48 protein-coding genes and 1 pseudogene (1 of these 49 only partly in view) are annotated in these 57,210 nt (G+C 71.3%); 18 read left to right on the top strand and 31 right to left on the bottom strand.

Features of this window, described 5'->3' with window-relative positions; genetic code table 11:
• Window positions 1-125 precede the first annotated feature (125 nt).
• From ACFC0D_RS01250 to ACFC0D_RS01280, 7 genes are all read right to left on the bottom strand, one after another.
• Window positions 126-413 (bottom strand): DUF1416 domain-containing protein, encoded by a 288-nt coding sequence (locus tag ACFC0D_RS01250; protein WP_073819964.1) that lies wholly within the window; start codon window positions 411-413, stop codon window positions 126-128.
• Window positions 414-460: 47 nt separating this feature from the next.
• Window positions 461-1,300, bottom strand: coding sequence for a sulfurtransferase (locus ACFC0D_RS01255; RefSeq protein ID WP_376430362.1), 840 nt, complete (start codon window positions 1,298-1,300; stop codon window positions 461-463).
• Window positions 1,301-1,448: 148 nt separating this feature from the next.
• Entirely contained in the window at window positions 1,449-1,529 is an 81-nt protein-coding gene (locus tag ACFC0D_RS01260) for an Ms5788A family Cys-rich leader peptide (protein ID WP_352021666.1), read from the bottom strand.
• Window positions 1,530-1,724: 195 nt separating this feature from the next.
• A complete protein-coding gene (locus ACFC0D_RS01265) occupies window positions 1,725-2,414 on the bottom strand; it encodes a DUF2993 domain-containing protein (protein ID WP_376430364.1) in 690 nt (229 codons plus the stop codon).
• A gap of 90 nt (window positions 2,415-2,504) precedes the next feature.
• Window positions 2,505-3,626 carry a hypothetical protein gene (locus tag ACFC0D_RS01270; protein ID WP_376430366.1) on the bottom strand — a complete coding sequence of 374 codons (1,122 nt, stop codon included), beginning with the start codon at window positions 3,624-3,626 and terminating at the stop codon, window positions 2,505-2,507.
• Window positions 3,627-3,636: 10 nt separating this feature from the next.
• Window positions 3,637-3,891 carry a MoaD/ThiS family protein gene (locus ACFC0D_RS01275; RefSeq protein ID WP_329117999.1) on the bottom strand — a complete coding sequence of 85 codons (255 nt, stop codon included), beginning with the start codon at window positions 3,889-3,891 and terminating at the stop codon, window positions 3,637-3,639.
• A 45-nt stretch (window positions 3,892-3,936) separates the two neighbouring features.
• On the bottom strand, window positions 3,937-4,740 hold the full coding sequence (locus tag ACFC0D_RS01280) for an alpha/beta hydrolase family protein (RefSeq protein WP_376430369.1): 804 nt from the start codon (window positions 4,738-4,740) through the stop codon (window positions 3,937-3,939).
• 264 nt (window positions 4,741-5,004) lie between these two features.
• Between ACFC0D_RS01280 and ACFC0D_RS01285 the strand changes: the two genes are divergently transcribed.
• The 5 genes from ACFC0D_RS01285 (at window position 5,005) to ACFC0D_RS01305 (ending at window position 10,188) form a co-directional block, all read left to right on the top strand.
• Window positions 5,005-5,802 (top strand): response regulator transcription factor, encoded by a 798-nt coding sequence (locus ACFC0D_RS01285; RefSeq protein ID WP_376430370.1) that lies wholly within the window; start codon window positions 5,005-5,007, stop codon window positions 5,800-5,802.
• Between the two features lie 24 nt (window positions 5,803-5,826).
• Entirely contained in the window at window positions 5,827-6,852 is a 1,026-nt protein-coding gene (locus tag ACFC0D_RS01290) for a LacI family DNA-binding transcriptional regulator (RefSeq protein WP_376430372.1), read from the top strand.
• Between the two features lie 107 nt (window positions 6,853-6,959).
• A complete protein-coding gene (locus ACFC0D_RS01295) occupies window positions 6,960-8,018 on the top strand; it encodes a S1C family serine protease (RefSeq protein WP_376430374.1) in 1,059 nt (352 codons plus the stop codon).
• A 20-nt stretch (window positions 8,019-8,038) separates the two neighbouring features.
• Window positions 8,039-8,764, top strand: coding sequence for a response regulator transcription factor (locus tag ACFC0D_RS01300; RefSeq protein WP_376430376.1), 726 nt, complete (start codon window positions 8,039-8,041; stop codon window positions 8,762-8,764).
• Entirely contained in the window at window positions 8,761-10,188 is a 1,428-nt protein-coding gene (locus ACFC0D_RS01305) for a sensor histidine kinase (RefSeq protein ID WP_376430378.1), read from the top strand. The genes ACFC0D_RS01300 and ACFC0D_RS01305 overlap by 4 nt, the downstream gene beginning before the upstream one ends.
• On the opposite strand, the gene ACFC0D_RS01310 is transcribed toward ACFC0D_RS01305, so the two are convergent.
• Window positions 10,153-11,004 (bottom strand): phosphatidylinositol-specific phospholipase C, encoded by an 852-nt coding sequence (locus tag ACFC0D_RS01310; protein ID WP_376430380.1) that lies wholly within the window; start codon window positions 11,002-11,004, stop codon window positions 10,153-10,155. The two genes, ACFC0D_RS01305 and ACFC0D_RS01310, sit on opposite strands and share 36 nt — an antisense overlap.
• Before the next feature lie 109 nt (window positions 11,005-11,113).
• On the bottom strand, window positions 11,114-12,913 hold the full coding sequence (locus tag ACFC0D_RS01315; protein WP_376430382.1) for a bifunctional metallophosphatase/5'-nucleotidase: 1,800 nt from the start codon (window positions 12,911-12,913) through the stop codon (window positions 11,114-11,116).
• 132 nt (window positions 12,914-13,045) lie between these two features.
• Here ACFC0D_RS01315 and mshD point away from each other — a divergent pair, with 132 nt between their 5' ends.
• The 4 genes from mshD (at window position 13,046) to ACFC0D_RS01335 (ending at window position 16,241) form a co-directional block, all read left to right on the top strand.
• A complete protein-coding gene (gene mshD, locus ACFC0D_RS01320; protein WP_376430384.1) occupies window positions 13,046-13,972 on the top strand; it encodes a mycothiol synthase in 927 nt (308 codons plus the stop codon).
• Between the two features lie 90 nt (window positions 13,973-14,062).
• A complete protein-coding gene (locus ACFC0D_RS01325) occupies window positions 14,063-14,449 on the top strand; it encodes a GntR family transcriptional regulator (RefSeq protein WP_376430546.1) in 387 nt (128 codons plus the stop codon).
• Entirely contained in the window at window positions 14,446-15,294 is an 849-nt protein-coding gene (locus ACFC0D_RS01330; RefSeq protein ID WP_376430386.1) for an ABC transporter ATP-binding protein, read from the top strand. The genes ACFC0D_RS01325 and ACFC0D_RS01330 overlap by 4 nt, the downstream gene beginning before the upstream one ends.
• On the top strand, window positions 15,291-16,241 hold the full coding sequence (locus tag ACFC0D_RS01335; RefSeq protein WP_376430388.1) for an ABC transporter permease: 951 nt from the start codon (window positions 15,291-15,293) through the stop codon (window positions 16,239-16,241). The genes ACFC0D_RS01330 and ACFC0D_RS01335 overlap by 4 nt, the downstream gene beginning before the upstream one ends.
• Before the next feature lie 58 nt (window positions 16,242-16,299).
• On the opposite strand, the pseudogene ACFC0D_RS01340 reads toward ACFC0D_RS01335, so the two are convergent.
• Window positions 16,300-16,824: pseudogene (locus ACFC0D_RS01340) on the bottom strand (hypothetical protein); the annotation flags it as partial.
• Window positions 16,825-17,022: 198 nt separating this feature from the next.
• Here ACFC0D_RS01340 and ACFC0D_RS01345 point away from each other — a divergent pair.
• A complete protein-coding gene (locus tag ACFC0D_RS01345) occupies window positions 17,023-18,489 on the top strand; it encodes a PP2C family protein-serine/threonine phosphatase (RefSeq protein ID WP_376430390.1) in 1,467 nt (488 codons plus the stop codon).
• Window positions 18,490-18,695: 206 nt separating this feature from the next.
• Here the strand turns inward: ACFC0D_RS01345 and ACFC0D_RS01350 are convergent, their stop codons facing one another.
• Window positions 18,696-20,192 carry a hypothetical protein gene (locus ACFC0D_RS01350; RefSeq protein WP_376430392.1) on the bottom strand — a complete coding sequence of 499 codons (1,497 nt, stop codon included), beginning with the start codon at window positions 20,190-20,192 and terminating at the stop codon, window positions 18,696-18,698.
• Window positions 20,193-20,425: 233 nt separating this feature from the next.
• Between ACFC0D_RS01350 and ACFC0D_RS01355 the strand changes: the two genes are divergently transcribed.
• From ACFC0D_RS01355 to ACFC0D_RS01365, 3 genes are all read left to right on the top strand, one after another.
• Window positions 20,426-21,550: an aminoglycoside phosphotransferase family protein gene (locus ACFC0D_RS01355; RefSeq protein WP_376430394.1), complete on the top strand. Its 1,125-nt coding sequence runs from the start codon at window positions 20,426-20,428 to the stop codon at window positions 21,548-21,550.
• Window positions 21,551-21,870: 320 nt separating this feature from the next.
• Window positions 21,871-23,793, top strand: coding sequence for an N-acetylmuramoyl-L-alanine amidase (locus ACFC0D_RS01360; protein ID WP_376430547.1), 1,923 nt, complete (start codon window positions 21,871-21,873; stop codon window positions 23,791-23,793).
• 158 nt (window positions 23,794-23,951) lie between these two features.
• The gene (locus tag ACFC0D_RS01365) at window positions 23,952-26,141 is read left to right on the top strand and encodes a germacradienol/geosmin synthase (protein ID WP_376430396.1); all 2,190 of its coding nucleotides are present in this window, start codon (window positions 23,952-23,954) and stop codon (window positions 26,139-26,141) included.
• A gap of 24 nt (window positions 26,142-26,165) precedes the next feature.
• On the opposite strand, the gene ACFC0D_RS01370 is transcribed toward ACFC0D_RS01365, so the two are convergent.
• The 9 genes from ACFC0D_RS01370 to ACFC0D_RS01410 form a co-directional block, all read right to left on the bottom strand.
• Entirely contained in the window at window positions 26,166-26,531 is a 366-nt protein-coding gene (locus ACFC0D_RS01370) for an RNA-binding S4 domain-containing protein (protein WP_329124204.1), read from the bottom strand.
• 16 nt (window positions 26,532-26,547) lie between these two features.
• Window positions 26,548-27,048 carry a hypothetical protein gene (locus ACFC0D_RS01375; RefSeq protein ID WP_376430397.1) on the bottom strand — a complete coding sequence of 167 codons (501 nt, stop codon included), beginning with the start codon at window positions 27,046-27,048 and terminating at the stop codon, window positions 26,548-26,550.
• A gap of 399 nt (window positions 27,049-27,447) precedes the next feature.
• Window positions 27,448-30,231, bottom strand: a complete 2,784-nt coding sequence (locus ACFC0D_RS01380; RefSeq protein ID WP_376430548.1) for an AAA family ATPase — start codon at window positions 30,229-30,231, stop codon at window positions 27,448-27,450.
• Window positions 30,232-30,718: 487 nt separating this feature from the next.
• Window positions 30,719-31,129 (bottom strand): ACT domain-containing protein, encoded by a 411-nt coding sequence (locus tag ACFC0D_RS01385; protein ID WP_376430398.1) that lies wholly within the window; start codon window positions 31,127-31,129, stop codon window positions 30,719-30,721.
• A gap of 48 nt (window positions 31,130-31,177) precedes the next feature.
• Entirely contained in the window at window positions 31,178-31,420 is a 243-nt protein-coding gene (locus ACFC0D_RS01390) for a DUF397 domain-containing protein (RefSeq protein WP_376430399.1), read from the bottom strand.
• Between the two features lie 78 nt (window positions 31,421-31,498).
• Window positions 31,499-32,665 carry a thiolase domain-containing protein gene (locus tag ACFC0D_RS01395; protein ID WP_376430400.1) on the bottom strand — a complete coding sequence of 389 codons (1,167 nt, stop codon included), beginning with the start codon at window positions 32,663-32,665 and terminating at the stop codon, window positions 31,499-31,501.
• Window positions 32,658-33,716, bottom strand: a complete 1,059-nt coding sequence (locus ACFC0D_RS01400) for a thiolase domain-containing protein (RefSeq protein ID WP_376430401.1) — start codon at window positions 33,714-33,716, stop codon at window positions 32,658-32,660. The genes ACFC0D_RS01395 and ACFC0D_RS01400 overlap by 8 nt, the downstream gene beginning before the upstream one ends.
• Window positions 33,713-34,675: a Zn-ribbon domain-containing OB-fold protein gene (locus tag ACFC0D_RS01405; protein WP_376430402.1), complete on the bottom strand. Its 963-nt coding sequence runs from the start codon at window positions 34,673-34,675 to the stop codon at window positions 33,713-33,715. The genes ACFC0D_RS01400 and ACFC0D_RS01405 overlap by 4 nt, the downstream gene beginning before the upstream one ends.
• A gap of 331 nt (window positions 34,676-35,006) precedes the next feature.
• Window positions 35,007-35,807, bottom strand: coding sequence for a crotonase/enoyl-CoA hydratase family protein (locus ACFC0D_RS01410; RefSeq protein WP_376430403.1), 801 nt, complete (start codon window positions 35,805-35,807; stop codon window positions 35,007-35,009).
• Window positions 35,808-35,985: 178 nt separating this feature from the next.
• Here ACFC0D_RS01410 and ACFC0D_RS01415 point away from each other — a divergent pair, with 178 nt between their 5' ends.
• Both ACFC0D_RS01415 and ACFC0D_RS01420 read left to right on the top strand, forming a co-directional pair.
• A complete protein-coding gene (locus ACFC0D_RS01415) occupies window positions 35,986-37,668 on the top strand; it encodes an acyl-CoA synthetase (RefSeq protein WP_376430404.1) in 1,683 nt (560 codons plus the stop codon).
• Window positions 37,669-38,003: 335 nt separating this feature from the next.
• Window positions 38,004-39,689, top strand: coding sequence for an alpha/beta hydrolase (locus ACFC0D_RS01420; RefSeq protein WP_376430405.1), 1,686 nt, complete (start codon window positions 38,004-38,006; stop codon window positions 39,687-39,689).
• An 87-nt stretch (window positions 39,690-39,776) separates the two neighbouring features.
• On the opposite strand, the gene ACFC0D_RS01425 is transcribed toward ACFC0D_RS01420, so the two are convergent.
• Entirely contained in the window at window positions 39,777-41,297 is a 1,521-nt protein-coding gene (locus ACFC0D_RS01425) for an alpha/beta fold hydrolase (RefSeq protein ID WP_376430406.1), read from the bottom strand.
• Between the two features lie 98 nt (window positions 41,298-41,395).
• Between ACFC0D_RS01425 and ACFC0D_RS01430 the strand changes: the two genes are divergently transcribed.
• Window positions 41,396-42,202 carry a pentapeptide repeat-containing protein gene (locus ACFC0D_RS01430; RefSeq protein WP_376430407.1) on the top strand — a complete coding sequence of 269 codons (807 nt, stop codon included), beginning with the start codon at window positions 41,396-41,398 and terminating at the stop codon, window positions 42,200-42,202.
• Here ACFC0D_RS01430 and ACFC0D_RS01435 read toward each other — a convergent pair.
• The 4 genes from ACFC0D_RS01435 to ACFC0D_RS01450 all read right to left on the bottom strand — a co-directional run bounded on the left by ACFC0D_RS01435 (window position 42,199) and on the right by ACFC0D_RS01450 (window position 46,380).
• On the bottom strand, window positions 42,199-42,984 hold the full coding sequence (locus ACFC0D_RS01435) for a GNAT family N-acetyltransferase (protein WP_376430408.1): 786 nt from the start codon (window positions 42,982-42,984) through the stop codon (window positions 42,199-42,201). The genes ACFC0D_RS01430 and ACFC0D_RS01435 overlap by 4 nt on opposite strands.
• 68 nt (window positions 42,985-43,052) lie before the next feature.
• Window positions 43,053-43,910, bottom strand: coding sequence for a geranyl diphosphate 2-C-methyltransferase (locus ACFC0D_RS01440; RefSeq protein ID WP_376430409.1), 858 nt, complete (start codon window positions 43,908-43,910; stop codon window positions 43,053-43,055).
• A 61-nt stretch (window positions 43,911-43,971) separates the two neighbouring features.
• Entirely contained in the window at window positions 43,972-45,405 is a 1,434-nt protein-coding gene (locus tag ACFC0D_RS01445) for a family 2B encapsulin nanocompartment shell protein (RefSeq protein WP_376430410.1), read from the bottom strand.
• A 159-nt stretch (window positions 45,406-45,564) separates the two neighbouring features.
• On the bottom strand, window positions 45,565-46,380 hold the full coding sequence (locus tag ACFC0D_RS01450; RefSeq protein WP_376430411.1) for a DUF4239 domain-containing protein: 816 nt from the start codon (window positions 46,378-46,380) through the stop codon (window positions 45,565-45,567).
• Window positions 46,381-46,541: 161 nt separating this feature from the next.
• On the opposite strand from ACFC0D_RS01450, the gene paaK reads away from it, so the two are divergent.
• The gene (gene paaK, locus ACFC0D_RS01455) at window positions 46,542-47,831 is read left to right on the top strand and encodes a phenylacetate--CoA ligase PaaK (RefSeq protein ID WP_376430412.1); all 1,290 of its coding nucleotides are present in this window, start codon (window positions 46,542-46,544) and stop codon (window positions 47,829-47,831) included.
• An 80-nt stretch (window positions 47,832-47,911) separates the two neighbouring features.
• On the opposite strand, the gene ACFC0D_RS01460 is transcribed toward paaK, so the two are convergent.
• From ACFC0D_RS01460 to ACFC0D_RS01480, 5 genes are all read right to left on the bottom strand, one after another.
• Window positions 47,912-49,411: a fatty acyl-CoA synthetase gene (locus tag ACFC0D_RS01460; RefSeq protein WP_376430413.1), complete on the bottom strand. Its 1,500-nt coding sequence runs from the start codon at window positions 49,409-49,411 to the stop codon at window positions 47,912-47,914.
• Between the two features lie 121 nt (window positions 49,412-49,532).
• Complete coding sequence (locus tag ACFC0D_RS01465; RefSeq protein ID WP_376430414.1) at window positions 49,533-50,627, bottom strand: calcium:proton antiporter; 1,095 nt, start codon at window positions 50,625-50,627, stop codon at window positions 49,533-49,535.
• A 111-nt stretch (window positions 50,628-50,738) separates the two neighbouring features.
• On the bottom strand, window positions 50,739-51,764 hold the full coding sequence (locus tag ACFC0D_RS01470; RefSeq protein WP_376430415.1) for an aldo/keto reductase: 1,026 nt from the start codon (window positions 51,762-51,764) through the stop codon (window positions 50,739-50,741).
• A 70-nt stretch (window positions 51,765-51,834) separates the two neighbouring features.
• A complete protein-coding gene (locus ACFC0D_RS01475; RefSeq protein WP_376430416.1) occupies window positions 51,835-53,385 on the bottom strand; it encodes an acyl-CoA synthetase in 1,551 nt (516 codons plus the stop codon).
• Window positions 53,385-54,491 (bottom strand): NAD(P)H-dependent flavin oxidoreductase, encoded by a 1,107-nt coding sequence (locus ACFC0D_RS01480; RefSeq protein ID WP_376430417.1) that lies wholly within the window; start codon window positions 54,489-54,491, stop codon window positions 53,385-53,387. Before ACFC0D_RS01480 ends, ACFC0D_RS01475 begins: the two co-directional genes overlap by 1 nt.
• 170 nt (window positions 54,492-54,661) lie before the next feature.
• Between ACFC0D_RS01480 and ACFC0D_RS01485 the strand changes: the two genes are divergently transcribed.
• Window positions 54,662-56,500, top strand: coding sequence for a serine hydrolase (locus ACFC0D_RS01485; RefSeq protein ID WP_376430418.1), 1,839 nt, complete (start codon window positions 54,662-54,664; stop codon window positions 56,498-56,500).
• Window positions 56,501-56,516: 16 nt separating this feature from the next.
• On the opposite strand, the gene ACFC0D_RS01490 is transcribed toward ACFC0D_RS01485, so the two are convergent.
• Window positions 56,517-57,210 carry the 3' portion of a proline iminopeptidase-family hydrolase gene (locus tag ACFC0D_RS01490; RefSeq protein WP_376430419.1) on the bottom strand. The gene runs 215 nt beyond the window's last position, so only the last 694 of its 909 coding nucleotides appear in the window; its start codon lies beyond the right edge, outside the window; the stop codon is at window positions 56,517-56,519.

Genomic DNA, 57,210 nt, shown 5'->3' on the forward strand with positions numbered 1-57,210 from the left:
GAACAGCCCCCGCCGGGTACGCCCGGCGGGGGCTGTTCCGTTCGGCACGAAGGGCCGCACCTGATTGTTCGGTGGCGTCCAACCCCCGGTAGGTGCGGCCCTTCGGCCTGTTCGGTGTCGCGGCGTCACACCGCGATGGCGACCTCCGCGAGACCACCCTGCTGCGCCACGACCTGGCGGTCGGCGGTGCCGCCGGGAACCAGGGCGCGAACGGTCCAGGTGCCCTCGGCCGCGTAGAAGCGGAACTGGCCGGTGGCGGAGGTCGGGACCTCCGCGGTGAACTCGCCGGTCGAGTCCAGGAGGCGGACGTAACCGGTGACGGGCTGGCCGTCCTTGGTCACGAAGCCCTGGATGGTGGTCTCACCGGGCTTGATCGTCGAGGCGTCGGGGCCGCCGGGCTGCGCACCACACATGTCTTCTGTCCTTACGGTCGGGGAGGTCCGGGGAGGGGTCCGGAGACTTACTTGTTGGCGCCGAGCTCGATCGGCACACCGACGAGGGAGCCGTACTCGGTCCACGAGCCGTCGTAGTTCTTGACGTTCTCGACACCGAGCAGCTCGTGCAGCACGAACCAGGTCAGCGCGGAACGCTCACCGATGCGGCAGTAGGCGATGGTGTCCTTCGCCAGGTCGACCTGCTCGTCCTCGTAGAGGGCCTTGAGCTCGTCGTCCGACTTGAAGGTGCCGTCGTCGTTGGCGTTCTTCGACCACGGGATGTTGCGGGCGCTCGGCACGTGGCCGGGGCGCTGCGACTGCTCCTGCGGGAGGTGGGCCGGGGCGAGCAGCTTGCCGGAGAACTCGTCGGGCGAACGCACGTCGACCAGGTTCTGGGCGCCGATCGCGGACACGACGTCGTCGCGGAAGGCGCGGATCGAGGTGTCCTGGGCCTTGGCCTTGTACTCGGTGGCCGGGCGGGCCGGCACCTCGGCGACGAGGTCGCGGGAGTCGAGCTCCCACTTCTTGCGGCCGCCGTCGAGGAGCTTGACGTCCTGGTGACCGTAGAGCTTGAAGTACCAGTAGGCGTAGGAGGCGAACCAGTTGTTGTTGCCGCCGTAGAGGACGACCGTGGTGTCGTTCGCGATGCCCTTGGCCGAGAGGAGCTTCTCGAAGCCCTCCTGGTCGATGAAGTCGCGGCGGACCGGGTCCTGCAGGTCCTTGGTCCAGTCGATCCGGATCGCGTTGCGGATGTGGTTCTTCTCGTACGCCGAGGTGTCCTCGTCGACCTCGACGATCGCGACCTGCGGGTTGTCGAGGTTCGCCTCGACCCAGTCGGCGTCTACCAGGACGTCGCTGCGGCTCATGCTTTTCTCCTCCGGGGCAGTGTTCGGCGGTGTGGCGCAAGGTGGTGCGGGTACGCGTCATCGCGTGTACGAGATCGCGTACGGCTACACGGGGTGGCCCCGACGGTTCGTCGAAGGGCCTGAGGAATACGGGAATCGGGCGTCCCGCTCAGACGGAGCGACAGAGCATGGCGGCGACGCGGCACAGGTCTACTGCCCGCCGCTTCGTGAGTTCCGCCTGTCGCTTCATGCCCTCGATCGTAGGGACGGACAGGCGGCCGTGTCACCGGTGTGTCGTATTTTGAGACGCGATCGTCCGAGATGCGAGACGTGATCACGTGGAAACGGGTCACGGCCCCGGTCCGGACCGGGCTGTCCCGGTTCTGTTTCTACGGATCGGACGGGACCGTCTCACCATGTGGAGAAGGGGCGGTCGAGGGGCTGATCAGCCCGCCAGCACGACGTCCTTGCCGGTCACGGCGACGGCCAGACCGTCCTCGCGGGCCTCGACCTTCTCCAGCTTCATACCGGCCGGCAGTCCGCCGATCTCCCGGTCGAAGTCGGTGCGCTTGCGGACGATGCCCTCCAGGCCGGGAATCCCGCCACCGGGCACCTTGTCGGCCCGTACCCGGATCGTGTCCCCGTCGACCAGCGTCACCGTCGAGACGACGCTCTTGGTGACCGTACGGCCCAGGATCTCGACCCCGCCCGTGACCTTCAGCTTGCCGTTGCCGCCGTAGGCGACCTTCACCTCACGCTCGGAGGCCGCCTCGAGGTCCTTGTACGAGATCAGCGCGGTCCCGCTGACGGTGCCCGCGCGGGCGCTCGTGTAGTCGCCGTTCAGTGTCACGTCGTGGAAGGCGGCGGACAACTCGCCGATCCGGATCTTCCGGCCGCCGGCCGTGGCCTCGACGCCGGTCAACTTCACGTCGACCTCGTCGAGACGCTGGTCCATGACCTGGGTCAGGAACGGGAAGCCCTTGATGTCGACGTCGGTCGACCCGGAGCGGGCCGGGCCGAGCCGGACCCGGTCGGCGGCCTCCGACTCCGCGTAATTGACCGCGAGGCGGTCGATCCCGACGAAGATCCCGCCGAGCACGACGGCCACGATCAGCAGTACGCGCAGTGCTCGCACGAGCTGTCCCCCCAAGAAAGTCTCCGGCCCCCCGACACGAAGATCGACGTGTCGGAGGGCCGGATGGTTCCCGCGGACGGGCGGAGAGCGCTACGCAAGCGCGCGGCCCAGCAGATAGACGGCGGGCGCGGCGGCCGTCAGCGGCAGGGCGACCCCGGCGGTCATATGGACGAAGCGGGACGGGTAGTCGTAGCTCGCGGCCCGCAGCCCGACCAGCGCGCACACCCCGGCGCCCAGGCCGAGCAGCGCCCCGGAGGCGCCCAGGTCGGTGAACCCGCCGGCCGCGATGCCGGCGCCCGCGGCGGCGAGGAGCGCCACGACGACGGAGGCCGCTCCCGGCAGCGGGAGTGCCCGGGCGAGAACGGCGGCGGCGACCGCGACCCCGCCGACGACCACGGCGTCGGGGGCGGCACCGAGGTGCCCGGTGGCCACGATGGTCAGCGCGGCCGAGGCGACGGTCGCCATCAGGCCGTACATGCGCTCGTCGGGGTCGGCGTGGCTGCGCAGCTGGAGGACCAGGGTGAGCAGCACCCAGACGCCGAGGGTGCCCATGATCGCGGCAGGGGCGTTCTCCCGGCCGGCGGCGAGCAGCGCGACATCGGCGGTCAGACCGCCGGCGAAGGCGAGGGCGATGCCCTGCCGGGCCGGCCACATGCCGTTGAGCCGGAACCAGCCGGCGGCGGTGACGGCCTGGAGCAGGACGAGCGGCACGAGCAGCGCGTACGGCCCGACGGCCGCGCCGGCGGCGAGCAGGAGGCCGAGGACGGCGGTGAGAGCGGCCGGCTGCATCCCCGGCTCGATGATCGGCGAACGGCCCTCGGCCCTGGCGCGCTGGGCGTCGGTGATCCGCGCGTTGCCACCGGTGGTGGGGGTGGAGTACTCGGGCGCGGCGGTCGCCGGCGCGGCGGCCGGTTCCGCGTGGGCGACCGGCGTCTCGGGCGGCAGCGTGTGCGCGGCGGGCTGCGGAGGCAGGTACGTGTCCGGCTGGACCACCGGCTGGTACTGGGTGTCCCAGGTCTGGCCCTCCCACGTCTGCGTGACGTGGGGGTCCTGGTACTGGTGTCCGTGCTGCTGCTGCCCGTACGGCGTGCCCTGCTGGTCGTACTGCTGACCCTGCTGCCCGTACGGCCGGCCCTGCTGCTGCCCGTACTGCTGCTGGCCCGCGTACGGGTCGTAGCCCGGGTCGTACGGCTGCTGCTGATCGCTGCTCATGCTGTGCGGTTCACCCTCCTGCGAACGGCGGGAGCACCTCGACCGTGCCGCCCTCGGCAAGCCGTACCGTCTCATGGGCACGGGTCCCGACGGGGTCACCGTCGACGAGGAACGAACACCGCTGGAGTACCCGGACGAGCTCGCCCGGGTGCTTCTCGCGGGCCGTCTCCAGCGCCTCGGCCAGGGTCCCGGCGGTGTACGGCTCCTCGGCGACACCGGCGGCGGCCTTGGCCGCGGCCCAGTAGCGGATGGTTCCCGCTGCCATAGCGGCGCTCCCTTCGTTCGTGTGCGCGCCGCTGTCCATGATGGGCTATCGGCGGGTGAGCCAGTCCCCCAGTCGGCCGAGCAGCTCCTCGTCCGCCGCGTTCTCGGCGTGTCCCATGCCACGCTCCAGCCACAGCTCGCACCCGCCGGCCTCCGCCAGCATCCGCGGGTGGTCGACGGGGAAGTACGGGTCGCGGTCGCCGTGCACGATCAGCAGCGGGGTCGGGGCGATCATCGGGACCGCTTCCACGGGCGACAGCGGTACGGGATCCCAGTCGCGGTTGTCGATCCGCGTGCCGAGGCCGTAGCGGCCGACCAGCCGGCCCATCGGGCGGGTGATCACCCAGTGGACCCGTCGCATCGGGGGCGTACCCCGGTAGTACCACCGTGCGGGCGCGCTGACGGCGGCGACCGCGTCGGTGTGCCCGCCGGTGTCCCGCTCCAGGGCTGCGTGGCGCAGGACGATCGAGCCGCCCATGGAGAAGCCGACGGTCACCACGCGCGCGTGGCCGCGCTCCCGGGCCCAGCGCACCGCGGCCGCGAGATCGAGGACCTCCCGGTCGCCCACCGTGGAGCGTCCACCCGAACGGCCGTGCCCCCGGAAGGAGAACGTGACGACCGCCGCGTGCCCGGCGAGCGCCTTGGCCGCACGGCGGACGGCGGGCCGGTCGGCCGAGCCGGTGAAGCCGTGGGCCAGGACGACGGCCGTATCGGTGACACCCCGCGTATACGGTTCGTAAACAGCCTCGATACGGACACCGTCATCGGTGAGCAAAGTGGCACGCTGGGAGCCGGATGTGGTCCAGGAAACATCCACGATGTGAAATCGACCCTCAGCCTCGGAAGTCATGTGGGCTATTCTGCTTGCCAGAGGATCCGGGCAACGCAGCCCCCGGGTCCTTTTGTGTTTACCGACCGTTGTTACGACCGGATGAACAAAAGCTCTCAGGGCGCGAGAGCCAGCAGTGATGCGTACGAAGCAGTGCCGTAGTCCTCGCAGGGACCGAGGAGGAACCGACGTCATGGACGAGCGAACGAAGCACGACCGGCAAGGCACCGAGGCAGGGGGGCACCCCCTGCCCCAGCGAAGCCGAGAGCTTGGGGGAGGGACCCGATGAGCTCACTGCTGCTCCTCACCAACGCACTCCAGCCGTCGACCGAGGTGCTTCCCGCACTCGGCCTGCTCCTGCACAACGTGCGGGTGGCTCCCGCCGAAGGCCCCGCCCTGGTGGACACCCCCGGCGCGGACGTCATCCTGATCGACGGACGGCGCGACCTCCCGCAGGTGCGCAGCCTCTGTCAGCTGCTCCGCTCCACCGGGCCCGGCTGCCCGCTGATCCTCGTCGTCACGGAGGGCGGCCTCGCGGCCGTCACCGCCGACTGGGGCATCGACGACGTCCTCCTGGACACCGCGGGACCGGCCGAGGTCGAGGCCCGGCTGCGGCTCGCGATGGGCCGCCAGCAGATCGTCTCCGACGACTCCCCGATGGAGATCCGCAACGGCGACCTCTCGGTGGACGAGGCGACGTACAGCGCCAAGCTCAAGGGCCGGGTCCTGGACCTGACGTTCAAGGAGTTCGAACTCCTGAAGTACCTCGCGCAGCACCCGGGCCGGGTCTTCACCCGCGCCCAGCTCCTCCAGGAGGTATGGGGGTACGACTACTTCGGCGGCACCCGAACGGTGGATGTCCACGTAAGGCGTCTGCGGGCCAAGCTCGGCCCCGAGCACGAGTCTCTGATCGGCACCGTCCGCAACGTCGGCTACCGCTTCGTCACCCCGGAAAAGGTGGAGCGTGCGGCCGAGGAGGCACGGGCGAAGGAAGAGGCCCGGGTCAAGGGCGCCGCGCGCGATGTCACCCCGGCGGAGGACCGGAACGTGGCGGAAGCCACAGTGCGACCTGCCGGTAGGTAGGTCACCCCGCGTAGACTGCCGCGCGTGGCCAAGGTGACGCGGGATGACGTAGCGCGACTGGCGGGTACTTCGACCGCGGTCGTGAGTTACGTCATCAACAACGGACCCCGGCCGGTTGCCCCGGCCACGCGCGAGCGTGTCCTCGCCGCCATCAAGGAGCTGGGCTACCGGCCCGACCGGGTGGCCCAGGCGATGGCGTCCCGCCGCACGGACCTCATAGGCATGATCGTCCCGGACGCGCGGCAGCCGTTCTTCGCGGAGATGGCGCACGCCGTCGAACAGGCCGCCGCCGAGCGCGGGAAGATGGTCCTGGTCGGCAATTCGGACTACCGCGACGAGCGCGAGGTGCACTACCTGCGCGCCTTCCTCGGGATGCGGGTCTCCGGACTGATCCTGGTCAGCCAGGGCATGAGCGAGCGGGCCGCGAGCGAGATCGAGGCCTGGGACGCCCGGGTCGTGCTGCTGCACGAGCGGCCCGAGGCACTGGACGACGTCGCCGTCGTCACCGACGACATCGGCGGCGCCCAGCTCGCGACCCGTCACCTCCTGGAGCACGGGCACCCGTACGTGGCCTGCCTCGGCGGCATCCCGAACACCCCGGCGGTCGGCGACCCGGTCGCGGACCACGAGGAGGGCTGGCGGCGGGCCATGCTGGAGGCCGGCCGCTCGATCGAGGGCCGGCTCTTCGAGGCTCCGTACAACCGCTACGACGCCTACCAGGTCGCCCTGAAGATCCTTTCCGGCCCGGACAGGCCGCCGGCCATCTTCTGCTCCACCGACGACCAGGCCTTCGGTGTGCTGCGCGCCGCGCGCGAGCTGCGCATCGACGTGCCGACGGAGCTGGCGGTGGCGGGCTTCGACGACGTGAAGGAGGCGGCCCTCACGGATCCGCCGCTCACGACGATCTCCTCCGACCGCCCGGCGATGGCCCGAGCGGCGGTGGATCTGGTCCTGGACGACTCGCTGCGGGTGGCCGGTTCGAAGCGCGAGCGGGTGAAGCAGTTCCCCTCCGCCCTGATCGTCCGCCGCTCCTGCGGCTGCCACGGCTGATCCCCCTCCCCCGGACCGCTCGCCTTTATATGGGGCATACGGGGTTCTGTCGGGCTTCTCAGGCCGCCCTCAGGAAGCTCTCATGAACGGCTCCGAGAGTCTTCTCCATGACGGACTACCAGCAGCCGCAGCAGCCGTACTACCCACCGCAGCCTCCGCGGCCCCCGTACGACCCGACGCAGCCGGTCACGACGGAGCCGGGCACCACGATCTGGCCGGCCGGCGGGCATGTGCCGCCCCCGGTCGGACCTCCCGCCGCCGGTCCCGCCCACGCCGCCCCCGAGCCGCGCCGCCGTGCCAAGCGGGGCGTCGGGCTCCTCGCGGCCGTGGCGATCGCCGCGGCCGCCGTCGGTGGCGGCACCGCGACGCTGGTCCAGCAGCTCACCGCGGACGACACCGCGCGGGCGTCCGGCGTGAGCGGCACGAACGTCTCCGCGAGCAGCAAGGGCACGGTCGCCGGCGTCGCCGAGGCCGTCTCGCCGTCGATCGTGGAGATCTCCGCGACCTCCACGTCCGGCAAGTCCACCGGCTCCGGCGTGATCATCACCGGTGACGGCGAGATCGTCACCAACAACCACGTCATCTCCGGCGCCTCCGAGATCAGCGTGCAGCTGTCCAACGGCAAGTCGTACGCGGCGAAGGTCGTCGGCACGGACCCCGACAAGGATCTGGCGCTGATCAAGCTGGAGGGCGCGTCCGGGCTGAAGGCGGCCACGCTCGGCGACTCCGACGACGTCAAGGTCGGCGACCAGGTCGTGGCGATCGGCTCCCCCGAGGGTCTGACCGGCACGGTCACCAGCGGCATCGTCTCCGCACTCGACCGCGATGTGACCGTGGCCAAGGACGAGGGCCAGGACCAGCAGCAACCTCAGTACGACCCGCGACAGGGCTGGCCCTTCGAGTTCGGCGGTCAGCAGTTCAACGGCGACACCGGCTCGTCGAAGACGACGTACAAGGCCATCCAGACCGATGCCTCGCTCAACCCGGGGAATTCCGGCGGCGCGCTGATCAATATGAACGGCGAGATCATCGGGATCAATTCGGCCATGTATTCGCCGAGTGCGTCGAGCGGTTCTTCGGCCGGCAGTGTCGGCCTCGGATTCGCCATCCCGGTGAACACTCTCAAGGCCGACCTGGACAACCTCCGGTCCGGCGACGGCAACTGAACACGTGCGAGGCTGGCCCCATGACTGGCCCGGTGAATGAAGGCGACCGCATCCTCATCGTCGACGACGAGCCCGCCGTGCGGGAGGCGCTGCGGCGCAGTCTCGCCTTCGAGGGGTACGGGACCGAGGAGGCCGTCGACGGGGTCGACGCGCTCGCCCGGATGGAGTCGTACGCCCCCGATCTCGTCGTGCTCGACGTGCAGATGCCCCGGATGGACGGGCTGACGGCGGCGCGCCGGATCCGGGCGTCCGGCTCGACCGTACCGATCCTGATGCTGACGGCGCGGGACACGGTCGGCGACCGGGTGACGGGGCTCGACGCGGGCGCCGACGACTATCTGGTGAAGCCGTTCGAACTGGACGAGCTGTTCGCGCGGATCCGGGCCCTGTTGCGTCGCAGCTCGTACGCGAGCTCCGTGGAGGCGCAGCCCGAGGGCGATGTGCTGAGCTTCGGCGATCTGCGGATGGACCTGGCGACCCGCGAGGTGACGCGGGCCGGGCGGCCGGTGGAGCTGACGCGGACGGAGTTCACGCTCCTGGAGATGTTCCTGGCGCATCCGCGCCAGGTGCTGACGCGCGAGCAGATCCTGAAGGCGGTGTGGGGCTTCGACTTCGAGCCGAGCTCGAACTCCCTGGACGTGTACGTGATGTATCTGCGGCGGAAGACGGAGGCCGGCGGCGAGCCGCGCCTGGTGCACACGGTGCGGGGCGTGGGGTACGTCCTGCGCGGCGGAGGCCCGGAGTGAGAGGTCCCCTGGCATGGTTCCGGTCGCGGCCGCTGCGGTCCCGGCTGGCGCTCCTGACGGCGACGGCGGTCGCGGTGGCGGTCGCGGCGGTGTCGCTGGCCTGCTGGTTCGTGACGCGGGCGCAGTTGGAGGCGGAGCTGGACTCCTCGCTGCGCGACACCAGGCTCTCGGACGACCAGGCGCGGATGCTGCTGGGCTCCTGCGCCCCGGGTGCGCGGGACCGCCCGGTGCCGGCCGGGCCCGCGCAGACCCTGCAGATCGTCACCGTCACCGGTGACCTCTGCACGCTCGGCACCTCCCCGATCCCCGCCCAGGCCGGGGACCTCGCGGTCGCGCGGGGCGAGCGGCCGTTCGCCCTGCACACCACGAACGCCGAGAACGGCACGGAGATGCGGGTCTACTCGTATCCCGTGTCGATCGCCGACCAGCCGGTCGCCGTCTCGGTCGCCCGTCCGCTGTACGAGATCGACCGCTCGATGTCCACGCTCGCCTGGGTGCTGCTGCTGGTCTCAGGGATCGGTGTCGTGGGCGCCGGGGCGGCCGGGCTGTGGGTGGCGCGGACCGGTCTCGAGCCGGTGGACCGGCTGACGGGCGCCGTCGAGCATGTGGCCGCGACCGAGGATCTGACGGTGCGCATCCCGGTCGAGGGCGAGGACGAGATCGCCCGTCTCTCGCGCTCCTTCAACGCGATGACGGCCGCTCTCGCCGTCTCCCGGGACCGCCAGGCGCAGCTCATCGCGGACGCGGGCCACGAGCTGCGCACCCCGCTGACCTCGCTGCGCACCAACATCGAGCTGCTCGCCCGCAGCGATCAGACCGGCCGCGCCCTGCCGCCCGAGGACCGTCGGGCGCTGATGGCCTCGGTGAAGGCGCAGATGACGGAGTTGGCGGCGCTGATCGGCGACCTTCAGGAGCTGGCCCGGCCGGACGCGGTGCAGCCGGGTCCGCTGGAGGTCGTACCGCTCCACACGATCCTGCGCTCGGCCCTCGCCCGGGCGCGGCTGCGGGGCCCCGAGCTGACCTTCGTCACGGACCTGGCGCCCTGGTACGTCCGGGCGGAGCCGGCGGGGCTGGAGCGCGCGCTGGTGAACGTCCTGGACAACGCGGTGAAGTTCTCGCCGCCCCGGGGCACGGTGGAGGTGACCCTGAAGCGGGGCGAGCTGACCGTCCGCGACCACGGGCCGGGGGTCGCGCCGGAGGAACTCCCCCATGTCTTCGACCGCTTCTGGCGCTCCCCCTCGGCCCGCAGCCTGCCCGGCTCGGGACTGGGCCTGTCGATCGTGGCCCGCACGGTCCAGCAGGCGGGCGGCACGGTGACCCTGGCGGCGGCGGAGGGCGGCGGCACGGCGGCGACGCTCCGCCTGCCGGGCGCGCCGACCCCTCCGCCGTCAGTTGTGGCGGATGAGGGACTCGACCAGGCCTGATCGGGTGTTCGGGTAGTCCATGACCGTGATGCCGAGGCCCTTCCAGGTGTTGGCCGTGCCGTCCAGGAAGCCGTGGACACGGGGGTTGAGGTTGTCGGAGTTCCAGCGTGGCGGCAGGGACGCGGACGTGCTGACGAAGTTGATGTAGAGCTTGCCCGGCTGCTCGACGGCCTTGCGGAAGTGGGCCTCGATCTTGGGGTACTTGGCGTTCGGCAGGGCGTTCCAGTCGTCCTGGATCGCGATGGCCCCGCCGTCCCACCACTTGAGGCCGGGCAGGCCGCCGTTGTCGGCGATGAGGACGACCTTGCCGCGGGCCTCGCCAAGGGCGGGGACCGTGTCGCCGATGCGGAACAGCGAGCGCCAGCCGCGGTTGTTCAGGTAGTCGTCGAAGATGGCGCGGAAGGTGGCGTCGGAGTCCGAGGAGTACTCCTGCTTGACCCGCATCAGCACGGTCTCGGAGGGGTGCGCGGCCAGGAAGTCGCGGCAGGCGATGAGGACGTCGCCGAACATCATGTTCTGGTACGAGGCGCCGTGGTGGATGGCGAAGGAGCCGCCGGTGACCCGGCAGCGTATGTCGAGGAACCTGATTCCGGAGGCGAGCTGCTGCGCGATGGTGGTGTTCTGGCACTCGGACCAGGGGCCGCCGAAGCGGGCGCCGGAGTCGTGGGTGCCGGGGATGGTGAGCTTCTGGAGCGGGGTGGGGTCGCCGTGGCCGGCCATCCAGTCCTGGGTGGTGACCGCCCGTGCGGACGGGGCGCCGACCAGGAGGACGGCACCCGCTGCCGCGGCTCCCGCGAGAAAGCTTCTTCGGTCCATGCGCGGGAGTATGACGTGTACGTGTCAGCAAGACCAGAGTGCCGCGTACGCCAAAAAGAGGAGGGCGGCGGACCGTCGAACGGCCCACCGCCCCCTCGGAGACGCGGAGTTACTTCACGACCGTGATCCGGCCCGTCGCCGGCGGAGCCAGCGGGGTGCTCGCGGTGGAGTGGGCCGCCAGGTAGGCGGTGAACAGGTCCAGGTCGGACGCGCCGACCAGCTTGTTCTTGTGCTCCTTCAGGACGGCGAAGCCGTCACCGCCACCGGCCAGGAACTCGTTCATCGCGACCCGGTAGGTCTTCGACGGGTCGATCGCCTCGCCGTTCAGCTTCACCGAGGACGTCACGATCCGGTCGGCGCCGGTCTTCGTCATGTCCAGGGTGTAGGTGAAGCCCTTCGAGACCTGGAGGATCTTCGGGGCCGCCTGGTTGGCGCCGCTGACCTGCTGCTGGAGCGTGGTGATGAGCTGGGCGCCGGTCAGGTCGACCGCCGTCATCATGTTGGTGAACGGCTGGACGGTGTACGCCTCGCCGTAGGTCACCACCCCGTCGCCCTCGGCGCCGGACGCCTTGTGGACCAGCGGCGCGCGGACGCCGCCCGGGTTCATCAGCGCCAGCTGAGCGCCGCCCTTGTCGGCCGGGGCCATGCCCTCGAGCTGCGCGTCGGCGATCAGGTTGCCCAGCGGCTTCTCGGGCACGTCGGCGGGGTTGTCGACGTCGCCGGAGATGTAGCCGACGGGACGGCTCGCGATCGGCGCGGCGAGCGCGTTCCAGCGGGTGATCAGCCGGGTCATGTCCTCGGCCTTCGGCACGTCACGGGTGACGACGTGGTTCGCGGAGGCGACGGCCGTACGGACGATGTCCTTGGAACGACGGTCGTAGGTGAGCGTCGTGTCGGTGTAGAGCTTGCCGAACGAGGCCGCCGAGGTGACCGTGCGCGGCTTGCCCGCCGGGTCCGGGATCGTGCACGCGTACGCCTGGTGGGTGTGGCCCGTGACCAGCGCGTCGACCTGCGGGCTGACGTTCTTCGCGATGTCGACGATCGGGCCGGAGATGCCGTCACCGGGGCCGGGGCTGTCGCAGTTGTAGTTGTACGAGCCCGAGGCCGGCGCGCCGCCCTCGTGCAGCAGGGCGACGATCGACTTGACGCCCTTGCGCTCCAGCACCTTGGTGTACTTGTTGATCGTCTCGATCTCGTCGCCGAACTTCAGGCCCTTGATGCCCTCGGCGGAGACGATGTTCGCCGTGCCCTCCAGGGTCACGCCGATGAAGCCGATCTTGACGCCGTTGCGCTCCCAGATGAAGTACGGGTCGAGCAGCGGCTTGCCGCTCTTCTCGTTCGTCACGTTGGCCGCGAGGTACGGGAAGTTCGCGCCCCGGAACCGCTTGCCCTCCTCGAAGCAGCCGGCGGTCGGGTGACAGCCGCCGTTCTGGATCCGGGCCAGCTCCTTGGCGCCCTCGTCGAACTCGTGGTTGCCGACCGAGCTGACGTCGAGCTTCAGCCGGTTGAGCGCCTCGATGGTCGGCTCGTCGTGGAAGAGCCCGGAGACCAGCGGGGAGGCGCCGATCATGTCGCCGGCGGCGGCGGTGACGGAGTACCGGTTGCCCTCGCGGGCCTGCCGCAGGTGCGTGGCCAGGTACTCGACGCCACCGGCGTCGATGGTCTTGGTGGTGCCGTCCGGGTTGGTGTGGGTGAGCCGCCCGGCAGAGCCGGTCGGCGGCTCCAGGTTGCCGTGCAGGTCGTTGAAGGAGAGCAGCTGGACGTCGACGTAGCGCCCGTGGTTGTCCCCGCCCTTGGTCCCCGAGGCGCCCGCGGGCAGCGCGGCGACGAGCGCGCCGACGGTGGCGAGCCCCGCGCCCACGGCGAGAATCCTCCGCGCCGTCCTCTTCTTCTTCGGTGTCGCTGCCATCTCTCCCCTTGTCCCCTCGCCGGTCTCACGGCGTTGTTCGACTGCTGTCGTGCCAGCGCAGCCTAGAGTCAACGCGCGTAGCGCAACAGGGGGTACCGGGTTACAACTGAGTTGATTCCGTAGGCTCAGGACATGACTCCTGACCCGGCGCCGGCCCTTGAACCCGGACGGCAGATCCTCACCCTCGACGAGCTCTCCCCCGAACAGGTCCAGGACGTCCTCGACCTGCTGGAGGCGGCCGACCGCACCGACGGACTGCACGCCGTGTCCGAGCAGGGGCGGCTCTATCTGCGGCACGGCAGGCGCGAGGGCGTACGGCACTTCCTGCTCACCGTCGGATCGCACCTCTACGGCTACGCCCAACTGGAGGACACCGATCCCGTCGAGGCCCCGGCCGCCGAGCTCGTCGTGCACCCCTCGCACCGCGGCCGCGGACACGGGCGGGCGCTGGGCGCGGCACTGCTGGCCGCCTCGGGCAAGCGACTGCGGGTCTGGGCGCACGGCGGGAAATCGGCCGCCCGGCACCTGGCCCAGGTTCTCGGCCTGACCCTCTTCCGCGAACTGCGCCAGCTGCGCCGTCCGTTGGTGCCGCTCGACATCCCCGAGCCGGTGCTGCCCGAGGGCGTCACCGTCCGTACGTTCGTGCCCGGCCAGGACGACACGGCCTGGCTCGCCGCGAACGCGGCCGCCTTCGCCCACCACCCCGAGCAGGGCTCGCTCACCCAGCGGGACCTGGACGACCGCATGGCCGAGCCGTGGTTCGACCCGAAGGGCTTCTTCCTCGCGGAGAAGGACGGGCGCCTGATCGGCTTCCACTGGACGAAGACGCACGCCGAGGAGCAGCTCGGCGAGGTGTACGTGGTCGGGATCCTGCCGGAGGCCCAGGGCAGCGGCCTCGGCAAGGCGCTCACGGCGATCGGGCTGCGACACCTGGCGGCTCAGGCGCTGCCGACGGCGATGCTCTACGTGGACGCGGACAACACGGCGGCGGTGACGGTCTACGAGCGGCTCGGCTTCGTCACGCACGAGGTGGACCTGATGTACCGCACGGAGTCCTGAACACGCCGTGAGAAGGGGGCGGTTGACACCGCCCCCTTCTTTGCACCACCCTTTCACTACTTGATTAGTGAAAGGGTGGTGAAGGGGAACGTGCTCGAATACCGGATCGACCGGCGCAGCGGAGTCGCCACCTACCTCCAGATCGTCCAGCAGACCAAACAGGCCCTGCGCATGGGCGTCCTGGAGCCCGGCGACCGGCTGCCCACCGCACGCGAGGTCGTCGAAGCCACGGCCATCAACCCGAACACGGTCCTCAAGGCCTATCGCGAGCTGGAGCGCGAAGGACTCGTCGAGGCCCGCCGCGGACTCGGCACCTTCGTCCGCGCGACGCTCGGGACCGGCCCCGCCGACTCGCCCCTGCGGGGCGAACTCGCCGACTGGGCACGCCGGGCGCGGGAGTCCGGCCTGGAGCGCGAGGACGTGGCCGCGCTCTTCACTTCCGTACTGAAGGAATCTTTCGAGGGGGACAAGGCATGACCGGCGGAACGGCCCTGAGCACCGAGGGCCTCGGCAAGCGGTACGACAAGAGGGGGCGTGGCTGGGCCCTGAGGGACTGCTCCTTCAGCCTCCCCGCCGGCCGCATCTGTGCCGTCGTCGGCCCCAACGGCGCCGGCAAGTCCACCCTCCTCGCCCTCACCGCGGGACTCCTGCGGCCCACCGAGGGCTCCGTCCGGGCCCCCGCCCGCGAACAGCTCGCGTACGTCGCCCAGGACAAGCCGCTCTACCCGCAGCTCACGATCGACGAGACGCTGCGGATGGGCCGCGAGCTCAACCCCGACCGCTGGGACCGAGCCGTCGCCGAGCGGGTCACCGCCGGCCTCGACCCCGCAGCGCGCGTCCGCAGCCTCTCCGGCGGCCAGCGCACCCGCGTCGCCCTCGCCCTCGCGCTCGGCAAGCGGCCGGAACTGCTGCTCCTGGACGAGCCGATGGCGGACCTCGACCCGCTCTCCCGGCACGAGCTCATGGGCGTCCTGATGGCCGACGCCGCGGACCGCGGCACGACGGTCGTCATGTCCTCGCACATCCTCGGCGAGCTGGAGGGCGCATGCGACCACCTCCTCCTCGTCGACGGAGGCCGGATCCGCCTGGACGGAGCCATCGACGACCTCCTCGCCGCGCACGCCCTGCTCCGAGGCCCGATCGCCGACCTCGCGCCGCACCGGGTGATCGAATCCCGCACGACGGGACGCCAACTCACCGCGCTCATCCGGCGGGAGGGTCCGGTCGAAGGGCCCTGGGAGGCGATGGCCCCGTCCCTGGAAGACCTTCTCCTCGCCCACCTCCGTGTCTCGCGCACCACCCCCGAAGGAGCCTCCGCATGAGCGCCGTCACGTTGAAGGGCACCCACTGGGTGACGGTCCGCCAGCACCGGCGGGCCCTGTGGGTGGCGGGGGCCGCGACGGTCCTGTCCCTCGCCGTCCTCACGGGACTGCGGCTGTGGGACGCCTCCACCCCGGACACGTACGTGGAGGACGGCTACAGCATCCCCGCCGACGACAACCGCGGGTTCGGCATCCTGCGCCTGGCCATGGAGTACGCCGGCACCTGCATGGTCCTCCTGCCCCTCGTCGTCGGGGCCTTCGTCGCGGGCCCGCTGATCGCCCGCGAGCTGGAGAGCGGCACGTACCGGCTCGCGCTCACCCAGTCCGTCACTCCCACGCAGTGGCTCCGCGCGAAGATCCTCACCGCGGGCGCCGCAGCGCTCGTGGTCACCCTCGCCCTCATGGCGATCTACCGGATCGGCTGGGGCCGGGTCGCGGGCACCTATCAGCTGAACTGGTCGGACCGCGGCCCGTACGAGGCCACCGGAACCGTCCTCGTCGCGTACGTACTGCTCGCCGTCGCCGCGGGCGCGCTCCTCGGGCAGCTGATACGGCGCACACTCGTCGCCATGGCCGCGACCGGCCTGTTCACCGGCCTGGTCCTCGCCGTGCTCGGCACGCTGCGGTGGCGCTTCCTGCCGGTACAGACCGACACCGGACCGATCAGCTCGCAGACCGGGCCCCTCTACATCCCCGCGGACGGACTGATGATGGACATGGGGCTGCTCACCGCGGACGGGCGCCGCATCGCCGAATGGTCCTGCTACGACGCGTCGCAGAGCGCCGACGCCTGCTACGCCAACAAGGGCATCACCGGCCAGTACGTCGACTACCACCCCTACAGTCACGTCCTGCCCACCCAGCTCATCGAGACCGGCATCGTCCTCGCCCTCGCCGCCCTCACCCTCTACGCCGCCTTCCGCGTCCTGCGCACCCGGCACCCGTAACATCAGGTCGGGGGGGGGCCCCGGGCCCCCCCCCGGGGGCGCGGGGGGGTTGGTCGGGGGGGGGGGCGGGGCCCCCCGGGGGGGGGGCGGGGCCCACCCGGCCGTAGAGGAGCGGGCCCGGGCCCAGGGAGAGGAGACCGGGAGTGGTGCGCAGGCGTTGCCACAGCTCCGGGTCCGCGACCAGGTCCGCCACCACCGTCGTCGTCCCCGGCCGCCGGGTCGCGAGTTCCGCCGCGAGCCAGTGCCATGGCAGCCCCGTGTACCGCAGCGTCGTCGGCGTGCTGCGCGCGAGCGCCAGGTGCGGCAGGTGCTGGCGCCGGTCCAGTTGGAGCTGGCCCGCGAGGTAGACCGCCAGTGGCCCGGCCGTGGCCGCGGCCGCCCGCAGGCGCGTCAGTACGGTCTGCGGGTCCAGGGGGTCGGCCAGTTCGACGACCGTCGCCACCGGCGTGCCGGTCAGCGCGCTCGGCGGCACCGCCGCCAACGCGGGCAGCACCGACGCCGCGTCCACCGCTCGTCCCCGCCCCGCCGGCGCCGCCGCCAGCAGCACCGCCGTACCCACCGTGTCCACCTCGTCGTTCACCACACCAGCACCGTAACCTTCCCACCGCCCCTTCTCGTTATCACCCCGATGGCCGATAATCGGCGGGCCTTTGGCATATGTCAGAAGCACCACCGTATCGAGTGTTGCCAAATCCCTTACGGGCAGTGCTTGCCTGTGCAACAGTCGTATCCGGGCCTTGTTCCACAGATCGCCCGCGCCGCGCCTGTATCGGAGTACGACATGCCGTCCCATCTGTTCGCGGACCGTCCCGCTCAGCCGCCGGAGCCCGGCATGGTGGACGCGTTGATCTCGCAGACCCGCCGTCTGCGCGGTGACGTGGACGCCGTGCGCCGGGACGCAGTGCTGGACGAGGACGACCCGAAGAACCGCTGGCAGCGCGCCCTGTGCGACCTCGCCGTTCACCAACTCGACGACCTGGGTGCCCACTTGGGTCAGCTCAAGGCCGGCCTCCCGGACGAACTCCCCGTCGTTCCCGGTGCCGACACGATCGAGGTCGAGGCCGCGTCGGACCCCGGCGCCGCCTACGGCGGCCCCGCACCCGCTCGCACCGGCTCCCTGCTGAGCCGTGTCGGCAGCGCCGAGTGGAATCTCCTCACCGACGAGGTCAGTTGGTCGGAGGAGCTGTACCAGATCTTCGGCCGGACCCCGGAGAGCGGCCCGATGTCGCTCGACGAGCTCCCCTCGATGGTGTTCGCCGAGGACCAGTCCGTGCTCCAGGCGATGGTGACGGACTGTCTGATCGACGGAAAGCCGATCGACGGCGAGTTCCGGATCGTCCGCACCGACGGCCGGGTCCGCACGCTCCACATGATGGGTGAGCCGGTCCTCGACGCCGACGGCTGCACCGCTTCCATGTGGGCCGTTTTACGGGATGTCAGCGAACTGCGCCGCAGCGAGCGGGCGGTCCGCGAGTCCCGTGACAGCCTGCAGCGCCGCCGCCACATCGAGCGCACCGAACGCCGCGTCGCCGTCGAACTGCAGGAGGCCGTGCTGCCTCCCTGGCGCGGTTCCCTGAGCTTCGCCCATGGCGGCCCGGGCGCACCGCTCGACGTGGCGGGCCACTATCTTCCGGCCGCGACGACCGGCCTGATCGGCGGCGACTGGTACGACGCGCTCGCACTCCCCGACGGGGACGCGCTGCTGACGGTCGGTGACCTCACCGGACACGGTGTATCCGCCACGTCCTCGATGGCCATGCTCCTCGGGGCGCTGCGCGGGATGGCCGTGGCCGGAATTCGACCCGGCGCCCTGATGGGCCATCTCAACCAACTGCTCGAGACCTCGGTCCAGCCGGCCCTGGGCAGCGCGATGTGCTGCCGTTACGACCCGGCGAGCCAGACGCTCTCCTGGGCGCAGGCGGGTCACCCCGCCCCGCTGCTCTTCCGCAACGGAACGGGGCGCGCTCTGAAGCGACCCGACGGTGTGCTCCTGGGAGCGACGGCCGCGGCCGCGTACGAGGAGTCGGAGATCCGGCTGCTCCCCGGCGACCTGCTGATGCTGCACACGGACGGGCTGACCCGGCGCGGCGGCATGGACGACACGGGCACCCAGCGCCTGCTCGCGCTGGCGCCACGCCTGGCCGGGGCACGGGACGCGCAGGACTGCGTGCGGTCCGTGGTCGAGGAGTTCGGCCAGGCACCGCGTGAGGACGACGCCTGCGTGATGGTGGTCCGGGTCGGTCGGTAGGCGGGGAGCCCGGCAGGACGGAGCTCAGTGACAGGACGAGCGACGGCAGGGAAAAGCGACTGCGCCGCTCAGGGGGGCATACCGGCAGAGCCGGTGTGCCCTTTCTCGTATGTACGGGTGGGGTGGCGGGGAGTACGTACGGGGTGGGGTGAGTACGTACAGGTGAGGTGGCGGGTGCTGCCGAGGGCCGGCCGCGCCGGACCGCCTCAGATCGAGCCGGACCTCGGCCGCTTCGCGGCGGGCTTGGGCAGCGCGAGCTCGATCTCCTCGCGCAGGTCCTCGATCTTGGCGTAACCCGCGTACTGCCCGGTCAGCCGGTACATCTCGCGCAACCGGTCCCAGGTCCGGTGCGAGGAGGTCTCGCCCATGGAGACCAGGGCGAGCCTGGCATACCGGTCGGCCTGCTCCGGGTCGTCGGCGATGAAGCAGGCCGAGGCGAGGGAGATGTAGTCGAAGAGCTTGGAGCGGTTGTGTCCGTTGCGGCGCAGTTCGAGCGCCAGCTTGGCGTGGCGCTGCGCAGGGACGGCGGCCGAGGGATCGTGCTCGGCGAGGGTACGGAAGGCGAGGGCCTGCATCCCGTGCATGTCGGCGTCGTCGAAGTTCTGCATCCAGCTCGGTGGTGGCACGTCCGAGCGGTCGGAGACGAAGAGGTCCTCGGCCTCGCCCAGGGTGCGGCGCATGGCCTGGCCCTTGCCCATGGACGCCTGGGCCCATGCCTCGATGGTGTGCAGCATTGCCTGAGTCCGCGGCAGAACCTCCTCGCCCGAGCCGGACTTGGCGAGCTTCATGAGGTCGAGGGCGTCGTCCGGCCGGCCGAGGTGGACCATCTGGCGCGCGGCGCGGGACAGGGCTTCGCCGGCGCGTGGCCGGTCGCCGCCTTCGCGGGCCGCGTGGGCCGCGATCACGAAGTACTTCTGGGCGGTGGGTTCGAGACCCACGTCGTGGGACATCCATCCGGCGAGGACAGCCAAGTTGGCGGCCACGCCCCACAGACGTCGTTGGAGATGGTCGGGGTGGTGGTAGGCGAGCATTCCGCCCACTTCGTTCAACTGGCCCACGACAGCCTTGCGTTGGAGTCCGCCGCCACGGGAGGCGTCCCATGCGCGGAACACCTCCACCGAGCGCTCCAGTGCCTCGATCTCCTCCGACCCGATGGGGGCGGCCTCGTAGCGGTCGAACCCAGCGGGGTCGGCGTGGAGGGGATCGTTGGCGCGGGGGGCTTGCGCGGCGGCGCGTGCGGGGTCGGTGTGGAGCCAGTCGTGCATGGCGCTGGTGAGTGCGGAGCCGGCGGCGAGCACGGCGCCCGCGCCCATCAGGCCGCGTCGGTTGAGCATGAGGTCCATTCCCGTGAATTCGGTGAGGACCGCTGCCGTACGCTCGGGCGCCCAGGGCAGCCCGTCAGGGTTGTCGTTGTTCCTGACGTTCTGCCGTTTCCCGGCGCGCCCGTGTCGTACGAACCCGAGGTCCTCGATGGTCACGACACGGCCGAGTCGCTCGGTGAACAGAGCTGCCAGCACCCGGGGTACGGGATCGCGCGGGGTCTCCCCCATGTCGATCCATCGCCTCACCCGTGAGGTGTCGGTCGACAGTTGCGGGTGGCCCATGGCCGCCGCCTGCCGGTTGACGAGCCTCGCGAGCTCTCCCTTGGACCAGCCGGCGAGGCCGAAGAGGTCTGCCAGGCGGGTGTTGGTCTGTCCAGTCACGTCTAAGCCCCCAGGTTCTCGGCTGAGTTGACAGTAACCCCCTGTCATAGGGCTGGCGACTATTCGCCAGGCTTCGCCAGGGTGCGCCCGATGTTCCGCCACCCGCGCCCGGGTGTCAGGTAGGAACGCGCCACCCCGCCCCGGTAACCGGCCCTCATTCCCCAGGGTGCGGACCGGAGGCCGGGCGGGGCGACGCATGCAACTCGTCGGCACACGAAGGGATCTGTCTCCCCATGTACACAGCATCGTCCTCCGTGTCCGCCCCGCCCCGGCCGCAGCACCGTTCCGTGCCGGCCGGCAGCGGACCGTATCTCGCCCCCGTCCCTCCGGCGGGCCGCGCGAGGCGCTGGGCGGGCAGTACCGCTCAGGCTCCCAGCGGAAGAATCGACCTGTCGGGCCCTCAGGGGGCCCAGGTGCGGATGGCGATCGCCTCCGTCCACCGGATCTGCCCCGAGTTCAACCCGGTGCAGGTGCTGCGGCGCAGCGGCCGCTCCGTACTGATCGTCGGGACGACCGGACGGACCACCGCGGTCGCGAAGTGTTTACTGGACCACTCCCCCGCGTGGGTCGAGCGGTTCCAGCACGAAATAGCTGCTTACCGCTCGTTCGTCCGACACCGCCCGCCGGTGCGTGCACCGCGGCTGATCGCCGCGGACCCCGACAACTGCACGCTGGTGATCGAGCGGATGCCCGGACGGGCGGCGGCGCTGACACGCCACCCCGTGGAGGCCCCGCCCCGCGCGGATCTGCGCGCGGCGCTCGGGGCGATCGCCCGGCTGAACGCCTGGCGGCCGCCGGCCGGCACCTTCGACGCCCCGCTCGACTACGGTTCGCGGATCGCGCGCTACCACGAGCTGGGGCTGTTCACCGACCGGGACCGGGACGATCTGCAGAAGCTGCTGCACGGTCTGGCGCAGGCCGGTGGACGCCAGGGCATGGGCCAGTTCTGTCATGGCGACGCCCTGCTCTCCAACATCCTGCTCTCCCCCGCCGGCCCGGTCCTGGTGGACTGGGAGCACGCGGGCTGGTACCTGCCCGGGTACGACCTGGCGACGATGTGGGCGGTGCTCGGTGACGCGCCGCTGGCGCGGCGGCAGATCAGTCAGCTCGCCCAGCAGGCGGGGGCCGCGTCCCGGGACGCCTTCCTGGTGAACCTGATGATCGTGCTGACCCGGGAGATCCGTACGTACGAGACGGCGGTGCAGCGCACCATCAAGGAGGCACCGCCCGCCGGTTCGGTCCCCGTTCCCTCCGGCGCGGTCTCGCCCGGCGAGGAACAGCGGTTGCTGCTGCGGCGGCTGCACGACGACTGCGCCATGGCACGGCGGGCCGTGCGCGCCGCGGTCGGAACGCGGTGAACTCGCGCCGGCCGCTCGCTCGAGGGTGACACACCGCGCACCCGGTGCCGACACACCGGGCGCGCGGTGTTCGTATGCGCCTGCTCCCGCCTACCTCATTGGTCCACTCCACTGACGCGCCGCAGGCCCGCGCACCTCCACGACGAAACTCCGCGATATGCCGTTTGACATGGGAAATCCCGTGTGGCGGAGGGTGATTGACGGATCGTCCGGAAGCCGATACCCCTGTACGGGTTCGGCCCCGCACGCCCCCTCATCACCCCACGTAACCGGAGGCTGCCTTGCACCGTTCCGCGTCGCACAGACGGGTCGCCCGAACGGTGGGCGCCGTGGCGTCCGCCGCTCTGCTGTTCCCGCTCCTCTCGGCCGCACCGTCGGCCACCGCCGACTCGCTCGAATCCGGCTCGCTCCAGCGGCAGTTCGCCGCCGCCGCCGAGCGTCAGGGTGTTCCGCAGAGCGTGCTGCTCGCCGTGTCGTACCTCCAGTCGCGGTGGGACGGGCACGGCGGGGCGCCGAGCGTGACCGGTGGCTACGGCCCGATGCATCTCACAGATGCCGTGACAGCGCTCGCCGAGGCCCCGCACCACTCGCACGGCGAGGAGGACGCCCGGGGCGACGGATCCCGCGCACCGCGCCACGGGGCCGGGGAGAGGGCCGCGCTGCCGACGGCGGACGAGCTGCCGGACCGCCTCAAGACGCTGGACCGGGCGGCGGCGCTGTCCGGGATCCCGGCGGAGGAGCTGCGGACCAGTACCGCGGCGAACATCGAGGGCGGTGCCGCGCTGCTCGCCGCAGCCCAGCGCGCGTCGGGCCGGCCGCTGAGCTCCGACCCGGCCGACTGGTACGGGGCGGTGGCGCGCTACTCCGGCGCCGACGACACCGCGACCGCGACGACGTACGCCGACGACGTGTACGACGTGATCCGCGGCGGGGAGACCCGTACGACCGACAGCGGGCAGGTCGTGAGGCTCTCGGCCGACCCGCATGTCGCTCCCTCGACCGGTCAGGTGGAGTCGCTGGGGCTGCGGAAGCCGAGCACCGGACCGACGGAGTGCCCGCGCACCGTGGCGTGCGAGTGGATCCCGGCGCCGTACGAGGAGTTCGGGGACGGCGACTACGGCAACCACGACAAGGGGAACCGGCCCGCCTCCCAGTCGATCGAGTACATCGTCGTCCACGACACCGAGGCGACCTGGGACGTCACCCTCAAGCTGGTGCAGGACCCCACGTATGTGTCGTGGCAGTACTCGCTGCGCTCCTCCGACGGGCACATCGCCCAGCATCTGCCGCTGAAGGACGTCGGCTGGCACGCGGGCAACTGGTTCGTGAACGCCAAGTCGGTGGGCCTGGAACACGAGGGCTTCCTGACGGCCCCGGACAGCTGGTACACGGAGGCGATGTACCGGACCTCGGCGCGCCTGGTGCGGTACCTGGCGCAGCGGTACGACATCCCGCTCGACCGGCAGCACATCCTCGGCCACGACAACGTGCCCGGCACGGTCACCTCGACGATCCGCGGGATGCACACCGACCCGGGTCCGTACTGGGACTGGGCCCACTACTTCCAGCTGCTCGGCCGGCCCTTCACCGCGTCCGCCGGCCCGAACGCGGGCGTGGTCACGATCCGGCCCGAGTACACCGCCCACCAGCCGGTGTACACCGGGTGCGTGAAGGCGGGAGAGGCGTGCGCGCCGCACGGCAGCGGCGCCGTCCGGCTGCACACGGATCCGAGCGCCGACGCCCCGCTGGTGAAGGACATCGGTCTGCGGCCGGGCGGTGAGGACTCGACGACCGGGGTCAACGACACCGGGGCGCGGGCCTCGACGGGCCAGCAGTTCGCGGTGGCGGAGCGCAGTGGCGAGTGGACGGCGATCTGGTACCTGGGGCAGAAGGCGTGGTTCCACAACCCGAAGAAGCGGCCGACGGCGGTGAACTCCCGGGGGCTCGTGCTGACCCCGAAGGAGGGCGTGACGGAGGTCCCGGTGTACGGGCGCGCCTATCCGGAGGCCTCGGCGTATCCGGCCGGTGTGCCGGTCCAGGCGGTGTCGCCGCTGCCGTACAAGCTGCTCGCGGGCCAGTCGTACGTCGTGGGCGATCGCACCCCGGGCGAGTACTACTTCGCTCCGGTGTTCGATACCACCGGACACAAGGTCGTCCGAGGCCAGGAGGAGTACTACGAGATCCAGTTCGGCCATCGAGTGGCCTTCGTGAAGGTCTCCGACGTGCGGGTTTCCCGCGCCTGAGCGGAGCGCCCGAAGGGGCGTACGCGGGTGTCGGCGCGCGGGGGGCGCGTCGACACCGCTCGCGTTCATATGACCAAATCGGGTGCCGCGTGGGCCGTACGAGGACGGGGTAAGGCTCGGCCGGACATCGCCCACGCTCACCGGAAGGCCCCGCACGCATGGCTCAGCCCTTCGTTCTGCCGGATTTCTATGTCCCGTATCCGGCGCGGCTCAACCCCCATGTGGAGGCTGCCCGCACGCACACCCGGGAGTGGGCGCGGGCCATGGGGATGCTGGAGGGCTCCGGCATCTGGGAGGAGCACGACCTCGAGTCCCACGACTACGCGCTGCTGTGCTCGTACACGCACCCCGACTGCGATGCCGAGGCGCTGTCGCTGGTGACCGACTGGTACACCTGGGTCTTCTTCTTCGACGACCACTTCCTGGAGGTCTTCAAGCGCACCCAGGACCGGCCGGGCGGCAAGGCCTATCTGGACCGGCTGCCGCTCTTCATGCCGATGGACCCGTCGTCGGCGATGCCCGAGCCGGCCAACCCCGTGGAGGCCGGGCTCGCGGATCTGTGGACGCGGACGGTACCCGTCATGTCCCCGGCCTGGCGCGCACGGTTCTCGGAGGCCACCGAGGCGCTCCTGTACGAGTCGCTGTGGGAGCTCGACAACATCAACAAGGGACGGATCGCCAACCCCGTCGAGTACATCGAGATGCGCCGCAAGGTGGGCGGTGCGCCCTGGTCGGCGGGGCTCGTCGAGTACGCGGCGGGCGCCGAGGTCCCCCAGCAGGTGGCCCACTCCCGTCCGCTGCGCGTGCTGCGGGACGCGTTCTCGGACGCGGTGCATCTGCGCAACGACCTGTTCTCGTACCAGCGGGAGGTCGAGGACGAGGGCGAGAACAGCAATGGCGTACTGGTCCTGGAGAAGTTCCTCGGATGCACGACCCAGGAGGCGGCGGAGGCCGTCAACGACCTGCTGACCTCACGGCTGCAGCAGTTCGAGAACACGGCCCTCACCGAAGTCCCGGGGCTCTGCCTGGAGAAGGGACTGAGCCCCGAGGAGTGCGCGGCCGTCGCCGCGTACGCGAAAGGGCTGCAGGACTGGCAGTCCGGCGGGCACGAATGGCATCTGCGGTCCAGCCGCTACATGAACGAGGGCCTGGACACCGGGCCTTCACGGCTGGACGGGGTGCTCGGCACGTCCGCGCTCGACATCCGCACACTCTTCGGCCGCCCCGCCGCCTCGCGGCTGCGCGCCCTCGGGCATGTGCCGCACCAGAAGGTGGGGCCGTCGCTGCTCCCCGAATTCGACCTGCCCTACGCCCTGTCGCTGAGCCCGCACCATCAGGAGGTGCTGCGGCTCTCCGTGGACTGGGCGGAGCGGATGGGGCTGCTGGACGACATCTGGGACCGGCCGATGCTGGAGGGCTTCGACCTCGCGCTCTGCTCGGCGGGCCTCGACCCGGACGCCACCCCGGAGGAGCTACGGCTGAACGCCGAGTGGCTGACCTGGGGCACGTACGGGGACGACTACTACCCGTTCGTCTTCGGCCGGCCCCGAAACCTGCTCGGCGCGAAGGAGTGCACCGAACGTCTCAAGTCCCTGACGTCGGTGGACGATCCGGCCGCCGGGCAGGCGTCCGCGGTCGGTCCGATCGAGCGCTCGCTCGCCGATCTGTGGGCCCGCACGACGGCTCCGATGGCGACGGAGGACAGGGAGCAGCTGCGGACCGCGCTCCATGCGATGCTCGACAGCTGGATGTGGGAGCTGCACAACCAGGCCCAGCACCGGGTGCCCGACCCGGTGGACTACATCGAGATGCGGCGTACGACGTTCGGTTCCGAGCTGACGATGCTGCTCTGCCGACTGCGCCGCTCCGACCTGCTGCCGCCCGAGATCTACCGTACGGGCACGGTCCGTGCTCTGGAGAGCTCGGCGTCGGACTACGCGACGCTGGTCAACGACCTCTTCTCGTACCAGAAGGAGATCGAGGTCGAGGGCGAGGTCCACAACGGCGTGCTGGTGCTGCAGACGTTCTTCGACTGCGACTATCCGACGGCCGTGTCGATGGTCGACGACCTGATGCGTGGCCGTCTGCGACAGTTCGAGCATGTGAAGCGGCATGAACTGCCGATGCTGTACGAGGACTTCGCCCTGGACGCCGAGGGGCGCGCGGCCTTCGAGGCGTACGTACGGGAGTTGGAGGACTGGCTGGCCGGCATCCTCAACTGGCATCGGAGCGTCCGCCGTTACGGCGTCGGCGATGTGCGCTGCGGCAGCGGTACAGCGCTGGCACGGATGGGCCCGACGGGGCTCGGGACGTCGGCGGCGCGGGTGGGCGCGCTGTTCGGTCCGTGACTCCGTGACGGCGGGGCCGCTCTCTCAGGAGGAGCGGCCTCGCAGCTCGTCCAGTTCGCGGCGCTCGCGCTTCGTGGGGCGGCCGGCGCCGCGCTCGCGGACGCCGGCGAGGGCCACGTGCTCGCGCGGGGGTGGCGGCGGGCTGTTGTCGACGTAGGCCTCGGCGGCGACCGGCGGGCCGACCCTCTTGGTCAGGAGCTGCTTGACCTCGACGATCCGTTCCCGGCCGCCGTGGAAGAGGCGCACCTCGTCGCCGGGCTTCACCGGCTGGGCGGGCTTGGCGCGCTCGCCGTTCACCTTGACGTGTCCGGCCCGGCAGGCCGCTGCGGCCTGGGAGCGGGTCTTGGTGAGGCGGACCGCCCAGATCCAGCTGTCGACGCGTGCGCTCATCGGCCCCCGCCTCCCGTCATCCCTGCTGGAAGAGCTCGGCGGGCAGCGGCTTGAGGAGTGCGTACAGGTCGTCGGTGATGGGCCGGTCCCAACTGGCGATCGTCACCAGGACGTTGTCGCTGCGGTCGAACTGCACGCAGGAGATCCGGCTCTCGGAGAGCTTGATGCGGCGCACGATCAGCAGGTTGTCGCCCTGCATCACGGGCATGTCCTCGGTGTCGACGACCTCCACCGGCTCGTCGTTCTCCAGGGCCGCGAGGAGCTGCGCGACCTCGAAGGGGATCTGGCCGTCGGCGAGCTCGCGGGCCGGGGAGCCCTCCGGCAGATTGCCGATGATCATCGCGGGGCCGCGGCCGCCGAACAGGTCGTAGCGCAGGAAGACACCCTGGCAGCTGCCGTCGGGGGCGGGCAGCAGACCGGCGCCGAGGTTGCCGGGCCAGTCCCCCGGGTCCATGGCCAGGACGTCGAAGTCCGGGCCCGCGGGTGTGGCGGCGCTACGGCGGCGGAGGAAGGACATAGGGCCATGGTACGTGTCCCGGAGCACGTTGCGACGCGCCGGGGCGGGTCTCGCGACAAGGCCGACACGGGCCCACCGCGCGGGTGCGAGGACGGGCCGAAACAGACGCGCTGAACGGCCCCGACGACGGGCCCGCACGTCCGTGCGCGGGCTCGGCGCGCAGGTGCGAAGCCGGGCGGACCCACGCCCCGAGCCGGACCACGACAGCAGGTCGACGACGGGACCGCACATCCCTATGGCCCCTCGGCGCGCGGGTGCGAGGACAGGCCGCCCCCGCGCCCGAGCCGGACCCCGACCGCGGGTCGACGAGCGGACCGCACGTCCCCCCGGCCCTCGCCGCGCGAGTGCGGCGACCGGGTCGGACAGTCGCGTCCGGCGGGACGGCGGTCGTCCCCGGGCTCAGCCTGGCCGACCGGTCACCTGGGGCTCGCGGCCGGTCTTCCGGAGGGCCTGGGCCAGGCCCGCGCGGTCGGTGCCGAGTTTGCGGTAGACGGCGGAGAGCAGCTGCGTCACGGCGGCCGCGTCGGCGTGCAGGGCGGCCGCCGCGTCATCGCCACGGACCGTGAGCTCGGCGGCGGCACGCTCACGCGCCGTGAGCGTGTCCGTGCCGGCCGAGTGGAGGGTCCTGGGCCGGAGGCCGGCGGCGGTGAGCTCGGCGCGGGCCACCTCCCCCAGACCGTCCGCACCGCAGGTCTGGGCCGCCTCCAGACCTCGGTAGAGGTAGTCGGCGGCCTCGTCCGTCCGGCCGGTGCGGCGCAGGGCTGCGCCGAGGGCGACAAGGGAACGCGCCAGCTCGTACGCGGCGGGTGACCGCTCCAGCCAGTCGACGGACTCCTCCAGAAGCTTCACCCGCTCGTCGCCGACGACGACCTCCGCGGTCACGCGCAGCGCCTGTCCGATCGCGGACGGCGCGCCGTACTGGCGGGCGCGGGCGACCGCCTCCAGGGCGGTCTCGCGGGCCCGCTCGGGGGTCTCGCTCGCCTCGGCGACGGCGAGGTGGAGCTGCCAGGGGCACCAGGCGGGGTTGCGCATCCCCCTCGGGTCGAGGCGGCGGCCGACGGCGGCCAGCTCGGCCGCGGCCTCCTCGACCTGTCCCCGGGCGAGGAGCAGTTCCGCGTACACGGTCTGGGAGTCGGGGAAGGTGACGGCGGCGGGGAACGGCTCGCCGAAGTCGTGGGTCCGGGCGATCCGGTCGGCCTCCTCGACCCGCCCGCGGGCGAGCAGCACCTCGATCATGACGCCGACGGCGTACCACTGGGCGGGGGTGCGGGGGCCGACGCGCTCGGCGAGCCGCAGTCCCGCGCGCACGAAGTCCTCGGCCTCGACGAGCCGGCCGCGCCGGTAGCGGATGTAGCCGAGGAGCGTGTACGCGAAGGAGAGGTGCGCGCCGCGCCAGCCCTGGCGCTCGAACTCCGCCGTGCCGGCCGCGAAGAGCTCCTCGGCTCGGCCGGGCCGGTCGGCGTAGAGGAAGGTGAGGGCCACCAGGACCGGCACCTCGAAGCCACGGCTCTCGTCGGCCCAGCTCAGGCCGCCCTCCAGTGCGCGCTCGGCATGGCCGACGGCGACGGCGGACGTTTCGGCGCGCAGGGTGGCGTCCCAGGCGCGCAGACCGATGACGTACCGCTCGGTGAGGTCGCGGCCGGTGAGCCGGTCGGCGAGCCGGGACAGCCGACGGGAGCGGGCGGGCGAGTCGGGTTCGTCGGCGCGGAAGGCGTCCCACATGAACTTCTCGGCCTGCATACGGAGCCGGCTGCGGGCGTCGGTGGTGAGCCGGGACTCCCGACCGAGGAGCTCGGAGGCCTCCACGAGCCGGTCGCTGTGGGCGAGGACCTGGGAGAGCCGGTAGACGATGCCGTGGCGCAGGGCCGGGTCGGAGATCGGCTCCGCCAGGGCTGCGCGCAGATGGTTGACGGTGGTGGCGGGCTCGGTGAGCAGGGAGGCACTGCCGAGCTCGAAGAGGACGGCAGCGCGGTCGTCGTCGGCGGGCGGTTCGCGCAGGGCGCGGGCGAGGAAGCGGCGGGCGGCGTCGGGGGCGCCGGCACGCAGGTTCTCGTAGGCGGCCGCGCGCAGCTGTTCGACGACCCAGGGGTCGCCCTCGGGATGGGTCTCCAGGAGATGCCGCGCGGCGGCGCCGGCGCCGAGCCCCGCGTCGATGACGCACCAGGCGGCCTGGCCGTGCAGCGCGACGCGGGTGGCGGCGGGGATCGCCTTGTAGACGGCGGTGGCGATCAGCGGGTGGACGAACTCGAGGGTCTCGGTGCCGGCGAGGATGCGGGCGTCGCGCAGGCGCTCGGCGCAGTCGGCGACGGCCTCTCCGCCGAGTCCGGCGACCGCGCCGGCGAGCTGCGGGGAGATCTCGGTGCCGAGGACGGCGCATGCCCAGGCGAGGCGGACGGTGGCGGTGCCGAGGCGTTCGAGGCGCGCGGCGAGTCCGCTCCCCTTGGCGGCGGCGGCGAGGTCACGGAGCTCGTGGGCGCCCGCCGCGGTGGGTTCGAGGCCGCGGTCGCGGACCTTGGCGGCGAGTTCGACGGCTTCGAAGGGGTTGCCGGAGGTGACCGCCCAGCACTCCTGACAGAAGGTGTCGTCGGCGTGGGCGCCGACCCGGTCGCGCACCAGGCGGGCGATGGCTGAGGAGGTGAGCGGTTCGAGTCCGAGGGGCCGCTGCCCCGACCGCCGGCCGGTGAACTCCTCTCCTGTGTCCGGGAGTTCGTCGGGGCGGTAGGCGACGACGAGGAGCATCGGCAGCTCTTCGGCGCGGGGGGCGAAGGCGGAGAGCCAGCCGAGGGACTCGGGGTCGGCCCAGTGGGCGTCGTCGAGGACGACGACGAGCGGCGCGCGCCGGACGGCGAGGTGGGTCAGGACCCAGTCGAGTCCGTCGCGCAGTCCCTGGGGGTCGGGGGGCGCGCCCTCACCGGCGGTGCACAGTCCGAGGGCGGGGCCGACGATGTCGTACCAACTGCCGAGCTGCGTACGGAGTTCGGTGTCGGAGGCGGTGGCGAGCTGGGGCTGCAGCAGTTGCCGGGCGACATGGAACGCCACTTGCTGCTCCTGGTCCCCGCCCCGGGCGGAGAGCACGGCACAGCCCTTGCCTGCGGCGCGCCGCCGGATCTCGGCGAGCAGTGTGGTCTTTCCCAGCCCGGCGGGCGCGGCGTAGGTGAGCACGCCGCCGCGAGGGGTACGGATCCCCCGCGGGTACGGCGCCTCCGCGACCGGGTCCGACGGCGCCACCGGCCGTCCGGAGGCATCCGAGCCCTCACGTTGTGGCTCCGCCTCCGCACCCACCGGCGCCACCCGTCGTGCGACGGCGTCGTGATCCTCGCGTGGCACGTCGGCGTCCTGGGCCGCGCCCCTCAGCAGGCGCAGCCGGTGTCCCTCCGGTGCGGCCTGGTCCGTTTCGTCGCGCGGGAGCGGGACCCGATCGGCCGAGTCGGGCCGAGCAGGCCAGGCGTCGTCGTCGCCGAGACCCGCCAGCAGGTTCAACGCCTCTTCCGCCGCCGCGAGTTCGGCCTCGCGCTCGAAGAGGCCGAAGCCCCGGCGGCCCGTCCTGTCGCTCCGTACTGTCACGTTCCACCCCCACGCCGGGGGCGCACACCCGGCGCGCGGATGAGTGCGGCCGGGCCGAGGCCCCGCGAAGATCCCAGCGTACGCCGGTCGGGGCCGCCTGTGACCCTTAGACGGAAGACCGGGTGGCCCGCTCCGCGAGCCGGTGCAGAACAGCCAACGCCTCGTCCGCGCGCGCCTGTTCGACGAAGAGATGATCGTGGTGGAAGCCGGCCACGACGTTGCAGCTCAGCCCGGCGTCGGCGAGTTCGCGGGCGACCGCGGCGGTGAGTCCGACGGCGTCGAGCGCGGAGTGGACCCGCAGCGTGATCCAGCCGGCCACATAGTCGTACGCCAGGGAGGCCGCGTCCGCCTCCTCCTGGCGTACGACCAGGGTGAGCCCCTCGCGCTCGGCGATGGTGGCGACCGGGACGACGCCCGCCGGAGCGGGGCCGTCCACGGTGACGAAGACATAGCGGCCGGGGTTCAGCTCCGGCCGCATCCCGGCGACGAGCCGGGTCAGATCACGCTCTGCACTCATGATCACCACCCTAGGACGGGCGGGACCACCGACAGCGATGACAGCGCGTCAGGTCAGGTCGAACTCACCTTCGCGGGCGTTGACCACGAACGCCCGCCACTCGGCCGGGGTGAAGATCAGTGACGGCGCTTCGGGCCGTCCTCCGTTGCGCATCGCGATGAAGCCCTCCACGAAGGCGATCTGGACGTCTCCCGTTCCCTGGCTGCTCGACCGCCAGTCGGCCTCGCTGAGGTCGAGTTCCGGCTTGTCCCAGCCCGCGAAGGCGTGCTGGGTGGTGGTGCTCTCCGCCACGTCCGTGCTCCTCCCGCATCCCGCAACATCGTCGTCCGAGGGCTCAGGGTAGCGAGCGGCACCGGGTGCCGACAGACCTCAGGCCGCCGGTGGCCGGTCCCCCACGAGCCACATGGAGAAGAACTGCGCGCCCCCTCCGTACGCGTGTCCGAGCGCCCTTCGCGCCCCGTCCACCTGGTGTTCGCCGGCCTGCCCGCGCACCTGGAGCGCGGCCTCCGCGAAGCGGATCATTCCGGAGGCGCCGATGGGGTTGGTGGAGAGCACGCCGCCGGAGGGGTTCACCGGCAGGTCGCCGTCGAGTTCGGTGACCCCGGCCTCGGTGAGTTTCCAGCCCTCGCCCTCCTCGGCGAAGCCCAGGTTCTCCAGCCACATCGGCTCGTACCAGGAGAACGGCACGTACATCTCGACGGCGTCGATCTCACGGCGCGGGTCGGTGACGCCGGCCTGCCGGTAGACGTCGGCGGCGCAGTCCTTGCCGGCCTGCGGCGAGACGAAGTCCTTGCCCGCGAAGAGCGTGGGCTCGCTGCGCATCGCGCCGCCGTGCACCCATGCGGGCGGCCGGGGCGAACGCTCGGCGCCCGCACGGTCGGTGAGGACCATGGCGCAGGCGCCGTCCGAGGACGGGCAGGTCTCCGAGTAGCGGATCGGGTCCCAGAGCATCGGCGACGCCTGGACCTTCTCCAGGGTGATGTCGTGCTCGTGGAGGTGGGCGCACGGGTTCTTCAGCGCGTTGCGCCGGTCCTTGTACGCGACCAGGGAGCCGACGGTGTCGGGGGCTCCGGTGCGGCGCATGTAGGCGCGCACGTGCGGGGCGAAGAAGCCGCCGGCCCCGGCGAGGAGCGGCTGCTGGAACGGGACGGGCAGGGACAGGCCCCACATGGCGTTCGATTCGGACTGCTTCTCGAAGGCGAGGGTGAGGACGGTGCGATGGACGCGGGCGGCGACCAGGTTCGCCGCGACCAGCGCCGTCGAGCCGCCGACGGAGCCGGCGGTGTGGACGCGGAGCATCGGTTTGCCGACCGCGCCGAGGGCGTCGGCGAGGTACAGCTCCGGCATCATCACGCCCTCGAAGAAGTCGGGCGCCTTGCCGATGACGACGGCGTCGATGTCCGCCCACGTCAGCTCGGCGTCCTCCAGCGCGCGCAGGGCGGCCTCGCGGACGAGTCCGGCGATGGAGACGTCATGCCGGGCGGCGACGTGCTTGGTCTGGCCGATCCCGACGACGGCGACTGGCTCCTTAGGCACGGTTCTCCCCTTCCAGGACGGCGACCAGGTTCTGCTGCAGGCAGGGGCCGGAGGTGGCGTGGGCGAGGGCGCGGTCGGAGGCGCCCCGGTGGATGCGGGCGGCGGCCTCGCCGAGCCGGATGAGGCCGGCGGCCATCATGGGGTTGGCGGCGAGCGCTCCGCCGGACGGGTTGACCCTCACCCTGTCGTCGAGGTCGAGGGCTCGGCGGAGTACGACCTCCTGGGAGCTGAAGGGCGCGTGCAGTTCGGCCGTGTCGACCGGCCGCTCGAAGGCGCCGGCGCGTTCGGCGGCGAGCCGGGTGGAGGGCGAGTCCGTGAGGTCGCGGACCCCGAGGGCGTGGGGCTCGATCCGGTGGTCCATGCCGCGGATCCAGGCGGGCCGGTCGCACAGCTCCCGGGCCTTGTCCCCGACGGCGAGGATCACGGCGGCGGCGCCGTCGCCGACGGGCGGGCAGTCGCCGGTGCGCAGGGGACCGACGACGTACTCGCCCTGCGGGCGGGCGCCCGGAAGCTGGGCGTGCGGGTTGTCGCTCGCGTCCTCGCGGCTGCGGGTGGCGATGGCGGCCAGGGCCGGCTCGTCGGTGTGGCCCGCGTCGATGAGCGCCTGCGCCTGGAGTGCGGCGAGGGCGACGGAGTCGGGCCAGAGCGGAGCGAGGTAGTAGGGGTCCAGCTGCCGGGTGAGGACGTCGCGCACGGAGCCGGGCGAGGACTTCCCGTAGGAGTAGACGAGCGCGGTGTCGGCCTCGCCGGTCAGCAGCTTCACCCAGGCCTCGTAGAGGGCCCAGGCGCCGTCCATCTCGACGTGGGACTCGGAGATCGGGGGCCAGGCGCCGACGCCGTCGAGGGCCATGGTGAAGGAGAACGCCCGCCCGGCGAGGTAGTCGGAGGAGCCCGAGCAGGTGAAGCCGATGTCGGAGGTCTTCAGGCCGGTCTGCCGCAGCACCTCGTGGAGAACGGGCATGACCATCTCGACCTCGGAGAACTCGTCCGTGGTCCGGAGATGGTCGGTCTGGGCGAAGGCGACGATCGCCACCTCTCGGTCCGGCGTCACAGCAGCTCCTTGTACGTGTCGTAGTCGGCGTCGGCCTCGCCGCAGGGCCGGTAGTGGTCGGGGTAGCGGCCGTCCTCGCTCCATACGGGTTCGACGCGCAGCCCCATGCGGACCTGGTCGTACGGGATGCCGCCGATCCGGCCGTGGAGGGCGAGCCCGGCGCCGTCGAGGGCGATGTGGGCGTAGACGTACGGGACTTCGATGTCGAGGCCGCGGGCCTTGATGTTGACGATGCAGAAGGTGGTCACGGTGCCGCGTGGGCCGACCTCGACCTGTTCGGTCGTGGCGACGCCACAGGTGGGGCAGGCGCCGCGGGGCGGCACGTAGACCTTCGTGCAGGACGGGCAGCGCTCCCCGACGGTCCTGTTGTCGGCGAGCGCCCGGAGATAGCGGGTCTGGGCGCGGCCGGGGCTGTACGTGTAGTCGAGCCGGGCGGCCGCGACGATGCCGGTCACGGGGTCTTCGAAGGCGCCGTCGTGGTCGCGCACGTCGGTGACGGGCTTGTCGCTGTCGGAGGGTTCGAAGCAGGCGATGTCGGTGATGGCGCCGGCCCGTTCGGCTGCCCAGCGGATCCGGACCCGCATCCCGGTGCGGACGGCGTCGGGTCCGGGCGCGTCGAGGGCGTGCAGGAGTGCGGTGTCGGCGCCGTCGAGCCGGACGAGGACCCAGGCGAACGGCTTGGCGAGCGGCTGCCCGGGGCGGGGTTCGGGGTTCCAGGCCCAGGTGGTGACGGTGCCGGTGGCGCCGATCTCGACGAGTTCGCGGAGTTCGGCGGCGGTCTCGGGGTCGTACTCGACGGGCGGCACGAGCACGCGCCCGTCCCCGGTCCGTACCCCGAGCACGGTCCGTTCGCGCAGCCCGGTCAGAAACGCGGACTGCACGGGCCCGAGGGACCGGGTGAAGGGAAACTCGACGACGAGCGGTGCGCGGAGTGTCTCTGGCGCGGAAGCGGGGGGCAATGGGGGCTCCTTGGTCCGGGTCGGTACGAGTCGGTGCCGTTGTGCGGGTCGATGCGGTCGGAGGCCCGGAGGCCGCTGCGCGGGGCCTTCTGCCCACCCCTCCCCCTATGCCTGGCGGCAGTGGGGATCCCCACTTCCTGAACCGGGGGCAATCCCCCCGCCCCCGTATATGGCCTGTGGTGTGTCCTCCGCCCTCGACGGGCCGAGATTCCGCCCGGTGGGTGGCATCCAGCCCCGCCGGAGGCCCCACGCCTTCAGGACGTAGGGGGCGTTCGAGGCGCGGGGGCCGGGACGGAGCCCCCGGTTCGGGAAGGGGCGAGGTGAGGAAGGGTCACTCCCGGCGGTACACCGGCTTACGCTTCTCCGCGAACGCGCGCGCGCCCTCCTTCGCGTCCGCCGTTCCGAAGATCGGCCAGCCGCGCTTCAGTTCAGCCGCCAGCCCTTCCGTCTCGGTCATCTCGGCGGTCTCGTACACCGACGCTTTCACCGCCTCGACCGCCAACGGCCCGCACGCGTTGATCTGTTCGGCGACGGCGAGGGCCGCGTCCAGCGTCGTGCCGTCGGGAACGACCCGGCCGACGAGTCCGATGCGGGCAGCCTCCTCGGCGCTGTACGGGCGCCCGGTCAGCAGCATTTCGAGGGCATGGGTCCGGGCGATCTGCCGAGGCAGCCGGACGGTCGAGCCTCCGATCGGGAAGAGTCCGCGTTTCACCTCGAAGAGCCCGAACGTGGCGGAGGAGCCCGCGATCCTGATGTCGGTGCCCTGGAGGATCTCGGTGCCACCGGCGACGCAGTAGCCCTCGACGGCCGCGATGACCGGCTTGCGCGGCCGGTGGTGGCGCAGCATCGCCTTCCAGTGCAGATCGGGGTCGGCCGTCATGCGGTCGCGGTACTGCTCGCCCTCCATTCCCTTGCCCGCCAGGGCCTTGAGGTCCATCCCGGCGCAGAAGGAGCCGCCCGCCCCGGTCAGGACGACGGAGCGGATCGTGTCGTCGGCATCGGCCTCCAGCCAGCCGTCGTAGAGCCCCACCAGCATGGGCAGCGAGAGCGCGTTCTTGGCCTCCGGCCGGTTGAGTGTGAGCACGAGTGTGGCGCCTTCGCGCTGCACGGTGAGGTGTTCGGTCCCACCCATGGACGTCCTCCCGTCTCCAGACCTGGAACAGGTTGCAGTAGGTGCGCGTCCAGTTCAATAGTTTTCTGACACTCAGTCAGATTCTTCTGCACACCCCCTTCCCACCATCGCCCGTCGGCGCTCTAATGACCGCCTCGGCCGGTGCAGGCCAGGACGACCAGCAGAGTCAGGAGGAACGGTGGAGTACAACCTTGCCGACCTGTTCGAGTCGGTCGTCGACGTGGTCCCGGACCGCGAGGCGCTCGTGTACGTCGACCACCCGGGTACGGGCGCCGAGCGCCGGCTCACGTACGCGGAGCTCGACGCCGCCGCCAACCGGCTCGCCCACCATCTGATCGACTCCGGCATCCGGCCGGGCGAACACCTGGGCCTGCACCTGTACAACGGCATCGAGTATCTGCAGACCGTCCTGGCCTGCCTGAAGGCCAGGATCGTCCCGGTCAACGTGAACTACCGCTACGTGGAGGAGGAGCTGGTCTACCTCTACCGGGACGCCGATCTGGCCGCGCTCGTCTTCGACGCCGAGTTCACCGGACGGGTCGCGGCCGCGCTGCCGCAGACGGAGAAGCTGCGGCACCTCGTGCGGGTGGGGACCCCGCCCGCCCGTCGCCCGACCACCACCCCTCAACGAGCTGCTTCGCAGCACAGCACCTCATTCGAGGACGCACCGGAGCTCGCTTGCGCCGCGTTCGCGGACGCCGAGGCCGGGGGCTCGCCGGAACGCGGCTTCGGTCCGCGTTCGGCGGACGACCTCTTCATCATCTACACGGGCGGTACGACGGGGATGCCGAAGGGCGTCATGTGGCGCCAGGAGGACCTGTTCTTCGCCGGGCTCTTCGGCGGCGACCCGGCGGGCGAGCCGGTCAAGCGACCCGAGGAGCTGGCCGAGCGGGTCGCGGCGGGCGGTTCGGGGATCACCTTCTTCCCCGCTCCCCCGCTGATGCACGGGACCTCGACGCTGACCTCGTTCATCGCCTTCAACTACGGGCAGCGGGTGGTCATCCACCGCAAGTACGCGCCCGAGGAGGTGCTCCGCACGATCGAGAAGGAGAAGGTCTCCAGCGTGTCGCTCGTGGGCGACGCCATGCTGAGGCCGCTGATCGACGCGCTCCACGGCCCGCTCAAGGGCACGGACCTCTCCTCCCTGTTCAGCGTCTCCTCCTCCGGGGCGATCATGTCGGAGACCGTACGGGCACAGTTCCAGGCGCTCGTCCCGAACGTGCTGCTCCTGAACAACTTCGGCTCCTCCGAATCCGGGTCCAACGGCAAGGCGACGGACGACTCGGGCCCGGAGAAGGGCTTCCGCCTGGAGGTCAACGAGCGGACGCGGGTGGTGGACCCGGCGACGTACGCGGAGGTCGCGGTCGGCGAAGTGGGGCGCCTCGCCCAGCGCGGCCATGTGCCGCTCGGCTACTACAACGACCCGGCGAAGACGGCCGAGACCTTCTTCCAGAAGGGCGACGAGCGCTGGGTGCTCCTCGGCGACATGGCAACCGTCGACGAGGCCGGCATCGTCACCGTCCTGGGGCGCGGCTCCCAGTGCATCAACACCGGCGGCGAGAAGGTCTATCCGGAGGAGGTCGAGCAGGCGCTCAAGTCCCATCCGGACGTGTACGACGCGCTGGTGGCCGGGGTCCCGGACGCGAAGTGGGGCAACCATGTGGCGGCCGTGGTCCAGCTGCGCGCCGGAGCGGCCGCGCTCGACCTGGAGACCGTCCAGACCCACTGCCGGACCCGGCTCGCCGGCTACAAGATCCCCCGCCAGCTGGTGATCACCGAACACATCGAGCGCTCCCCGAGCGGCAAGGCCGACTACCGCTGGGCCCGCACCGTGGCGGCGGCCGAGGACGCGGGGGCGTAGGGGTGCCAGGCCCCGCGAGCCCGGCCTGATCGGCAGGGCACCCCAGCGAGCAGCCCCTGGGGCGGACTGTCCGAACAGCCCGCCCCAGGGGTTTTCCATGAGCCGTCGCCTCCATGGGGAACGCCGGCGGCGAGATCCGTTTGAGGGCGGATCCGGATTCACACGTATGCACCAACCGTGGCCGTGGTCAGGAAGGGCGGTCCGCGTGTGGTTCGGCCATACAGCCGCTGCCGAGTCGTGAGCGTTCTCGGGATGCGGTGCCCTGGACGTGGCTGCGTGCCGACGTTTCCCGAGCGACGGGCGGCGGGCCCGCGTCCGGGAAGGCGGAACACCCCATGCTCATACCGACAGCGCGTCGTCGCGGTTACGTCGCCGTCATCACCGCGTTGATGACCTGCTCGACCATGTGGACCGGGCAGGGCCTGGCCGCGGCCGACGGATCCTCCACACCGACGGTGCCCACCCCGGAGCTGCGCTGGAAAGCCTGCACAGCGAGCAGCCCGTTCGACTGCGCGACCGTGAAGGTGCCGCTCGACTACGACGACCCGGGTGGCCGCAGTATCGAGCTGGCAGTGGTCAGACGGAAGGCGACCCGATCCGATCAGCGGATCGGCACCCTCTTCTTCAACCCCGGCGGACCCGGCGGGCCGGGATCGGTCCAGATGCCGGAGAATTACGAGTCCTTCCCGCGCGAGGTGCGGGAACGGTTCGACATCGTCAGCTGGGATCCCCGTGGCATCGGCAACAGCACCGCGGTGAACTGCTTCGCGAGCCCCGAGGAAGCCGCGGAGTGGAACGCGAGCAAGGCGGCGGGCTTCCCGGTCGGAGCGAAGGAGCGAGCGGCGTTCGCCGCCGCGTACGAGGAACTGGGCCGGCGCTGTGCGCAGCGTGATCCTGAGCTCCTGCGCCACGTGTCGACCGCCGACACCGCTCGCGACCTCGAGCAGCTTCGCAGGGCCGTGGGCGACCAGCAGCTCACCTACTACGGGATCTCCTACGGCACGTACCTGGGCGCCACCTACGCGAACCTCTTCCCCGACAGGGTCCGTGCCATGGTCCTCGACGCCAACTGGGACCCGCGGGCCTGGACGAACAACGCCTCCGACGAGCCCGCGCGGACCACGTCGTTCCAGCGCCTCGGCTCGGGCCGTAGCGCCGCGCAGACCGTGAACCGGTTCCTCACGTTGTGCGGATCCGCCACGACGGCACGCTGCGCGTTCTCCGCCGGCAGCCCGGAGGCGACCCGGGACAAGTACGAGCAGTTGCTGCAGCGGCTCCGAAAGGAACCCGTGGGCACGTGGACCTACGCGGGTACGGTGGCCGACGTGGTGAGCAGCCTCTACGTCGTCCAGCCCCGGGCGACACAGCTCGCCGGCAGGCTGCAGGACCTGTGGCAGGGTCGTGTTCCCGAGCCCTCCCCCCTTCCGCCCCCGCCGCCGGTCCCCGACCCGAACCCGTACCTGGGCGAGGAACAGGCCACCGCGGTCCTCTGCGGTGACAGCCCCAACCCGCGGGACCCCGGCACCTACCACACTCTGGCAGAGGCCGCGGCCACCACCGCAGGGGACACCGGACGCTACTGGATCTGGGCTTCCGCGGGCTGTGCCGCCTGGCCGGCGGTCGCCGCGAACAGCTACCGCGGCCCGTGGAACACGCCGACGGCGAACCCCATCCTGGTGATCGGGAACACCGACGACCCCTCCACCCCTCTGTCGGCCGCCAAGGCCCTGACGAAGGAACTGGCCGACGCCCGCTTGCTGACCCACGACGCCATCGGGCACACGGCACTCTTCAACCCGAGCAGCTGCGTCAACGCTCGGACGAGTCGCTATCTCATCGACGGCAGCCTCCCGCCGACCGGCACGACGTGCCGCCAGGACGTGCTTCCCTTCTCCGCACCCCAGTTGGCCGAGTCCGGCGGCAACACCACCACGGCCGGTCTCGCGGGTCTCGGCGCGGTCCTCCTCCTCACCGGAGGTGGGCTGCTGTTCGCCCTGCGCAGGTGCCGCGGCGACCGCTGACAATCGACACGAGAAGATCGCCCGTCTACGAAGCGGTGGTCTCACTCGCGTCGTTCCCGCTCCGACAAGGTCCGTTCCAAGCGGACCTCAGATCCCGAACTTCCGGAGAACGGCGAGGAATTCGGCCGGGCGGGACGTGTGGATCTCGTGGCCCGTGTCGATGGTGACGAGTCGGCCGTCCTGGATCCGGTCCGCCATCCAGGACAGCCGCTCCTGCGCGAGGTGGCTGTCCTGGCCGCCGGCCAGGATCAGGGTCGGGGACGTGAGCGCGGTGAGGCCCTCGCGCCAGGCGGGATCCGGCTCGTTCAGCTGGGCATTGGTCGCGAGTACGACTTCCCAGTCCAGACCGAGAGGCCCCTCGGGGCGCGCGGCATGGCCGCGCGGCGGGTCCAGCGGGAAGAAGACGGGCGCCTCCTCCAGGACCAGCCGGCCGATCAGGCCCGGTTCGTCCATGGCGAGGAGGTAGGACGCGGCCCCTCCCATCGAGTGGCCGACCACATCGGCGCCGACGAGGTCCAGCTCCTTCAGGAACCCGCGCAGGTCGTCGCGGAACACGTCGAATCCGTACGGGCCGGTCCAGTCGCTCAGACCGTGCCCCCGCAGGTCGACGGCGTACACCCGACGGTCGGTGGCCAGCTCCTCAGCGATCCGTGTCCAGTCGGCGTTGCTCCCGCCCCGGCCGTGGACCAGGACCACGGGTGCGGCGTCGGCCGAGCCCCACACCCGGTAGGCCAGACGGATCCCGTCCACGGTGACCGTACGGACCTCGGGGTCGAGGAACGCGGCGAGCGGTCGGACGAAGGCGCCCGCGTCGTCCACCCACGGGAAGTGCCCGGCGCCGCGCTGGACCACGAGCTCGGCGTGCGGGAAGAGCTCGGCGAGCTCGGCCGCCCGCGCCGGGGACGGCCCTCCGTCGTACTCCCCCGCCAGGATCAGCACGGGGGCGGTGACGGCGGCCAGCGCCGACCGGGTCGTCTCGGGATCGAACGCACCGGCCGCGTAGTACGCCCCCGCGGCCTCCCAGTGCGCCTCGTCGCCGACGGCGGCCGCGTGCGCCTGGGCCGCTCCGTCCCACCGTCCGTAGACGAAGGGAGAGATGAGTTCCATGATCCGTGCCATGGGGGTGTCGGCGCCGATCGTCGCCAGGGCGGCCCGTGCCTCCGCGTACCAGGGCTTGTCGGCGAAGACCTCGGTGGCCTTGTTCCACTCCTCGTCCGTGATCTCGATGCCCACGGCTTGCGTGCCCGGGGTGACCAGGACGAGGGAGCGCACCCGGTCGGGGTGGGCCGCGGCGTACAGCGTGGCCAGGTTTCCGGTGGCCGAGTGGCCGAGCAGGTCGATCCGCTCCAGACCGAGGTGGATCCGGAGCGCCTCCACGTCGGCCACCTGACGGTCGCAGCGGTACGAAGCGGGATCCACGGGCTCCGCACTGGCACCCGTGCCGCGCAGGTCGAGCACGATCAGACGACGGTGGGCGGCGAGACCACCGAGGTCGCCGAGGTAGGTGGCATCGCGCATGGGGCCGCCGGGCAGACAGACGAGCACCTCGCCCTCCCCACGTACGTCGTAGGCGAGTTCGGTTCCGTCGTACGTCGTGAACTTGGGCATGCCACCGATCGTCGGCTGCTGCGGATGATCTTCGCAAGCAATTTCGCCGACAGCGCGATACGGTGGGAATCCCCCATCCACGAAGGAACCGCTCACCCATGCCCGAGACCCTCCGAGGCGACTGCGCCAACTGCTTCGGGCTGTGCTGCGTCGCCCTGCCCTTCGCGAAGTCCGCGGACTTCGCGGTGAACAAGGCGTCCGGCGAGCCGTGCCGGAACCTCCAGGAGGACTTTCGCTGCGGCATCCACACCAAGCTGCGGCCGAGCGGGTTCTCGGGCTGCACGGTGTACGACTGCTTCGGTGCCGGCCAGAAGGTCTCGCAGGTCACCTTCGGCGGGGTCTCGTGGCGCGAGGCACCCGAGAGCTCACGGCAGATGTACGAGGTGTTCCCCGTGATGCGCCAGCTCCACGAGCTGCTGCGCTATCTCACCGAGGCCCTCGCCCTCGCCGCGGCCCGCCCGCTCCACGGCGAGCTGCGCCGGTCCCTGGCCCGGGTGGAAGCCCTGACGGAGGGCACGGCGGACGAGCTGGAGAAGCTGGACGTGTCCGCCGTACGCGGCGAGGTCAATCCGCTCCTGTTGAAGACCAGCGCGCTGGTCCGGGCCACGGCGGGCGGCAGGACCAAGAGCCGTCGGGGCGCCGATCTGATCGGGGCCCGGCTGCGCGGGGCGAAGCTGCGGGGCGCCGACCTGCGCGGATCGCTGCTGATCGCCGCCGACCTGACGGGCGCGGATCTGTCCCTGGCCGACCTGATCGGCGCCGACCTCCGCGACGCCGATCTCTCCGGTGCGGACCTCACCGGCGCGCTGTTCCTCACCCAGCCGCAGCTGAACGCGGCCCGCGGCGACGCCTCGACCCGCCTGCCGAGCGGCTTCGAGCGCCCGGCCCACTGGGCGGCGCGCTAGGAGCCCTCGGGGTCGTACACGTACGGCGTGGTCGTCGTCAGCGCGGCGAAGCCGAGGCGCTGGAGGATCGGGCGGCTGGTGTCGGCAGCGTCGACCTGGACGAAGCGGTGGCCGCGCTCGACGGCGATCCCGGTACGGAACGCGACCAGGGCCCGGTAGAGGCCCTTGCCCCGCCAGGGTTCGACCGTGCCGCCGCCCCAGAGGCCGGCGAAGTCCGTGCCGGGGTACAGCTCCAGCCGCGCGGCGCTCACCGGCTCGTCGCCTGCCATGGCGACGACGGCGGCGACGGTGTCGGGGGTCGCGGCCAGCTGGTCGAGCAGCTGACGGCCGATGTGGGAGCTGTCGCCCCCGAAGGCCCGGTCGTGGACTTCGGTCACGAGCTTCACCCCGGCCTCGTCGGTGACCGCGACCAGCTCGACGCCCTCGGGCAGCGTCACGGTCCTGGGGAGCGCGGCCGCCTCGGCGACCATCAGCGTCTCCTGGTCCTCGGCGACGAAGCCGGCGGCGAGGAGCCGGTCGGGGAGGTCGGCCGGGAGGTCGTGCCCGTACACCTTCCATTCGAAGGGCCGCCCCAACGCGGTGAAGTGGCGCACCTGTTCGGCGATGGCCTCGTCGGCGTCGGTCTCGTCGAGGCCGGACCACAGCACCGCGTTCCAGGCGTGCTCGGGGCCGGACAACCGGACCACCGCACCGTCCCGCTCCACCCGCGAGCCGGGCCCGTCGGGGCGCGCGCCCAGCCTCATCTGGCGGTCGTACAGGGCGCGTATCTCTTCATGGTCCATGCGGCCACTCCAGCACCGGCGGTCGGAGCGCGGCAACCGGATATCCGCGCTCCGACGACGCGCCGGGATCAGATCCGATCGGCGACGATCATCAGGTAGTGGAAGCTGCCTTCCTTGTACGCCGTGAGAAAGGGGTCCTCGATGCCGGTGGCCACCGAGCACATGGACCGCAGCTCCCAGTACGGCATCGTCGCCGCCGTCAGGTCGACGACCTCGATCGGGACGAGGTTGCTCTCGGCGAGCGCGCGGAAGTACGCGCTGCGCGGGTGGATGTTGCAGGTGTAGTGCTCGTCGATCCGGCTGACGGCCTTGGAACGTAGGCCGGTCACGTCGTTGGAGCAGCCGGTGATGCAGACGTAGCGGCCGCCGCGCTCCAGGAGACGGGAGAACTCGTCGAAGAGCTCGAAGAGGTCCACGTACATCGTGGTCTCGTTGGTCCAGATCGCCTGGCGAGAGCGGGCGGTGAAGCCGGTGTCCAGCATGTTGCGGAAGTGGAACCTCACGCGGTCGGCGACCCCGCGCTTCTCCGCCTGCGCGTTGGCGAAGTCGACCTGGTATTCGGAGATCGAGACGCCGTCGACTCGGCAGCCGAAGCGCTGCTCGGCCATGAAGCCGGTGCCGCCGCGGCCCGAGCCCGCGTCGAGGAGCCGGTCGTCGGGAGTGCGAGCGCCCAGGTGGTCGAGGAGCAGCTCGGCCTGGGCGGTCTCCAGGCGGTGCAGCTCCTGGATGATCCGGGCGTCACGGGTGCTCTCGGGGTCGGCGAGGACGGCGGGGTCGTAGTCGCCGATGCCGTAGTGGTGGTGGTAGAGCCCGTCGATCTCGCCGAGCCGCAGGTTCACCGGGTCCTGCTGGTTGGTGTTCCAGTAGCGGGCCACGGACTCCTGATAGGCCGTACGCAGCACGGCGGATTGCGTGGACGTGGGCATGCGTGGAAGTCCTTACGTGGTTCTGGCGCGGGACGGAAGCGACCGGAGGAACGAGCGGGGCTCAGGCACGCGGACGCACCTCGACGTTCTCCAGGATTCCGATGGCGTCCGGGACGAGGACGGCGGCCGAGTAGTAGGTGGAGACGAGGTAGGAGATGATCGCCTTCTCGTCGATCCCCATGAAGCGGCAGTTGAGGCCGGGCTCGATCTCGTCGGGGATCCCGGTCTGGTACAGCCCGATGACGCCCTCGTTGTTCTCCCCGGTCCGCATCGCGATGATCGAGGAGGTCTGGTGCTCGCTGACGCCGATCTTGCCGCAGGGCAGGATCGGAACCCCTCGCCAGGCCGGGATGGCGTGCCCGTCCATGTCGACGGAGTTGAGCATCAGGCCGCGCTTGTTGCACTCCTTGCCGAAGGCGGCGATGGCCCGGGGGTGGGCGAAGAGGAACTGGGTGCCGCGGCGCATGCTCAGCAGGTCGTCGAGGTCGTCCGGCGTGGGCGGGCCCGAGTGGGTCTGGATGCGCTGGTCGAAGTCCGTGTTGTTGAGGAGCCCGAACTCCGGGTTGTTGACGAGCTCGTACTCCTGGCGTTCGCGCAGCTCCTGGATGGTCAGGCGCAGCTGCTGCTGCGTCTGGTTCATCGGCTGGTTGTAGAGGTCGGCGACCCGGCTGTGCACCTTCAGGACGGTCTGGGCGACGCTCAACTCGTACTCGCGGGGCCTGAGTTCGTAGTCCGCGAAGGCACCGGGCAACAGCGCCTCGCCGACGTGGCCGGCGCTGAGCTCGATGGCCGCCTCGCCCGCCTTGTTGAGGGGACGATGCCGGCCGTCGGAGCCGATGCCCCGGACATGGGTACCCAGGTGCTCGTACTGGTCCGCAACGGCCTTGTACGCCGACTGGGGCAGCGCCAGGAGCGTCACCGCGGTCGTGGCCTTGGCCGTGAACTCCCACTTGCCGTCGCCGGCGAGGACATGGCCGCCGAAGGTGTCGCCGTCACCGAGCCGGCCGAGCAGGGTCTCGTCTCCGTACTTGCCGACGCCGACCTTCTCGACCTTGCCGTGCGCGATCAGATAGACGTGGTCGGCCTTCTTGCCGGAGTGCACGATGACCTGGCCGGGCTCGTACTCCTTCTGCACGAACCGGTCGGCGAGCGCGCCGAGCACCGTCGGGTCGTCGAATCCTCGCAGCAAGGGAAGTTCGGCCAGCTCGGCCGGGACGACCTCGACCTTCGAGCCGTTCTTGACGAACGTCACCCGGCCGTCGCCGACCACGTAAGAAAGGCGCCGGTTGACGCGGTACGTGCCGCCGGGCGTGTGGATCCAGGGCAGCTTGCGCAGCAGCCAGCGGGAGCTGATGCCCTGCATCTGGGGTTCGGACTTGGTGGTGGTCGCGAGGTTGCGCGCCGCGGCCGTGCTGAGGCTGAGCTGGATCTGGCGCACCTCGGCCGAGGGGCCGGGGGTTGCGGCGGGCGCCGTCTGCGCTGTGTCGACCGACATGGTCTGACTCCGTTCCTGGAAATCTCTACGTTCGTCACTCTCCGCATCCAGATGTAACGCATTGTTGCCGACGTCATATGCATGCGCCGGACCGTGCCGCAGCACAGGTCCACGAGGGGCGCCCCCCGAGCGCCCGTGCGCGCTCCGCCGTCCGGGGCGTCACCGCACGGGGGACGCCTCCTCGGTGGAGTCCCAGAACTGCGCGAGCGCGCCCTCCTGGTACGGCGCGGGGCTCACGCTCAGCTCTCCGGCGAAGGGCCGGTCGAGCACGACGACCAGCAGGAGGCTGAAGCCGATGAGCGCCGCCACTGCCCCGACGAAGAGCAGTTGCATGCGCCGGCTGCGCATTCCGTAGAGGAAGGTGAGCGGGATGATGACCAGGGCGCCGCCGACGGCGAGGACCTGAAGGAGGGGCGGCAGTTGCTGCCCGGCCATCGTGAGCCGCGCCCGGCGCTGTCCCGCCACGTCGTCGAGCTTGGAGGCGGCCTGCGCGTAGAAGACCTTCTGCGACTCGGTGACGGGTTCGTACGCCTGCAGGGCGTCGTACAGCGCCTCCAGCTTGGCGCCGGTGACGGAGTAGTCCGCGGCCCCCTCCCGCATGAGCGGCCACTGCACCTCGACGACGGCGTGCACATAGCCGTCGGCCGCCGCGTTCACCCGGGCCTGGTCGGCGGGCGGAAACGCCCGCGCGTCCCGCACGATGAGCGCGACGCCGGTGGCCTCGGCCGCGACGACGTTCTGCGTGTTCTCCATCTGGGTCCACAGGGTGACGATCACGAAGGCGAGGATGATCCCGTAGATGGCGCCGAACATTCCGAGGACGACACCCACCATGTCGTTGTGCTCGCCGTCGGCGAGCCGGGGGTGCCTGCGGCGGAGCAGCACGCTCCCGGCGAGTGCCGCGACGACGGTGCCGCCGACGATCACGAGGGCGAGGGTGAGGGTGCCGAGGTGGTTGAGCAGCCAGAGTGTCACGGTCACCGACCGTAGCGGGGCGATCACGGGATCGGAAAATCGGCGCCACCCTCTTGCCATGGAAGGGGTCCGGCCGGATTTACTGGCCTCGAACGGATCTACCGAATGATCGGTAGTCCGATTTCGGATGTTCAGGGCGTACGGACGGGAGTGGGCGGCACATGACGGATCTGCTGGACAGCGGCGAACGGCTCGGACGCGCGGAGCTGGAGGCGCTCCAGCTGGACCGCCTGCGGGCCACCCTGCGCCACGCGTACGAGAACGTCGGCTTCTACCGGCAGTCCTTCGACAAGGCGGGCATCCGTCCCGACGACTGCCGCTCGCTCGCCGACCTCGCCCGCTTCCCGTTCACCGCCAAGACGGATCTGCGGGACCACTACCCCTTCGGCATGTTCGCCGTCGACCAGTCCGAGGTCCGTCGCATCCACGCCTCCAGCGGCACCACCGGCCGGCCGACCGTGGTGGGCTACACCGAACGCGATCTGGACACCTGGGCCGACGTGGTCGCCCGCTCGCTGCGCGCGGCCGGCGCCCGGCCCGGCCACAAGGTCCATGTGGCCTACGGCTACGGTCTCTTCACCGGCGGACTCGGCGCGCACTACGGCGCGGAGCGGCTCGGCTGTACGGTCATCCCGGCATCCGGCGGCATGACGGCCCGCCAGGTCCAGCTGATCCAGGACTTCAAGCCCGAAGTCATCATGGTGACGCCCTCGTACATGCTCACGCTGCTCGACGAGTTCGAGCGGCAGGGCATCGATCCACGGACCACCTCGCTCAAGGTCGGCGTCTTCGGCGCGGAGCCGTGGACGGAGGCGATGCGGCGGGAGATCGAGGAGCGGTTCGCCCTCGACGCCGTCGACATATACGGGCTCTCTGAGGTGATGGGGCCGGGCGTCGCGCAGGAGTGCGTGGAGACCAAGGACGGGCTGCACATCTGGGAGGACCACTTCTACCCGGAGATCGTGGACCCGTTCACGGGCGAGGTGCTGCCGGACGGCGAGGAGGGCGAACTGGTCTTCACCTCGCTCACCAAGGAGGCCATGCCCGTGATCCGCTACCGCACCCGGGACCTGACGCGGCTGCTGCCGGGCACGGCACGGGTGTTCCGGCGGATGGAGAAGGTCACCGGCCGCAGTGACGACATGGTGATCCTGCGCGGGGTGAACCTCTTCCCCACCCAGATCGAGGAGATCGTGCTGCGCACGCCCGCGGTCGCCCCGCACTTCCAGCTGAAGCTGACCCGGGAGGGACGGCTCGACGCGCTCACGGTGCGCGCCGAGGCACGGCCCGACGCCACCCCCGACCAGCGCGCGGAGGCGGCCCGGGCGATCGCGCAGGCGGTCAAGGACGGGATCGGCGTCTCGGTCGGGGTCGAGGTGGTCGACCCCGAGACGCTGGAACGGTCCGTGGGCAAGATCAAGCGGATCGTGGACCTGCGCGGCAAGCACTGAGGACATGTCCGGAGGGAGCCGTGCCGTTCGGCCGGCTCCCTCCGGCCTCGGCCGGGATCTGGTGCGTGCGGAGCCCGGCTCTATGAGGCGGCGAAGCGGTCGCGCAGCTCCCGCTTGAGAATTTTCCCGCTGGCGTTGCGCGGCAGCTCGTCCACGAACAGGACCTTCTTCGGGGCCTTGAAGTGAGCGAGCTTCTCGCGTGCGTGGGCGAGGAGTTCGGCCTCGGTGACCTCGCTCCTGGGGACGACGACGGCGGTGACCGCCTCGATCCAGCGCTCGTCGGGCAGGCCCACGACCGCCACCTCGGCGACGCCCGGATGGGTGTAGAGGGCGTCCTCGACCTGCCGGGAGGCGACCAGGACTCCCCCGGAGTTGATGACGTCCTTCACCCGGTCCACGACCGTGTAGTAGCCCTCCGCGTCGCGCACCGCGAGATCGCCGGAGCGGAACCACTCGCCGCGGAACGCCTCCCTGGTCTCCTCGTGCTTCTCCCAGTAGCCGTCGCACAACTGTGGCGAGCGGTAGACGATTTCGCCGGCGGTGCCGTCCGGGACCTCCTCGCCGTCCTCGTCGACGACCTTGGCCTCCACGAAGCGGACCGGCTTCCCGCAGGAGTCCATCCGGCCCTCGTGCTCGTCGGGGCCGAGGACGGTGGCGAGGGGACCGATCTCGCTCTGCCCGAAGCAGTTGTAGAAGCGCAGCCCCGGCAGCCGGCCGCGCAGCCGCTCCAGGACCGGCACGGGCATGATCGAGGCACCGTAGTACGCCTTGCGCAGGGCGGAGAGGTCGCGGCTCGCGAACTCGGGGTGGTTGGAGAGACCGATCCAGACGGTCGGCGGCGCGAAGAAGCTGTCGGCGCGGCCCGCCTCGATCAGGTCGAAGAGCACCTTCGGATCCGGCCCGTCGACGATGGTGTTCTCGGCGCCCACGGCCAGGTACGGCAGCAGGAAAACGTGCATCTGCGCGGAGTGGTAGAGCGGCAGCGAGTGGACCGGCTTGTCGTCCTCGTGCAGGTCGAGGGCCTCGATGGCGCTGGCGTACTCGTGGACCAGGGCCTGGTGGGTCATCCGGGCGCCCTTGGGCAGCGCGGTCGTCCCGGAGGTGTAGAGCAGTTGGACGTACTCGCGGGCGTCACGGTCGGTGTCGTACGTGTCCGGTTCGGCGAGCGCCGTGAGGAACGAGTCCTCGGTGTCCCGCAGCGCCCGTACGGTCAGGTCGGCAGGGACACGGTCGGCGAGCGCGGGGTCGGCGAGGACGAGCGAACTGCCGGACTGGCGCAGGATGTAGTCGAGGTCCTCGCCCGTGAGGTGGTGGTTGACCGGGACGTGGATCAGGTCCGCGCGGGAGCAGGCGAGGAAGGCGATCAGATAGGCGTCGGAGTTGTGGGCGTAGGTCGCGACGCGGGCCCGCTCCACCAGCCCGTACCGCTCCCGCAGCACGGCGGCCGCGGTGGTCACGGCCGCGTCCAGCTCCGCGTAGGTCCAGGAGCGGTCGCCGTACCGCACGGCGATCCGCTCGGGGGTGCGCTGCGCGCTCATGCGCAGAACGCCGTCGACGGTCCGGGTGAGGAGTCGTTCCATGGCTGGATCCTCGGTGGGCCCGGAGGGGCGGGTCAAGTACCGGGGCGGGCCCGGCGCCTTGGGCCCACGCCCTCGGAGCATGCGTCCTCAGGGACCGGCCGACCTCACGCGCCGGCCGACCTCACGGGCTGAACGACAGGAAGACGAAGGCGGCGAAGATCGAGAGATGGACGCCGCCCTGCAGCAGGGTGGCCCGTCCGGGCACCACGGTCAGGGCGCTCACGACGGCGGTGAGCACGAGCAGGACCATGTGGACCGCCCCGACGCCCAGGACCAGGGGCCCGGACAGCCAGATCGAGGCGAGCGCGATCGCCGGGATGGTCAGGCCGATGCTCGCGATCGCGGAGCCGTAGGCGAGGTTGAGGCTGGTCTGCATCCGGTCCCGGCGCGCGGCGCGCACGGCGGCGAGCGTCTCGGGAAGCAGCACCATCAGGGCGATGATCACACCGACGACGGCCTTGGGCAGACCGGCCGACTCGACGCCGTCCTCGATGGTGGGCGAGATGATCTTGGCCAGTCCCACGACGGCGACGAGCGCCAGGACGAGGAGGGCGAGGCTCGCCCAGGTCTCCCGGTCGGTCGGCGGATCGGCGTGGTCGTCCTCGGACTCATGGCCCGGGCGCGCGACGGGAAGGAAGTAGTCGCGGTGCCGGAAGGTCTGGACGGCCACGAACACTCCGTACAGACAGATCGAGGCGACGGCGGCGAAGACCAGCTGGGCGCCGGAGAACTCGGGGCCGGCATGACTGGTCGTGAAGGTCGGCAGGACCAGGGTCATCGTCGCGAGGGTGCAGACGGTGGCGACGGCGCCGCCGGAACCCTCGGCATTGAAGACGGCGACGCGATTGCGCAGGGCGCCGACGAGGAGCGAGAGCCCGACGATGCCGTTGCAGGTGATCATGACAGCGGCGAAGACGGTGTCCCGGGCGTAGGTGGAGGTCTTCTCGCCGCCGCCCGCCATCAGGGTGACGATCAGTCCGACCTCGATGACCGTGACGGCGACGGCGAGGACGAGTGAGCCGAAGGGCTCGCCGACGCGGTGGGCGACGACCTCGGCGTGGTGGACGGCGGCCAGGACGGCGGCGAACAGGCAGGCGGCGATGAGCCCGACGACGAAGCCGGGCAGACCACGTCCCCACGCGAGCCCGAGGACCACGGCCGCCACGACCGGTCCCCATGTCGTCCACTGCCGTGTCAGTCCCGCGCTCGAACTCATGCCCTGCATCCTGCCATATAGGAGACATTCGCCCATGTGCGGCCTATGGTGCCGCTGGGCGGCCCTGCCGTCCGGCACCCGGCAGCGGGGGCGCGGGCAGCGGCCTCGCGGTCAGCCGAGCTGCCGCCCGTCGAGCTTCGGGAAGCTGTCGCCGAACACCCACGGGCTGGTCCCGTCGATGAAGTCGTGGGGAAAGCCGCGGGTGAAGTCCGTAGCCGCCTCCAGACGCTCGGCGATCTCCTGGGGCAGCGTCACGTCGAGTGCGCCGAGGTTGTCCTTGAGCTGGTCCGCCGAGCGGACGCCGACGATCGGGAGGACGGCCCGGGAGCGGGAGCGGACCCAGGCGAGCGCCACCTGCGAGGGCGTCACACCCAGTTCGTCGGCGGCGTCCTGCACGGCCCGCGCCACGGCGCGGTCCCGGTCGGAGAGGGAGTCGGCGGAGAGCCGCGCGGTCGCGCCCGGCCCGCCCGGTCGGGTGTACTTGCCGGAGAGGACGCCGCCTGCGAGCGGGCTCCAGGCGGTGACGCTCATGCCGAACGACTCCGCCATCGGCAGCAGTTCGCGCTCGATGTCGCGCTGGAGCAGGCTGTAGGGCACCTGGAGGCCCGCGAACGGCTGCCAGCCGCGCCACTCCGCCAGCGTGTTGGCGCGGGAGACGACCCAGGCCGGGGCGTCGGAGATGCCGACGTAGAGGACCTTCCCCGAACGGACGGCGGCGTCGAGGGCGCTCATCGTCTCCTCGATCGGCGTGTGCCGGTCCCAGATGTGGACCCAGTAGATGTCGATGTAGTCGGTGCGCAGCCGCTTGAGGCTGGTCTCCAGGGAGAGGACGAGGTTCTTGCGGTGGTTGCCGCCGGCGTTGGGGTCGGTGGCGTCGCGGGTCACGGTGTACTTGGTCGCCAGGACGAACCGGTCCCGGCGCCCGGCGAGAGCCTCGCCGAGGATCGCCTCGCTCTCGCCGCCCCGGTAGTTGACCGCGGTGTCGATGGCGTTGCCGCCGGCGTCGGCGTACAGATCGACGATCCGGCGCGACTCCTCGGGCGAGACCCCGGCCCCGCCCTCCTCGCCGAAGGTCATCGCACCCAGCATCAGTTCGGAGACGCGCAGGCCGGTACGGCCGAAGAGTCGATAGCGCACAGCGGGAACACGCCTTCCAGGATCGGGACTCACGACACTTCGACCCTACGTGACCCGGGACGGAGGCCGGCTAGAGCGGGCGCTCGTGCCCCTCCCAGTACGGTTCGCGCAGCCGGCGCTTGTAGAGCTTGCCGTTGGGGTCGCGGGGCATGGTGGTGATGAAGTCGACCGACTTGGGGCGCTTGTAGCCGGCCAGCCGCTCCTCGCAGTGCGCCAGGATGTCGGCGGCGAGGGCTTCGCCCGGCTCGTGGCCCTCGGCCGCTTCGACGACGGCCTTGACCTGCTCGCCCCAGTCGGCGTGCGGGATACCGAAGGCGGCGGCATCGGCGACGGCGGGGTGGGTGAGGAGCGCCGACTCGATCTCGGCGGGGTAGATGTTGACGCCGCCCGAGATGATCATGTCGATCTTGCGGTCACGGAGGAAGAGGTATCCGTCCTCGTCGAGGACGCCCAGGTCGCCGACGGTGAAGAAGTCGCCGATGCGGTTCTTCGCGGTCTTCGCCTCGTCCTTGTGGTACGAGAAGCCGCCGGTGGTCATCTTCATGTAGACGGTGCCGAGTTCGCCGGGCGGGAGGCGGTGGCCGTCGTCGTCGAAGACGGCGAGCTCGCTGATGGGCCACGCCTTGCCGACCGTTCCCGGCTTCTTCAGCCAGTCCTCGGCGGTGGCGAAGGCGCCGCCGCCCTCGCTCGCCGCGTAGTACTCCTCCACACAGCTCCCCCACCAGTCGATCATCGCCCGCTTGACGTGGTCGGGGCACGGGGCGGCGCCGTGGATGGCGTGGCGCATGGACGAGACGTCGTACCGGCTCCGTACCTCCTCGGGCAGCGCGAGCAGCCGGTGGAACTGGGTCGGGACCATGTGGGTGTGGGTGCAGTCGTGCGCATCGATGAGGCGCAGCATCTCCTCGGGGGTCCACTTGTCCATGAGGACGAGCGGATGGCCGATGTGCAGCGCGGCGCCCGCGAACTGCAGCACGGCCGTGTGGTAGAGCGGCGAGCAGACCAGGTGGACGTTGCCGTCGAAGGGCCGGATCCCGAAGATGCCGAGGAAGCCACCGAGATACGTCTCCTCGGGGAGCTTGCCCGGCAGCGGGCGGCGAATGCCGCGCGGTCGGCCGGTGGTGCCGGAGGTGTAGTTCATGACCCAGCCGAGGGTGCGGTCCTCGGGGGCGGACTCCGGCCGCCCGTCGAGGAGTTCGTCGTACGGACGGAACCCCTCCACCGCGCCCACGGCGTACCGGTGGGTGGCGGGCAGGCCCGCCTCGTCGGCGGCGGCGGTCGCCGCGGGCGCGAACCGCTCGTGGGATATGAGCACCTTGGCGCCGGAGTCGGCGACGATCCACGCGATCTCGGGCCCGACGAGGTGGTGGTTGACGGGGACGAGATAGAACCCGGCCTGGGCGGAGGCGAGATAGGCGGTGAGGAACTCGACCCCGTTGGGCAGGACGACGGCGAAGACGTCGCCCCGCTCCAGACCGGCCCCGCGCAGCCCGTGGACCAGTCGGTTCACGTCGGCGTGGAGCCGTCCGGCCGTCCACTCCTCGCCGTCGGGCGCGATGAGGATCGTACGGGAGGGGTCGGCGGTTGCCTGGGACCAGAAACCGTTGGGGGGCTGGCTCATCACTCGCTCCGTCCGGCGATGCGGTTGATGCGGTCGATGGCCTTCTCGAAACCGCTGGTGAGCTCGTCGAAGACCTGTTGCACGCTGCGCTCGGAGTTCATCCGGCCGACGATCTGCCCGACGGGTGTGCCGAGCAGCGGCTCGACCTCGTACTTCTGGATACGGGAGACGGCCTCGGCGACCAGCAGCCCCTGCAGGGGCATCGGAAGGGTGCCGGGGCCGTCCGGGTCGTCCCAGGCGTCGGTCCACTCGGTGCGCAGCTGGCGGGCGGGCTTGCCGGTCAGCGCGCGGGAGCGGACCGTGTCGCCGGAGCCGGCGGCCAGGAGTTTCGCGGTCAGGGCACGGGAGTGCATGTCGGCCTCGGTGGTGGTGAGCCAGAGGGAGCCGAGCCAGACGCCCTGGGCGCCGAGCGCGAGCCCGGCGGCGATCTGTTCGCCGCTGCCGATGCCGCCCGCGGCGAGGACGGGCAGCGGGGAGACGGCGTCGACGACCTCGGGCGTCAGGACCATGGAGGCGATCTCGCCGGTGTGGCCGCCTGCCTCGTAGCCCTGCGCGACGACGACGTCGATGCCGGCCTCGGCGTGGTGTCGGGCGTGCCGTGCGCTGCCGGCGAGGGCGGCGACGAGGACGTCGTGGTCGTGAGCGCGCCGGACGACGTCGGCGGGCGGGGAGCCGAGGGCGTTGGCGAGGAGCTTGATGGGGTAGTCGAACGCGACGTCCAGCTGGTTGCGGGCGACCTGTTCCATCCAGCCGGTGATGCGCCAGCCTGAGGCCTCGCCCTCGGCGAGCTCGGGGACGCCGTGCTTGGCGAGGGTCGTACGGACGAACTCCCGGTGCCCTTCGGGGATCATCGCCTCCACGTCGGCCTCGCTCACCCCCTCGACCTTCTTCGCGGGCATGACGACGTCGAGGCCGTACGGCAGGCCGTCGGTGTGCTCCTGCATCCAGTCGAGGTCGCGCGCGAGGTCGTCGGGGGCGGTGTAGCGCACCGCGCCGAGGACGCCGAATCCGCCGGCTCTGGTGATGGCGGCGGCCACCGCGGGGAAGGGCGTGAAGCCGAAGATGGCGTGCTCGATCCCCAGTTTTTGGCTCAGCTCCGTCTTCATGGGCGGCAGGATGCCGCAGCGGAACGGCCGAGGGAAGAGATTTTCTGATGCAGTGTCAGATTCTTTGCCCTGTCGCCCGCTTCCTTGACTCACCCTCACCCCGGTAAGAAAGTTTCAGGCGTTGCGCGTGTGGCCGAAGGATTCTTTCAGAGGTGTGGGAGAGGGTAGGGATGACGGAGGAATCGGCAGGTGTTCCGGCTCGGAACGCGGCGGGCCGGGGGCTCAGCCGCCGGGCTTTCGGCGGCGGGCTTCTCGCCCTGGGAGGTGCGGTGATGGTCGGCTCGATTCCGGGGGCCGCCGCGGCCGCCGCGCCCCGGGGCGGGCGGACGACCCTGCGGCACGGGTCCGCCGAGCGGGCCGGGCTGCTGCCCGCGCACCTCGACCGACTGGTCGCCGACGCCGAGGCCTTCCTGGGGCCCTCCCCGAAGCACCCGTGGTACGCGGGTGCGGTACTGCTGGCCGGGCGGGGCGGAACGGTCGCGCTGCACCGGCCGATCGGGGCGGCGGTGCGGTACGCGGGATACGACGAGACGACGGACAGCGGGATCGAGCTGCCCGCGGAGCAGCGGATCGCGATGGCGGAGGACACCGTCTTCGACCTGGCGTCCGTCTCGAAGCTGTTCACCTCGATCCTGGCCGTGCAGCAGATCGAGCGCGGTGCCCTGGATCTGGAGGCGAAGGTCACCGCGTACCTTCCGGAATTCGGGGGCGGCGGGAAGCAGGACGTCACGGTACGTCAGCTGCTCACACACACCTCGGGGTTCCGGGCCTGGATCCCGCTGTACAAGGAGCCGACGCGGGAGGGGAAGCTGCGGCTGCTGTGGAACGAGACTCTGCCGAGTCCGCCCGGCACCAAGTACCTCTACTCCGATCTGAATCTGATCTCCCTTCAACTGATCCTGGAGGAGATCACCGGTCACACTCTGGATGTACTGCTCCGAACCGAGATCACCGCTCCACTCGGGATGCACCGCACGCGTTTCAATCCCCCGCTCTCCTGGAAGCCGAAGATCGCGGCGACGGAGGACTCCCGGCTCCCCTGGTCCGGCCTCGACCGGGGCATGGTGTGGGGCGAGGTCCACGACGAGAACGCGTACAGCCTCGGCGGCATCGCCGGCCACGCCGGAGTCTTCTCCTGCGCCTGGGACCTCGCCGTGCTCGCCCGCACCCTCCTCAACGGCGGGGCGTACGGCCACGCCCGCATCCTCTCCGCCGAGTCCGTGGAGCTGATGTTCACCGACTTCAACACGGCCTTCCCCGGCGACGAACACGGCCTCGGCTTCGAGCTCTACCAGCACTGGTACATGGGCGCCATGGCCACCCCGCGTACGGCGGGCCACACCGGGTTCACCGGCACGAGCCTGGTCCTGGACCCGACGACGGACGCGTTCCTCGTCGTCCTCGGCAACTCGGTCCACCCCGTCAGGACCTGGCGCTCCGGCTCCGCACCCCGCGTCGCCGCGGCGAACAACCTGGCCCGCGCGATCCCCGTCCGGCCGCCGCGCGGGCGGACCTCACCCGAGCTCTCGGCTTCGCGTGAGCAGGGGGGACTCCCATGGTTCTCGGGCATGGCGAGCGCGACGACCGCCACGCTGACTCTGCCGCCGCTCAGCGGCACGGGCCGACTGGAGTGCGCCCTGTGGTGGGACACCGAACCGGGCCCGGACGCCGCCTTCCTGGAGGCGTCGACGGACGACGGCGCGACCTGGAGCCCGGTGCCTTTCACCACCGTACGGAAGGGGCAGCAGCCGCAGGAGCGCCCGGGGGGCTCGGTGAGCGGCTGGTCCGGGCGCGTCTGGCACGAGGCCGTCGCCGACCTGACGGCCTGGGGGTCCGCCGCCGTCCGCCTGCGCTGGCGGTACACGACGGACAGGCTCTACGTCGGGCGCGGCGTGTACGTGGACGGTCTACGGGTCCTGGGCCCCTCCGGGCGCCGGGTGTTCGACGAGGCGCGGCCGGCCGACGGGTCCCGCATCGAGGCCGTGGGCTGGACCAGGTCGGCGGACTGACCCACCCGCGGGACCGTCACCTCTCGGACGCCTCCGGCCGCACCCCCTCCACCCGGGAGAGGAAGTCCTCCACCACCTGACGGTAGTGGTCCGGCTCCTCGGCGGAGGCCATGTGGGCGCTCTTCTCGAAGAGCGCCCATTCGGCGCCCGGAATACCCTCCACCACAGGACGGACCACGTCGGGGGTCACCATGTCGTAGCGGCCCGAGGTCACCAGAACGGGCAGGTCGATCTCGCCGAGGCGGTCGGTGACGCTCCAGTCCTTCAGGCTGCCCGTGACGTTCCACTCCGGCCCCCACAGCGCCTCGTTCACGTCCTCCCGCATCGTGAGCACGGAGCGCACGAGATGTTCGGGCCAGGGGTCCAGACGGCAGAGCCACCGCTGGTAGAAGGCCATGGTGGCGCCCAGGTAGGCATCGTCGTCCGTCGTCCCCTCCGCCTCGCAGCGGTCGATGACCTCGCGTTCCTCGGCGGGCAGGGAGTCCTTCAGCCTGCGTGCCTCGGCGGCGTAGGACGGTGCGTCGGCGACGACGCCCGCCAGGACGAGGCCTGCCACGCCGGACGGCTTGCCGAGCATGTACGTGAGCGCCACCTGGGTGCCCCAGGAGTGGCCGAGCAGATGGACACGGTCGAGCCCCAGTTCCTTCCGAAGGGCGTCGATCTCCGCCACGAACGTCTCCAGCGTCCAGAGGACCGGGTCCTCGGCCTGG

Source organism: Streptomyces sp. NPDC056222 (assembly GCF_042264065.1).
Classification (GTDB): domain Bacteria; phylum Actinomycetota; class Actinomycetes; order Streptomycetales; family Streptomycetaceae; genus Streptomyces.

Bases quoted from the DNA above. Each gene is read 5' to 3' on its own strand.
- ACFC0D_RS01250 (WP_073819964.1), bottom strand. From the start codon at position 413: ATGTGTGGTGCGCAGCCCGGCGGCCCCGACGCCTCGACGATCAAGCCC.
- ACFC0D_RS01255 (WP_376430362.1), bottom strand. From the start codon at position 1,300: ATGAGCCGCAGCGACGTCCTGGTAGACGCCGACTGGGTCGAGGCGAAC.
- ACFC0D_RS01260 (WP_352021666.1), bottom strand. From the start codon at position 1,529: ATGAAGCGACAGGCGGAACTCACGAAGCGGCGGGCAGTAGACCTGTGC.
- ACFC0D_RS01270 (WP_376430366.1), bottom strand. From the start codon at position 3,626: ATGAGCAGCGATCAGCAGCAGCCGTACGACCCGGGCTACGACCCGTAC.
- ACFC0D_RS01275 (WP_329117999.1), bottom strand. From the start codon at position 3,891: ATGGCAGCGGGAACCATCCGCTACTGGGCCGCGGCCAAGGCCGCCGCC.
- ACFC0D_RS01280 (WP_376430369.1), bottom strand. From the start codon at position 4,740: ATGACTTCCGAGGCTGAGGGTCGATTTCACATCGTGGATGTTTCCTGG.
- ACFC0D_RS01285 (WP_376430370.1), top strand. From the start codon at position 5,005: ATGAGCTCACTGCTGCTCCTCACCAACGCACTCCAGCCGTCGACCGAG.
- ACFC0D_RS01295 (WP_376430374.1), top strand. From the start codon at position 6,960: ATGACGGACTACCAGCAGCCGCAGCAGCCGTACTACCCACCGCAGCCT.
- ACFC0D_RS01300 (WP_376430376.1), top strand. From the start codon at position 8,039: ATGACTGGCCCGGTGAATGAAGGCGACCGCATCCTCATCGTCGACGAC.
- ACFC0D_RS01310 (WP_376430380.1), bottom strand. From the start codon at position 11,004: ATGGACCGAAGAAGCTTTCTCGCGGGAGCCGCGGCAGCGGGTGCCGTC.
- ACFC0D_RS01315 (WP_376430382.1), bottom strand. From the start codon at position 12,913: ATGGCAGCGACACCGAAGAAGAAGAGGACGGCGCGGAGGATTCTCGCC.
- mshD (WP_376430384.1), top strand. From the start codon at position 13,046: ATGACTCCTGACCCGGCGCCGGCCCTTGAACCCGGACGGCAGATCCTC.
- ACFC0D_RS01330 (WP_376430386.1), top strand. From the start codon at position 14,446: ATGACCGGCGGAACGGCCCTGAGCACCGAGGGCCTCGGCAAGCGGTAC.
- ACFC0D_RS01335 (WP_376430388.1), top strand. From the start codon at position 15,291: ATGAGCGCCGTCACGTTGAAGGGCACCCACTGGGTGACGGTCCGCCAG.
- ACFC0D_RS01345 (WP_376430390.1), top strand. From the start codon at position 17,023: ATGCCGTCCCATCTGTTCGCGGACCGTCCCGCTCAGCCGCCGGAGCCC.
- ACFC0D_RS01355 (WP_376430394.1), top strand. From the start codon at position 20,426: ATGTACACAGCATCGTCCTCCGTGTCCGCCCCGCCCCGGCCGCAGCAC.
- ACFC0D_RS01365 (WP_376430396.1), top strand. From the start codon at position 23,952: ATGGCTCAGCCCTTCGTTCTGCCGGATTTCTATGTCCCGTATCCGGCG.
- ACFC0D_RS01370 (WP_329124204.1), bottom strand. From the start codon at position 26,531: ATGAGCGCACGCGTCGACAGCTGGATCTGGGCGGTCCGCCTCACCAAG.
- ACFC0D_RS01375 (WP_376430397.1), bottom strand. From the start codon at position 27,048: ATGTCCTTCCTCCGCCGCCGTAGCGCCGCCACACCCGCGGGCCCGGAC.
- ACFC0D_RS01385 (WP_376430398.1), bottom strand. From the start codon at position 31,129: ATGAGTGCAGAGCGTGATCTGACCCGGCTCGTCGCCGGGATGCGGCCG.
- ACFC0D_RS01410 (WP_376430403.1), bottom strand. From the start codon at position 35,807: ATGGGTGGGACCGAACACCTCACCGTGCAGCGCGAAGGCGCCACACTC.
- ACFC0D_RS01420 (WP_376430405.1), top strand. From the start codon at position 38,004: ATGCTCATACCGACAGCGCGTCGTCGCGGTTACGTCGCCGTCATCACC.
- ACFC0D_RS01425 (WP_376430406.1), bottom strand. From the start codon at position 41,297: ATGCCCAAGTTCACGACGTACGACGGAACCGAACTCGCCTACGACGTA.
- ACFC0D_RS01430 (WP_376430407.1), top strand. From the start codon at position 41,396: ATGCCCGAGACCCTCCGAGGCGACTGCGCCAACTGCTTCGGGCTGTGC.
- ACFC0D_RS01435 (WP_376430408.1), bottom strand. From the start codon at position 42,984: ATGGACCATGAAGAGATACGCGCCCTGTACGACCGCCAGATGAGGCTG.
- ACFC0D_RS01440 (WP_376430409.1), bottom strand. From the start codon at position 43,910: ATGCCCACGTCCACGCAATCCGCCGTGCTGCGTACGGCCTATCAGGAG.
- ACFC0D_RS01445 (WP_376430410.1), bottom strand. From the start codon at position 45,405: ATGTCGGTCGACACAGCGCAGACGGCGCCCGCCGCAACCCCCGGCCCC.
- paaK (WP_376430412.1), top strand. From the start codon at position 46,542: ATGACGGATCTGCTGGACAGCGGCGAACGGCTCGGACGCGCGGAGCTG.
- ACFC0D_RS01460 (WP_376430413.1), bottom strand. From the start codon at position 49,411: ATGGAACGACTCCTCACCCGGACCGTCGACGGCGTTCTGCGCATGAGC.
- ACFC0D_RS01465 (WP_376430414.1), bottom strand. From the start codon at position 50,627: ATGAGTTCGAGCGCGGGACTGACACGGCAGTGGACGACATGGGGACCG.
- ACFC0D_RS01475 (WP_376430416.1), bottom strand. From the start codon at position 53,385: ATGAGCCAGCCCCCCAACGGTTTCTGGTCCCAGGCAACCGCCGACCCC.
- ACFC0D_RS01480 (WP_376430417.1), bottom strand. From the start codon at position 54,491: ATGAAGACGGAGCTGAGCCAAAAACTGGGGATCGAGCACGCCATCTTC.
- ACFC0D_RS01485 (WP_376430418.1), top strand. From the start codon at position 54,662: ATGACGGAGGAATCGGCAGGTGTTCCGGCTCGGAACGCGGCGGGCCGG.